The organism is Dysgonomonas mossii (assembly GCF_004569505.1).
In the GTDB taxonomy this organism is placed as follows: Bacteria; Bacteroidota; Bacteroidia; order Bacteroidales; family Dysgonomonadaceae; genus Dysgonomonas.
Window position 1 is genome coordinate 342,330 of the sequence record NZ_SPPK01000003.1, and the last position, 57,671, is coordinate 400,000.

The 57,671-nt window shown below is 35.7% G+C and carries 43 protein-coding genes and 2 tRNA genes (2 of these 45 cut by a window edge); 15 read left to right on the forward strand and 30 right to left on the reverse strand.

Annotation, left to right across the window (positions count from 1 at the left end):
- The 6 genes from E4T88_RS11495 to E4T88_RS11520 form a co-directional block, all read left to right on the forward strand.
- A protein-coding gene (locus E4T88_RS11495) for a SusC/RagA family TonB-linked outer membrane protein (RefSeq protein ID WP_135105790.1) crosses the window boundary here: on the forward strand, positions 1-1,734 show its 3' portion. The gene continues 1,641 nt to the left of window position 1, outside the view; only the last 1,734 of its 3,375 coding nucleotides appear in the window; its start codon lies beyond the left edge, outside the window; the stop codon is at positions 1,732-1,734.
- A 21-nt stretch (positions 1,735-1,755) separates the two neighbouring features.
- Positions 1,756-3,420, forward strand: a complete 1,665-nt coding sequence (locus tag E4T88_RS11500; protein WP_135105578.1) for a RagB/SusD family nutrient uptake outer membrane protein — start codon at positions 1,756-1,758, stop codon at positions 3,418-3,420.
- A 20-nt stretch (positions 3,421-3,440) separates the two neighbouring features.
- Positions 3,441-4,802, forward strand: coding sequence for a DUF3863 domain-containing protein (locus tag E4T88_RS11505; protein WP_135105579.1), 1,362 nt, complete (start codon positions 3,441-3,443; stop codon positions 4,800-4,802).
- Between the two features lie 163 nt (positions 4,803-4,965).
- The gene (locus E4T88_RS11510) at positions 4,966-6,597 is read left to right on the forward strand and encodes a hypothetical protein (protein ID WP_228093905.1); all 1,632 of its coding nucleotides are present in this window, start codon (positions 4,966-4,968) and stop codon (positions 6,595-6,597) included.
- 81 nt (positions 6,598-6,678) lie between these two features.
- Positions 6,679-8,109 carry a DUF3863 domain-containing protein gene (locus E4T88_RS11515; protein ID WP_135105582.1) on the forward strand — a complete coding sequence of 477 codons (1,431 nt, stop codon included), beginning with the start codon at positions 6,679-6,681 and terminating at the stop codon, positions 8,107-8,109.
- A gap of 531 nt (positions 8,110-8,640) precedes the next feature.
- Positions 8,641-9,621 carry a DUF4238 domain-containing protein gene (locus E4T88_RS11520; protein ID WP_135105584.1) on the forward strand — a complete coding sequence of 327 codons (981 nt, stop codon included), beginning with the start codon at positions 8,641-8,643 and terminating at the stop codon, positions 9,619-9,621.
- Between the two features lie 80 nt (positions 9,622-9,701).
- Here E4T88_RS11520 and E4T88_RS11525 read toward each other — a convergent pair.
- A tRNA-Pro gene (locus E4T88_RS11525) sits at positions 9,702-9,776 on the reverse strand.
- 213 nt (positions 9,777-9,989) lie between these two features.
- Between E4T88_RS11525 and E4T88_RS11530 the strand changes: the two genes are divergently transcribed.
- The 5 genes from E4T88_RS11530 (at position 9,990) to sufB (ending at position 19,303) form a co-directional block, all read left to right on the forward strand.
- Positions 9,990-10,718, forward strand: coding sequence for a DUF5020 family protein (locus E4T88_RS11530; RefSeq protein ID WP_135105586.1), 729 nt, complete (start codon positions 9,990-9,992; stop codon positions 10,716-10,718).
- A 13-nt stretch (positions 10,719-10,731) separates the two neighbouring features.
- Positions 10,732-12,054 carry an NCS2 family permease gene (locus tag E4T88_RS11535; protein ID WP_135105587.1) on the forward strand — a complete coding sequence of 441 codons (1,323 nt, stop codon included), beginning with the start codon at positions 10,732-10,734 and terminating at the stop codon, positions 12,052-12,054.
- A gap of 250 nt (positions 12,055-12,304) precedes the next feature.
- Entirely contained in the window at positions 12,305-15,040 is a 2,736-nt protein-coding gene (ppdK, locus tag E4T88_RS11540; protein WP_135105588.1) for a pyruvate, phosphate dikinase, read from the forward strand.
- A gap of 196 nt (positions 15,041-15,236) precedes the next feature.
- Positions 15,237-17,540 carry an outer membrane beta-barrel protein gene (locus E4T88_RS11545; protein WP_135105590.1) on the forward strand — a complete coding sequence of 768 codons (2,304 nt, stop codon included), beginning with the start codon at positions 15,237-15,239 and terminating at the stop codon, positions 17,538-17,540.
- Positions 17,541-17,845: 305 nt separating this feature from the next.
- Complete coding sequence (sufB, locus tag E4T88_RS11550) at positions 17,846-19,303, forward strand: Fe-S cluster assembly protein SufB (protein WP_135105592.1); 1,458 nt, start codon at positions 17,846-17,848, stop codon at positions 19,301-19,303.
- Positions 19,304-19,371: 68 nt separating this feature from the next.
- Here sufB and E4T88_RS11555 read toward each other — a convergent pair whose 3' ends face one another.
- Genes E4T88_RS11555 through glsA form a run of 4 tightly spaced genes read right to left on the reverse strand, consistent with a single transcriptional unit; the run spans position 19,372 to position 22,267 of the window.
- A complete protein-coding gene (locus E4T88_RS11555; RefSeq protein ID WP_135105593.1) occupies positions 19,372-19,950 on the reverse strand; it encodes a Maf-like protein in 579 nt (192 codons plus the stop codon).
- A complete protein-coding gene (locus E4T88_RS11560) occupies positions 19,951-20,412 on the reverse strand; it encodes a methylated-DNA--[protein]-cysteine S-methyltransferase (protein ID WP_135105595.1) in 462 nt (153 codons plus the stop codon). It abuts the gene before it with no gap.
- Positions 20,360-21,433, reverse strand: coding sequence for a glycine N(alpha)-acyltransferase GlsB (gene glsB / locus E4T88_RS11565; RefSeq protein WP_135105597.1), 1,074 nt, complete (start codon positions 21,431-21,433; stop codon positions 20,360-20,362). The genes E4T88_RS11560 and glsB overlap by 53 nt, the downstream gene beginning before the upstream one ends.
- Positions 21,434-22,267 (reverse strand): lyso-glycine lipid O-acyltransferase GlsA, encoded by an 834-nt coding sequence (gene glsA / locus E4T88_RS11570; protein ID WP_135105599.1) that lies wholly within the window; start codon positions 22,265-22,267, stop codon positions 21,434-21,436.
- A 141-nt stretch (positions 22,268-22,408) separates the two neighbouring features.
- On the opposite strand from glsA, the gene trxA reads away from it, so the two are divergent.
- Positions 22,409-22,837 (forward strand): thioredoxin, encoded by a 429-nt coding sequence (gene trxA, locus E4T88_RS11575; RefSeq protein WP_135105601.1) that lies wholly within the window; start codon positions 22,409-22,411, stop codon positions 22,835-22,837.
- Positions 22,838-22,906: 69 nt separating this feature from the next.
- Here trxA and E4T88_RS11580 read toward each other — a convergent pair whose 3' ends face one another.
- Positions 22,907-25,561 (reverse strand): transglutaminase domain-containing protein, encoded by a 2,655-nt coding sequence (locus E4T88_RS11580; RefSeq protein ID WP_135105602.1) that lies wholly within the window; start codon positions 25,559-25,561, stop codon positions 22,907-22,909.
- Positions 25,562-25,638: 77 nt separating this feature from the next.
- Complete coding sequence (locus E4T88_RS11585) at positions 25,639-28,449, reverse strand: putative LPS assembly protein LptD (RefSeq protein ID WP_135105604.1); 2,811 nt, start codon at positions 28,447-28,449, stop codon at positions 25,639-25,641.
- Positions 28,450-28,643: 194 nt separating this feature from the next.
- Between E4T88_RS11585 and E4T88_RS11590 the strand changes: the two genes are divergently transcribed.
- Both E4T88_RS11590 and E4T88_RS11595 read left to right on the forward strand, forming a co-directional pair.
- A complete protein-coding gene (locus E4T88_RS11590; protein WP_135105605.1) occupies positions 28,644-29,921 on the forward strand; it encodes a M64 family metallopeptidase in 1,278 nt (425 codons plus the stop codon).
- Between the two features lie 105 nt (positions 29,922-30,026).
- Complete coding sequence (locus E4T88_RS11595; RefSeq protein WP_006841876.1) at positions 30,027-30,731, forward strand: tetratricopeptide repeat protein; 705 nt, start codon at positions 30,027-30,029, stop codon at positions 30,729-30,731.
- Between the two features lie 281 nt (positions 30,732-31,012).
- Here E4T88_RS11595 and ahcY read toward each other — a convergent pair whose 3' ends face one another.
- Entirely contained in the window at positions 31,013-32,431 is a 1,419-nt protein-coding gene (gene ahcY / locus E4T88_RS11600) for an adenosylhomocysteinase (RefSeq protein ID WP_135105607.1), read from the reverse strand.
- 15 nt (positions 32,432-32,446) lie between these two features.
- Positions 32,447-33,529 (reverse strand): mannose-1-phosphate guanylyltransferase, encoded by a 1,083-nt coding sequence (locus tag E4T88_RS11605; protein ID WP_135105608.1) that lies wholly within the window; start codon positions 33,527-33,529, stop codon positions 32,447-32,449.
- Between the two features lie 162 nt (positions 33,530-33,691).
- Between E4T88_RS11605 and E4T88_RS11610 the strand changes: the two genes are divergently transcribed.
- Positions 33,692-33,775 (forward strand) — tRNA-Leu (locus E4T88_RS11610).
- Positions 33,776-33,846: 71 nt separating this feature from the next.
- On the opposite strand, the gene E4T88_RS11615 is transcribed toward E4T88_RS11610, so the two are convergent.
- From E4T88_RS11615 to E4T88_RS11715, 21 genes are all read right to left on the reverse strand, one after another.
- Complete coding sequence (locus E4T88_RS11615; RefSeq protein ID WP_135105610.1) at positions 33,847-34,590, reverse strand: UPF0489 family protein; 744 nt, start codon at positions 34,588-34,590, stop codon at positions 33,847-33,849.
- 2 nt (positions 34,591-34,592) lie between these two features.
- Entirely contained in the window at positions 34,593-35,324 is a 732-nt protein-coding gene (locus E4T88_RS11620) for a phage Gp37/Gp68 family protein (protein ID WP_135105612.1), read from the reverse strand.
- Positions 35,321-36,457, reverse strand: coding sequence for a three-Cys-motif partner protein TcmP (gene tcmP, locus E4T88_RS11625; protein ID WP_167755451.1), 1,137 nt, complete (start codon positions 36,455-36,457; stop codon positions 35,321-35,323). Before tcmP ends, E4T88_RS11620 begins: the two co-directional genes overlap by 4 nt.
- A 48-nt stretch (positions 36,458-36,505) precedes the next feature.
- Positions 36,506-39,805, reverse strand: a complete 3,300-nt coding sequence (locus E4T88_RS11630; protein WP_135105615.1) for a metallophosphoesterase — start codon at positions 39,803-39,805, stop codon at positions 36,506-36,508.
- A 677-nt stretch (positions 39,806-40,482) separates the two neighbouring features.
- Complete coding sequence (locus E4T88_RS11635; RefSeq protein WP_135105617.1) at positions 40,483-41,163, reverse strand: hypothetical protein; 681 nt, start codon at positions 41,161-41,163, stop codon at positions 40,483-40,485.
- A 7-nt stretch (positions 41,164-41,170) separates the two neighbouring features.
- On the reverse strand, positions 41,171-42,121 hold the full coding sequence (locus E4T88_RS11640) for a relaxase/mobilization nuclease domain-containing protein (RefSeq protein ID WP_135105618.1): 951 nt from the start codon (positions 42,119-42,121) through the stop codon (positions 41,171-41,173).
- A complete protein-coding gene (locus E4T88_RS11645; protein ID WP_135105619.1) occupies positions 42,087-42,467 on the reverse strand; it encodes a plasmid mobilization protein in 381 nt (126 codons plus the stop codon). Before E4T88_RS11645 ends, E4T88_RS11640 begins: the two co-directional genes overlap by 35 nt.
- Before the next feature lie 400 nt (positions 42,468-42,867).
- Entirely contained in the window at positions 42,868-43,164 is a 297-nt protein-coding gene (locus E4T88_RS11650; protein WP_135105622.1) for a helix-turn-helix domain-containing protein, read from the reverse strand.
- Positions 43,165-43,356: 192 nt separating this feature from the next.
- Positions 43,357-44,355: a hypothetical protein gene (locus E4T88_RS11655; RefSeq protein WP_135105625.1), complete on the reverse strand. Its 999-nt coding sequence runs from the start codon at positions 44,353-44,355 to the stop codon at positions 43,357-43,359.
- A 234-nt stretch (positions 44,356-44,589) separates the two neighbouring features.
- A complete protein-coding gene (locus tag E4T88_RS11660) occupies positions 44,590-45,093 on the reverse strand; it encodes a hypothetical protein (protein WP_135105628.1) in 504 nt (167 codons plus the stop codon).
- A 7-nt stretch (positions 45,094-45,100) separates the two neighbouring features.
- Positions 45,101-45,838 (reverse strand): hypothetical protein, encoded by a 738-nt coding sequence (locus tag E4T88_RS11665; protein ID WP_135105631.1) that lies wholly within the window; start codon positions 45,836-45,838, stop codon positions 45,101-45,103.
- Positions 45,839-45,989: 151 nt separating this feature from the next.
- Positions 45,990-47,447 (reverse strand): C10 family peptidase, encoded by a 1,458-nt coding sequence (locus E4T88_RS11670; protein ID WP_135105633.1) that lies wholly within the window; start codon positions 47,445-47,447, stop codon positions 45,990-45,992.
- A gap of 51 nt (positions 47,448-47,498) precedes the next feature.
- Positions 47,499-48,725: a C10 family peptidase gene (locus E4T88_RS11675; protein WP_135105635.1), complete on the reverse strand. Its 1,227-nt coding sequence runs from the start codon at positions 48,723-48,725 to the stop codon at positions 47,499-47,501.
- A gap of 88 nt (positions 48,726-48,813) precedes the next feature.
- Complete coding sequence (locus E4T88_RS11680; RefSeq protein WP_135105637.1) at positions 48,814-50,340, reverse strand: C10 family peptidase; 1,527 nt, start codon at positions 50,338-50,340, stop codon at positions 48,814-48,816.
- 39 nt (positions 50,341-50,379) lie between these two features.
- Positions 50,380-50,655 carry a hypothetical protein gene (locus E4T88_RS11685; protein WP_135105640.1) on the reverse strand — a complete coding sequence of 92 codons (276 nt, stop codon included), beginning with the start codon at positions 50,653-50,655 and terminating at the stop codon, positions 50,380-50,382.
- A 311-nt stretch (positions 50,656-50,966) separates the two neighbouring features.
- Positions 50,967-52,673 carry a tetratricopeptide repeat protein gene (locus E4T88_RS11690; protein WP_135105643.1) on the reverse strand — a complete coding sequence of 569 codons (1,707 nt, stop codon included), beginning with the start codon at positions 52,671-52,673 and terminating at the stop codon, positions 50,967-50,969.
- A gap of 219 nt (positions 52,674-52,892) precedes the next feature.
- Positions 52,893-53,885: a virulence RhuM family protein/type II toxin-antitoxin system death-on-curing family toxin gene (locus E4T88_RS11695; RefSeq protein WP_135105646.1), complete on the reverse strand. Its 993-nt coding sequence runs from the start codon at positions 53,883-53,885 to the stop codon at positions 52,893-52,895.
- Positions 53,873-54,334 carry a hypothetical protein gene (locus E4T88_RS11700; protein WP_135105648.1) on the reverse strand — a complete coding sequence of 154 codons (462 nt, stop codon included), beginning with the start codon at positions 54,332-54,334 and terminating at the stop codon, positions 53,873-53,875. Before E4T88_RS11700 ends, E4T88_RS11695 begins: the two co-directional genes overlap by 13 nt.
- 3 nt (positions 54,335-54,337) lie before the next feature.
- Positions 54,338-55,510 carry a tyrosine-type recombinase/integrase gene (locus tag E4T88_RS11705; protein WP_135105651.1) on the reverse strand — a complete coding sequence of 391 codons (1,173 nt, stop codon included), beginning with the start codon at positions 55,508-55,510 and terminating at the stop codon, positions 54,338-54,340.
- 355 nt (positions 55,511-55,865) lie between these two features.
- Positions 55,866-56,246, reverse strand: a complete 381-nt coding sequence (locus E4T88_RS11710; protein WP_135105654.1) for a hypothetical protein — start codon at positions 56,244-56,246, stop codon at positions 55,866-55,868.
- 276 nt (positions 56,247-56,522) lie between these two features.
- Positions 56,523-57,671, reverse strand: the 3' portion of a protein-coding gene (locus E4T88_RS11715) for a hypothetical protein (protein ID WP_135105657.1). 18 nt of this gene lie beyond the right edge of the window; 1,149 of the gene's 1,167 nt are visible here — the last part of the coding sequence; the start codon falls outside the window, past its right edge; the stop codon is at positions 56,523-56,525.

Below are 57,671 nucleotides of genomic sequence, written 5' to 3' on the forward strand. Positions count from 1 at the left end.
GACGGGCTAAACCTTACAGGGCGTGCTATAGTTCGCAAGAGTGATGCAGATGAGTATATCGTCCAGAAGATGCTTTATAGCTACAATTGGGAAAATGTAAATCATCGGACGGCAAGAAAGCCCAACAGTGCCGAGCGTAATTATGCCAAAACGTTGTCTAAAAACTTTACATTGTATGGAGAGTACAAAAAGACATTTGCTCAAAAACATGATATAGGTATAATGTTCGGAGGGTCTCATGAATCTGCCGACTATGACAAATTCTGGGCAAAGCGTATCAATTTCGATCAGCAGGAACAGATGCCTATCAGCATGGGTAGCCCCGAAGATCAGGATGCAGCTAGTGATGGTAACGCATGGACCATTAACTCTTTCTTCTCGAGGCTTAATTATGGATTCGCTAATAAGTATTTTATCGAAGCTACATTACGTGGCGATGGTTGTTCTCGATTTGCGCCGGGTGAACGTTGGGGATATTTCCCGGGAGTAAATGCAACATGGCGTATAGGTGAAGAATCATTTATAAAGCCGCTAAATATTTTTGACGACCTCAAATTCAGGGCTTCCTACGGAAAAATGGGAAATCAATCTAATATAGGCCCTTATGATTTTATCGAACTAATTAATATCAGCAGAAATTATTACCCGTTCGGCAATGGGGCAAAAGGTCAGATGGCGAATCAGTCGAATCTGGTTTCTACTTCCCGTACATGGGAGACTATCAGGTCTGTAAACATCGGTACAGATTTCAGTTTTCTGAATAACAGACTATACGGGTCTTTCGACTACTTCTGGAAAACCAATGAGAATATGTTGATTTCCATTACTTATCCTTCCATTTTGGGGATCGCAGCTCCTTCTACGAACAGTGGAGAACTGAAAATCCACGGTTGGGAAATTATATTAGGATGGAGAGACCAGATCAGTGATTTCAAATATTCGGTAAGAGCTAGTTTAAGTGATGCTCAGAATGAAATAGCCAAAAGAATCGGGAACTCTATAATAGGATATGGAAATAACAGGACGCCTGTAGGCTATCCAATGGATTCATATTTCGGATATGTATTTGATGGTATTATCCAAAATGACCAGGAACTTGCCGAATACAAGTCTCGTTTCCCTAATAGCGGAACCGTACAGGATAAAAGGATACAAGTAGGAGATGCCAAGTATAAAGATCTGAACGGCGATGGTAATCTGACTGAATATGCTGATGGCGATGGCGACCTTGTTTATTTAGGGAATACTAATCCCCGGTACAACTTCGGATTCAATCTCAATGCTGAATATAAAGGCTTCGACTTAGGTGCATTCTTTCAGGGAGTAGGCAAGCGCACGATGTTCCTCGAAGGAGATGCCAGTAAACCGTTTAATGCACCATGGTATCAGTCGGCAGAATACTGGTATGGAAAAACATGGACGCTTGAAAGAACCGATGCCAAGTACCCGGCTATATCAAACGATGGTACCAGAAAAAATTATAACTATTATATCTCTACCAACACCAAGCATAATGTAGGATATATCAGGTTGAAGAACTTGCAGGTCGGCTATACTATCCCTAAAAAGTATACACTGAAAGCGAAACTGGAGAAAGTCAGGATATACTTCAGCGGGGAAGACCTCTTTGAAATACACAATGCACCCGGCGGATGGGACCCTGAAGATGGAGGTAGTTTTGTGAGTTATCCGTTTGCCCGTAATTACTCGTTAGGTGTTAATATCGTTTTCTAATTTTTGCTAAAGTACATAATCATGAAAAAATATATATCAACAATTTCCGCGCTCATTGCTATTTTAGTGGCAATGTCAAGTTGCCAGGATATGGATTTGCTTCCGAAAGAAAACCTAAGTGATCCTCAGTTTTGGAAAACCCCGGCCGATTATAAAAAAGCGGCAAATCTCTTGTATGACAGGATGGAAAGTTTTAATACAAGCGACAGTGAAAGTGATATTGCTTACGGCGAAGGAGCAAATAATGTAAGTAATGGAACATATATCGCAAATTCTTCGGATGGAAATTGGAATGACAGGTTTACTGATATCCGTAATTGTAATAAAATTATAGAGAAAAGTGAAGCCTACGAGGGCAATCCTTCCGAAATAGAACATTATGTAGCCGAAGCCCGTTTTTTCAGGGCCTATACTTATTGGCGTTTGATGAAGAGATTCGCTGACGTGCCTGTCATTACTAAAACTTTAAATGTGGATTCCCCTGAATTATTTGCTCATAGAGACTCTCAGACCAAAGTAGAAGATTTTATACTTTCGGAACTCGAAGCAATCTATACTAAACTGCCAAAACAGAGTGAGCTTGCAGCCGATGATAAAGGGCGTGTAACACAGGGCGCAGCCTTAGCTCTGAAAGCGAGAATCGCATTATTCTCCGGAACATGGGCCAAATATCATAAGCATCGGACAGATTATAAAGAACTGTTGGAACAGGCGGTAGCTGCAGCTGAAAAAGTAAGGGCAAGTGGAGAATACTCCTTATATGAAGGCTCAGGTGCCGAGAGCTATCGTTATCTGTTTATAGAAAAAGGAGACGATGCGCCGGAAGCGATTCTTTCTAACCGCTACTTTAAAGATATACGTATGCACTCGCAGGCTCACGGTGTTTATTGGGGGCAGAGGGGTACTCCGACCAAAAAGCTGGCCGAGATGTATCTGTGCAAAAGTACGGGCTTGCCTATAACCGCCTCCGGATCAGGATTTGAAGGATATAAAAAAATGGCTGATGAGTTTAAAAATCGTGACCCCCGTATGACTCAGACGTTCTTGATACCAGGGACAACATTCCTGAGCCCGCAGGATGGTCAGTTGGTCAGTGCTCCGGGTTTTGAAACCCGTCCGAATACGAAGACAGGATATAAGTTATGGAAGTTTATGGGAGAAGAAAGAACCGGAGTAAACGATTCGTATTATGATTATCATATCATCCGTTATGCGGAAGTATTACTTATCTTGGCAGAAGCCATATTCGAAAAAGATGATAAAATAAGTAATGAAGTCCTGAATAATACGATCAATGTAGTCCGCTCACGAAAGGGAGTAGAGATGCCTGTCCTTACAAATGAATTTGTACAGGCAAATGGACTGGATATGCGGACTGAAATACGTAGAGAGCGTACGATAGAGCTTGCATTTGAAGGATTTAGACGAGATGATCTCAGACGTTGGAAAACGGCGGAAACTGAATTGGTTGGAGCTCTGAAAGGTTTCAGGTATAAAGGTAGTGAGTATGCAGAACTGAAGGTGCTGGATGATGAAAGTGCAAAGAAGCTGGACGAAAATGGTTTTTATATTGTAGAACCTGAGACAAACCGTAAGTTTATAGCACCTAAAAATTATTATTATTCTCTGCCTTTGGATGAAACAAAACTCAATCCGAATTTATTACCAAATAATCCGGGGTGGTAGAATATATTAACGGTTATAAGATGACAAAGAAAAGTTTATTTTTAATTCTATTAACCTTTACTTCAGTTTGGTGTGGCTCTCTTTCTTCCCTAAAAGGACAGAGTAAGGGGGAGCCGACACCGGCTGTACTGATGGAAAATCGTTTCCTCACCCTGAATACAATAATCCGTGTAAATCAGATCGAGGTAAGCAGAGACAGAAACGAAGGACTGGACGAACGTTCCGAGCATACTCCTGAGCGTATAATCGCATTCCGGGAAGCTGTATCTTCTGAGTTTCCGGGTGCAAGGATAACATGGGCATTCAGTTGGTTGGCATTGCATGACGAAACCGAAAATTATAAGAAGATTCGTGAACTGGTAGTCGGATATCACCTTAAGTATGGTGACGATATTACATTCATACCGGGCGCATACTTTGCCAATGCTTATAATACTCGCGAACAGGTAAATAAAGACTTGCAGGATGGACTGGCTAAGGTAAGTGAAATAGTCGGAAACGGATTCCGCCCCAAAAGTGTTGTCGCCGGCTTTCTGTCTGCCGAAAATCAACAATTCTTAGCTGAAAAAGAGGGAATACATGTATGTCAAGGCAATATATGGAGCCAATTTTCTATCGATAATCAGGATGGCGACGGGGCAGTTTCTTATCCTTTCTATCCATCGAAAGAACATTTTTGTAAGCCCGCTCAAGGCAAAGATGACTTTATTGACTGTGTGAATCTGGATGGATGGACAATGGATTTCCTCTCGGCTCGTAGAGCTGGTTTTGCCGACGGTTTCAACAGCCGTATGGGGGTAGGTCCTATCGAAACCTTAATGGCCTATGGGAAATTGACAGGACTAACGCAGATGCTATATACTTCCGCTATGCATTATGACAGGGGATTTGAGCTCAACGGATTTGCCTGGGTAACTAATTGCTGGGAACTGTCTCTTCCAATAGATATATCAGGCCTTAAAGACTGGCTGAATGAGATAAAACGAAACTGGCCAGATGTTAAGTTCATCACTCAGGGCGAATTCGGCTTGTTGTGGAGGGATTATTACAAGGATAATTCTTTCAATTACCGTTTCGAGCAGAAAGGCTCAGGTATCGGAGGTTCTGATTCTAATCTGAAAATCAGATGGTTTATGAACAAGGATTTCCGTCTGGCGCTAGTTAAAGATTGGCAGAAAAACAGAACGGAAAATGTGATTGATTTTACCAACTATAATCTCAAGGCAGAAGAACCTAAGGACATGACCCGAAAATGGAGCCTGATGGGAGAAATTAATCAAAAACAGAGCCGTCCGCAAGATAAACCGAAGGCAATTGATAAAATATCTCCGGAAGGACTTGCTTTAATTAAAAAATATTACCCATATTTGCTTCTTGACTGATGTCTACAGTTACTAAAAATGCCCTGATTAAGTAAATAATAATAACCGGCTATTTATTCTTTTTATAGTAGGTCGGTTCTAAAATGAAAATTCTAATAAACAAATGATATTTATGAGTCTAAGAAAACTGACAACTCTAGTATTGCTCTTCTCCGCTGTGAGTATGAGTTGTACTACCAATACCCGTAAAACCCCAAAGGAAGGGATATCGGATGCTCCCCGGATAATCAATATTGTAAATTTTATCCGTCAGACCGACTACCGTGTCGAAAATGCAGATAGTCTTCTGTTCGAAACTGTTCGGGAGCAAATTAAGTTACTGGATAAGTATTCCTTTCCGGCCACATTCCTGCTTCAATACGATGCTTTGATTAATCCTAAATATCAGGATTTACTCAAAAATGAGCTGAAACCGAATTCTGAAATTGGTGCGTGGTGGGAAATTACCCAGCCTCATGTAGAAGCTGCAGGTATAAAATGGAGAGGAGAACATTCATGGGTTTCTCATGCCAATATTGCCTTCACTACAGGATATACGCCCCAGGAAAGGGAAAAGCTGGTAGATGTATATATGGAGAAATTTAAGAAAATATTCGGGAAATATCCGCAATCGGTAGGTTCGTGGTATATTGATTCGCATACATTGGCTTACATGTACGACAAATATAAAATAATAGCTTCGTGTAACTGTAAGGATCAGGTGGGTACCGACGGCTACACACTTTGGGGTGGATACTGGAATCAGGCATATTATCCTAGCAAACTAAATGCTTATATGCCTGCCCAAACGTCAGAGGGACAGATACCTGTGCCTATTTTCCGCATGCTGGGAAGCGACCCTATTTATCAATACGATACCGGACTGGGACACGACAGGCAGGGTGTCATATCTTTAGAACCTGTTTACCACGAGTCGGGTATGGATAAGAAATGGGTGGAGTATTTTCTGGAATCGATTGTCAACCAGCCTTGTTTGGCTTTCAATTATGCACAGGCTGGACAGGAAAATTCTTTCACATGGAATGGCATGCAGAAAGGATTACAAATGCAGTTCCCCATTTTTGACTCACTAAAGAAATTGCATAAAATCAAAATACAGACATTGGGCGAATCGGGTAAATGGTTTAAAGAGAAGTTTTCAACCACTCCGGCTACAGCAGTGACTACCATGACCGATATCCGTAATGAGGGAAGAAAAACAGTTTGGTTCAACAGCCGCTACTATCGTGCCAATCTTTTGTGGGAAGGAAAATCTTTCCGTTTCCGCGACATTCATCTTTTCGATGAGAAATTCGAATCTCCTTATCTGAATAAATCAGGAGAAGGAAACCAGTTCTTATATTATACGCTTCCGTTTGTCGACGGCTTCATGTGGAGTGTAAACGACGACCGGGCAGGATTGTACATAAAGAGTATAGATAAAGACGGAAATAAGAAGGAAGTATCCTTGAACGAGCCTGTAGTAACAGAAATAGCCAAAGATGTGCTGCAAGTGGAATGTAAGGATGACAACAAGAATGTTTTTAGAATCATATTCCATGAAGATCTCTTTGAGGTACGCTGTGAAGCTGCTGAAAAAGAATTTCGCTGGGTACTCGAACTTAAAACTGCCGAAGGAAAAGAATTGCCATTCCGCTCCATAGGCAACAATCGTATCGATGCTGAATTTATGAACTACAAATACAGTATTACATGCAAAGCAGGGATAGTAGAAAGGGGGATTGCTGCCAACTATGTCTTTCGTCTGATACCTGTAAATAATCAACTAGTTGTTGATTGTACAAATAAACGATGAAATGAATTACAGTGCATTCGCTTTTTTTGAATGCACTGTGTTTTTTAATTCTTTCCGAAAGATTTTGTAAAACAAATAAATATGAATAAAAATATTCTTTTGTTAAAGATTATATTCCTCTTTATAATTTTTGCTTTTACCAACTTCCTAAAAGCCTCAGAGCCTTTTGTCGGCTCTAATAATGAACCTATTCCGCTCAAAGGAAATAGGTTTGTAACCCTTTGTATTATGATACGTACCACCCCTTGGGAAGTTTCGCGGGATGTAAAACTGCATCCACGTGACGAGGGAGACTGGCATACATTGGACGGAGTTCGCTCATTAAGAGAAGCCTTTGCCAAGAATAATCCGGATGGACGATTGACCTGGGGTTTTACGATGAATGCATTGGAAGACCAGCGTGAAAATTACAAGCAGATCCGTCAGTATATTGTAGAATGTCAGAAAAAATATGGAGACGAGGTCTCTTACTTTCCGGGTTATTTTCCGGCGATGTATCTGCCTCGTGAGAGGGTAAACCGTGAAATGTCTGAAGCAATCCAACTGATATCCGATATGGTTGGGGATGGATATCGCCCCCAGTCAATTATCGGAGGATTTTTATCAGCCGATAACTTAAAATACCTTGCCGAAAAAGAAAAGATCCATACGGCACATGCCGTCATCTGGAGTCAGCATAATATAGACGGAGGAGGGGCTGACGGTTCTCCGTCATACCCATTCTATCCGTCAACAGAGCATTTCTGCAAGCCGGCACAAAGCAAAAATGATTTTATAGACTGTGTGAATCTTGATGGCTGGACAATGGATTTTCTATGTGCTCGTCGTAGTGGGCAAAGCGGACATGGTATTGAAGGATATAATAGCCGACGTGGAGTAGGCCCGATAGAGACATATAAAGGCTGGGGTCTCGACTTGGGACATTTGGAAGTTATGCATACACAATCCATTCATTTTGATAAAGGTTTTGAACTAAACGGATTTGGATGGGTGACTAATATCTGGGAAGCCCAAATGGTTCATGAGTTTGGAAAGGAATTTATATGCAAAGCGATGGAAATGTGGGTAAGCGGGACAAAAGAGCGCTGGCCGGATACTCATTTTGTAACTTTTGGAGAGTTTGGCAATATCTGGCGTGAATATAATAAGACGAATGATGACTGGAACTATAGATTCGAGGAAAGAGGGTCGGGGCTTGGCGATTCGTATAATAATCTGGAGATAAAATGGTTCATGAATAAAGAGTTCCGATTGGCTTTGTTACGGGATTGGCATAGAATGACTCCATTTCATGTTATTGATTTTACTCGTTACGATATGGAAGCAAAAGAACCGTCTGATCCTACACCTCTAAAACCCGTCAAAGACTGGAGTTTAATAAATGTGATGAATCAAAAAGGATTACGACCTCAAGACAAACCTAAACTTTTGGAAGAACTGGATCAGGTAGATCAGAATTTGATAAGAAAGCATTATCCTGAATTATTTGATGATAAAAAGGATTTACAGTAAATAGCTTTTAATCTTATGAATAAAGCTTTAAGAGTTTATTTCTTATTCAGACTTACCAATATTTGTGTTAGTTCACAATTTTCTGGGATTGATTAGCAAAGAGATTTAAATAGAAACTTTCTTAGTATACGAATTAACGTTCTCTAGCTAAGCTGTTGTGATTATAGGAATTGGTCTGTATCGGCTGTGTCGGACAGTCGTGTTCTTCTGTACGGTATCAAATAATATTCTTCCCTTCGGTCGAGATGATGGGATGATGAAAAAATAGTTTATAATTGTTAATATTGGATTTCATTTTTATATATCTTTGAATAGTAAGAAAATAATAATGAAGCCCATATCATCTTTACCTAAAGAGTAACAGGTAGATTTAAATTATATTATAAAGCTGCTTATGTGAAAGCCCGCTAAAATCCTCGGTTTGTGGTTGCCAAAGAGGATTTGTGAGGGGGAGGATTGGAGAGTATGGGGTTGAATATTGAATGTTATAACTGTGAGTATCTATTTTCATAATTAATGGCGTAATATTTTATGAGTAAGGAAAACAATAAACAGCATTATATCCCACAATGTTATTTTCGGAATTTCTCTGAAAATAAAAAGTCTATTTGGGTATACAATAAGAGAAATTCAAAATCATATACACAATCTATTGCAAATATAGCTTACAAAGATGATTTTTATAAATTAGCAGAAAAGATTGTTGATGGGGAAACAATAACATCTGCAAATATGCTTGAAAAAGAATTTTTCGCAAATAATTTAGAAATTATGTATAGTGATTGTCTAAAATTATTTGCTTCCAAGACAAAAGAATGGTTAAACAACCATGAAAATAATCCTGTCATAGATAAAAAGACAAAGGACATTTTTTCTGCTCTTATCGCTCTCCAATACTTACGAATGCCCAATATTAGAGAAATGCATATTGATGCAAATAAAAAAGTAAATAATTATGCCTTTGAGTTATATAAGGAATTTTACAAAACACAAGTCGAGGAGAAACAGTATACTTCAATAGATTCAATCACATTAGAGTATGACGACGAATTACAATCACTTGAACATTTTTATATTTATGGAGACCAAAAGTTAATAGACTCATATCAAGATCAATTGGTTAACAAAATATGGGTTTTCTATGTAACAGAGCAGAATAATGTATATACTTCCGATAACCCTATTCTAACAAAACCACATATCGCTAATCAACCTTGCTTTTATAGCGGATTTGGGATGAATGGTGTTGAAGTTATATTTCCCTTGAATGATTCATTAGTTTTAACAATGTGGGATGAAAAATATTTTACAGAAAAGAGAGAATTAGATAATACTTTTTGCTTAATAGACTCTAAATTATTACGAGAATATAATTTATATCAATATCTTTTTTCTAACTCTGAAACATATTGTGTAGATGATAATTTTAATTTAATAAGAGCAATGGTAGACATGAATGAAGGCAAGGAATATTTTATGGATAGACCTCGTATTTACGTAAACGATAAATAGTAAAAAAACTTTTCAAAATAAAACGGAAACCATAACATAAACAAAAAGACCCAACTAATTACTTAGGTCTTTTTGTTTCGTCGGGATACCAGGATTCGAACCTGGGACCCCCTGCTCCCAAAGCAGGTGCGCTAACCGGACTGCGCTACATCCCGTCTTTTGCTTATTGCGGTGCAAAGGTATGACATTTTTTTATATTTCAAAATAAAAAATAAAAATTTACGCATAATTTATTTTAAAACTAAAAAACGAAGCTGGGAAAGGATTCTACATATTGTTGAAAAAAAACGATTGTTAAATCTTCTTCGACAAATATTTAATTCTTTTTTTTACTTATTTTTGCATTTTTAATAATAAATTCTAATAATATGGCAAAAAAGGTACTATTCACATTAATCGTATTAATGGCTTCATTCTATGCTTCGGCACAGAATCTTCAGTTACATTTCGATCCACGTCATGCCCTACATGGAGACAAGATTTCTGGAAAAAACTATTTTACTGCAACCTTTGAGATGTTCAAACCTGACAAATGGGGTTCTACTTTCATGTTTGTCGATTTGGATTTTAACCAAAGCAGAGGAAATATAGGAACAATGTACCTTGAAATTGCCCGCGACCTGAAGTTGGGAAAAAGCCCGATTATGGCCCACTTAGAGTTTAATGGTGGTGTAGGTAAGGCAGAGAACTTTGGTTTTTCTATCGCAAATGCCTACTTAGCCGGAGCATCTTATGCTACAAATATTAAAGGAGTAAACCTTGGAACTTATTTAGTATATAAATACAATGCTTTCGAGAGAGTTAGTAACGATGTTCAGTGGACAGTAACATGGGGAGCTAATCTCTTTGATAATAAATTTACTGTATGTGGATTTCTTGATGTTTGGACTCAGGATAAAAATACGACTCATGCAAAAGATCGAGGTGGTAAAAAAATAATTCTGCTTACAGAACCTCAATTCTGGTATAATGTTAATTCAAACCTGTCTTTAGGTACAGAAATAGAGATAAGCAATAACTTTATTAACTCAGCTAATGGGTCTCGCTTAAATGAACCATATATAAATCCTACTATTGCTGCTAAGTGGAACTTTTGATCATTAATAGAATATGAAAAACTTACTAGAAAAAACATTTAAGCTTTCGGAGAATAATACGACTATACGCAAAGAGTTTCTTGCGGGTCTTATCACTTTCCTTACTATGTCTTATATCCTGATCGTAAACCCAAGTATATTGTCTACTACAGGGATGGATAAGGATGCGTTGTTTACTGCTACAGCTTTGGCAACTATTTTCGCCACCCTTATGATGGCATTATATGCTAAACTGCCAATTGCACAAGCTCCCGGAATGGGATTGAATGCATTCTTTGCTTTCACAATTTGCGGTGTAATGGGATATTCTTGGCAATTTGCACTCACAGCAGTATTTATCGAAGGGATTATATTTATACTACTTACGTTCTTCAATGTTCGTGAACTAATAGTAAAAAGTATACCAAAAGTATTAAAAGACGCAATACCTGTCGGTATCGGGCTGTTTATCACACTAATTGGGTTGAAAAACGCAGGAATCGTAGTTTCAAGTCCTGCTACATTGGTTGCATTAGGAGACTTTTCTCAACACAGCATATGGATTGCCTTTTTAGGACTATTTGTTACAGCTGTACTATTTGTAAGAAATGTAAATGGTTCTATTCTGATAGGGATCGTTGTTGCAACTATCTTTGGTCTTATTTTGGGAGATGTTAAATTACCCGAAGGAAATGTGATTGATACACCTCCATCTATTGCTCCTATCTTTGCTCAGTTTGAGTGGGATCATATTTTATCTATCAACATGGTTATCGTTGTATTCACCTTGTTGTTTGTAAACCTCTTCGATACAGTAGGTACATTGATCGGTGTGGTATCAAAAGCAGGACTTGCAGATGAAGACGGAAATTTCCCTCAAATGAAGAAAGCCCTGTTCTCTGATGCTCTAGGTACTACCGTGGGTTCTATACTTGGTACAAGTACAGTTACTGCGTATGTAGAAAGTGCATCGGGTGTAGCATCGGGCGGTCGTACCGGACTTACCTCTGTAAGTACAGCGTTGTTTTTCATCTTAGCACTATTTTTTGCACCATTATTCCTGATGGTTCCCGCTGCTGCAACCTCACCGGCTTTGATTATTGTTGGTTTGTTTATGATTTCGTCTGTTGCTAAGATCAATTTCAGCGACATGAGCGAAGGTTTGCCTGCATTCCTTACCATCGTGTTTATGCCTTTTACATACAGTATAGCAGAAGGTATTGTTTTCGGTATGTTGAGTTTTGCGTTTATCAAAGTTTTTTGCGGAAAATCAAAAGATGTATCTGTTACAGTGTACGTCATTGCAGTATTATTCCTTCTAAAATTAGTGTTGGATGCAATGCATGTTATAGGATAGTGTATATTTGTTAAAAAGCGAGGTTTCGCTTACAAAAAATAATATTTTCATGTAATCCCGGCAAGGTCTCTTGTCGGGATTATTATGTTTTATAACCATATTAAATTACTCTAAAATACTTTGTTATCCGGTTATTTTTTCATAATATTGAAATCGATTGATTGTAACAGATAGTCAGTCGATTTTTGCACTATATGAATATCATGAACATGTTAAATACTATTATCTAACCTTTTAAAATCGTTACAGTATGAGTGGAAAGTCTGTTTATGTCTTTGGCGGTACAGTTACCGAGGGAAACGCGAAAATGAAGGAGTTACTAGGAGGAAAAGGTGCTAATTTGGCAGAAATGAGTCTAATGGGAATACCTGTGCCTCCGGGATTTACAATCACTACAGAAGTGTGCAATTTATTTTACAAGGAAGGTAAAGAAAATGTTATTAAACTTCTTACAAATGAGGTGAAAGAAGCAATACATCATATCGAGCGTGTTGTGGGAGGCCCTAAATTTGGTGATGATGAAAATCCTCTTCTCGTTTCGGTTCGCTCGGGAGCAAGAGCTTCCATGCCGGGGATGATGGATACAATCTTAAACCTAGGATTAAACGAAAAAGCCGTAGAAGCCATTGCGCGTAAGACACAGACTCCTCGCTTTGCTTGGGATTCATATCGTCGTTTCATACAAATGTACGGCGATGTGGTAATGGGTTTGAAACCTGTAGAAAAGGATGATGAAGATGTTTTTGAAGAAATTATAGATGAGCTGAAAGAAAAGAAAGGTATAAAACAAGATTCAGAATTTGGAACAGAAGATTTGAAGGAGCTTGTTGTACGTTTCAAAAAAATAATAAAAGAAAAGACAGGGCAAGACTTTCCAACAGACCCATGGGTACAACTTTGGAATGCTATAATGGCTGTATTTGAAAGCTGGATGAACGAACGTGCTATCTTTTATCGCAAACTGAATAATATTCCTGCAGAGTGGGGTACTGCCGTTAACGTGCAGGCAATGGTATTCGGTAATATGAATGATAATTCCGGTTCGGGAGTAGCATTTACTCGTAATGCTGCTACAGGAGAAGCTCGGTTCAATGGTGAGTTCCTTATCAATGCACAAGGTGAAGATGTGGTTGCCGGTACACGTACTCCTCAGCAGATTACCTTACAAGGTTCTTATGACTGGGCAAGACAACAGGGCATCACTGAAGAAGAGAGAAAACAAAGAGGATTGTCTCTGGAGGAAGTAATGCCTGAAGCTTACAAGAGCCTGAATGAAATTCAGAAAAAGCTTGAATTGCATTATAAAGACATGCAAGACCTTGAGTTTACAATACAAGATAACAAGCTATGGTTGCTTCAGACACGTAGTGGAAAACGAACCGGTGCTGCTGCCGTAAAGATTGCCATGGATATGTTAAACGAAGGTTTGATATCCGAAGAAGAAGCTTTGTTGCGTGTTGAACCTCAGAAGATAGATGAATTACTACACCCAGTGTTCGAGCCGAAGGCGTTAAAAGCTGCTACAGTTATAGCTAAGGGGCTCCCTGCGTCTCCCGGTGCAGCTACAGGGCAAATCGTTTTCTTTGCCGATGATGCTGAATGGCAAACAAGCCATCATAAAAATAAAAAAGTTATCCTTGTCAGAATAGAAACTGCCGCTGAAGATCTAAAAGGTATGGCTGTTGCCGAAGGTATCCTTACGGCTCGCGGAGGGATGACTTCTCACGCTGCCGTTGTTGCTCGTGGCATGGGTAAATGTTGCGTGTCCGGTGTTTCTGACCTTCGTATCAATTACAAGAGGCGTTCTCTTATGATTGATGATCGTGAGTATCGTGAAGGTGATTGGATCTCTATCAATGGCTCTACAGGAGAAGTGTATGACGGTAAGGTAGGAACAAAAGATGCCGAATTAAGTGCAGATTTTGCCGAAATGATGAAACTTACAGATAAATATTCCCGTCTGAAAGTAAGAGCGAATGCCGATACTCCACACGATGCTTCTGTTGCTCACAACTTTGGAGCTGTAGGAATTGGTTTATGCCGTACAGAGCACATGTTCTTCGAAGGGGATAAGATCATTGCCATGCGTGAAATGATTTTGGCAGACAATGTAGAAGAACGTAAGAAAGCATTAAAAAAACTGCTTCCTCTTCAGGAAGAAGACTTTGAAGGTATATTCGCCGCTATGGAAGGACTTCCTGTAACAGTTCGTTTACTCGACCCACCATTGCATGAATTCTTGCCTCATGATATGAAGGGTTTGGAGGAAATGGTAGAGGCAATGCAAATTTCTGAAAGTAAGATAAAACAAAAGATTTCATCATTGCAAGAAATGAATCCAATGCTGGGACATCGTGGTTGCCGTCTTGCAAATACTTATCCTGAAATTACTGAAATGCAGACAAGAGCCATTCTGCAAGCTGCTCTGAAACTGAAGAAAAAAGGAATAAAAACTCATCCTGAAATCATGGTACCATTGACTACCTCTTTGAGTGAAATGAAATTCCAGGAAGATATCATTCGCAGTACTGCTGAAAAGGTATTTGCAGAAATAGGTGATAGAATCGATTTTGAGGTAGGAACAATGGTGGAAACGCCTCGTGCCGCTATTACAGCTGACAAGCTTGCCGAATCTGCTGAATTCTTCTCTTTGGGAACAAATGACCTCACTCAGATGACATTCGGGTTCTCTCGTGACGATGTGGGTAAATTCCTGCCTATTTACTTAGAGAAAGGTATTCTAAAAATAGATCCATTCCAGGCTATAGATAGGGAAGGTGTGGGACAACTTGTACAATCTGCTGTGACTAAAGGCCGTCAAACTCGTCCGGGCATGAAAGTCGGTATTTGTGGAGAACATGGCGGTGAACCATCTTCTATCGAATTCTGCCATTGCGTAGGATTGAACTATGTGAGTTGCTCTCCATACCGTGTTCCAATTGCACGTCTAGCGGCAGCACAGGCTGCTATTAACTTTAAAAGTTAATTAACAACTTCTGATATATATAATGGCTGTGATGTTTCCTCACAGCCATTTTTTTATATATAAAAATCGTTGGGAATTAAAATTATATAGAAATCAAAAAGATCGAAAATGACAATATTTTCAAATTAAAGGAGATCTGTTGTAACACTATGGCTTTTCATTTCGTGTAAATAGTATAAATAATTAAACAAAAAGAATGAAAGCTATATTATCCTTACTTTTACTTATTATCGTCAGCATCTCGGTAAGTGCGATAGATATAAAAGGGCGTATTGTAGATCTGAAAACAAAACAGCCTATTGAGTTTGCTACAACAGTATTGCTTAAAGTGGATTCCTCATATATCACCGGATCTCAAACAGACACTACAGGTTTGTTCTTGATTGCGGGGCAGTTTCAAAAACAAGATTACATCCTGAAGGCCTCTTACATGGGCTATCGTACAACATTTATCAAGATTAATAATCTTACAACACATATCGATTTAGGTGATATAGAAATACAGGAAGATGCGAAAACTCTTGGTGAAGTTATTGTAACAGGAAATCGGATAATAAACAAAATAGATCGTCAAATACTTATGCCCGACTCAATGCAGGTAAAAACATCTGTGAGTGCATTCGACTTGCTTAGCAACATGGCAATACCCCGATTGAATATAGATGCTGTAAATAGGACTATAAAAATTAGTAACCAAGAAGTTCAACTCCGCATCAATGGAGTCAGGGCTTCTGTACAAGAAGTAGCAGCTTTGAGATCACAAGATATCCTTCGTGTCGAATTTTTTGAAGATCCCGGAGTACGTTTTGGAAATGAGAATGTGGGTGCTGTATTAAATCTGATCGTTGACCGACAGAAAAATTATGGAGGGTATGTGTTTGCTGACGGACGGAATTCTCCCTATGTAGGGTTTGGAAATGATAATCTAACTTTCAAGACAAACTATAAAGCCTCAGAATTCGGACTCAATTATTTTATCAATTATAGAAGCTATGACAAACGGTGGTCTGATCAAACAGAGACACTGAATTTTCCGAACAATCCGATCACCAGAGAGCAGAAAGGTATTTATGCCCCTATGGATTATCAATATCAATACTTGAATCTATCATACAATCTTACTTCCCCTGATAAGTATGTGTTTAACGTATTGTTTAAGAATCAGTTCTACAATTATAAAAATCAAAGTGCACAAAATATATTATATTCCAATAGTCTAAATAAGACACTCTCCTCTTCAAGAAATAAAGGGAATGAATATACTCCTGTACTCGATATATACTTCAAACGAGAATTGAAGAATAAGCAATCACTTGCTGTAAATCTCGTGGGGACATACATCGGTTCCAATAGTGACCGTAGATACAAAGAAACTGAAGATGGCGAAGTGCTTTCCGATATTTTCAATAAAATAGACGGCAATAAATACTCTCTTATCGGTGAAGCCGTATATGAAAAGCAGTTCGAAAATCTATCCTTCTCCTCGGGAATAAAACATACACAAGGTTTTGCTGATAATACATATGAAGGCGGAGCAAATACTATTACTAAAATGAAAAATGCGGAATCTTATTTGTATGCTCAGATACAGGGAAAAATAGCTAAAAAGTTAGGCTACACTATCGGCATAGGTGGAACTCGTCTGTTTTTCAAAGAAGGGAAGAAGGATGCTACCTATTATACCTTCCGCCCTTCCGTTCAACTTAGTTATCCATTAAATGATAATTTTTCGTTGAAATATTCATTTATAGTGAATACACGGACTCCTTCCTTGGGACAACTAAGTGGAGTGGAACAACAAACCGATACTTATCAGATAAGTAGGGGAAATCCTAACCTAAAACCATATAATCTCTATAACAACAGATTGACTTTAAGTTACAATAAAGGAATATTTGATATAAGTACAGTTATCGGTTATATGTATTTTGATAAGCTTATAGTAGACGCGTTTAGTATAGAAGGGGATAAGGTGATAAGCTTTTCGGATAATCATAAGGGAGAACATTACTTATTCTTAAATGGAGATGTTACTTTGAGGCTTATTAAAGATATATGGACTGTTACCGGGTGGTTTGGAGTGCATCGGGATATATTTAAGTCCAATTATGGTAATACACATGTACACAATTTTATGCATGGCGGAGCTCGTTCAAACCTTATATATAAAAACTGTTTATTGACAATGGGAATGTATACCAGATATAAAGAGTTATGGGGCGAAACAATCTGGTATGGTGAAGACTGGAACTATATAGAAGCCGGATATAAGTACAAAGAAGCACAACTTTCGGTTGGGATGTCATATCCGTTTAAGGATTACTGGAGTGCAGGAAGTCGTAACGTTTCCAATATTAAGCCATCGACGTCATGGTCGTATATAAAAGAAAACGGGCACATGCTTTATTTGCGCTTTTCATGGAACGTATCGTTCGGTAGAAAGCATGAAGCAGGGAAAAAGAGCTTGGAGAACTCAGATTCAGACAAGGGAATATTATAAACGTTCTTAAAAATTCATAACACTATTAAGATCAATTTGGATTTGAAGCGTGTCGGCTCTTCTGATGGGATATCAGGAGAGCCGACTATTTATGTTGTACCGGTTAGTCTTACTGTTATAAAAAGGAAAAAACTAAACAAAAGCTCGTTTTATGTGTTCTATCAGTGATGCAAAATATTTATATATGTATAATTTATGAATAGAATGTAATATCTTTGCAAACTGGCAATAAGCATTCTGCTTACAACCAATAATTGACTTTAACAGCCTATAGCCTACGGCTATTCGCTAAAATAAAATTAATCATGCAAGAAACTCAAGATAAAATTTTAGAAGACGTTACCACCGGAGATTACAAATACGGTTTTGTAACGGATATTGAAACTGAGGTTATTCCGATCGGACTCAACGAAGATGTTGTACGTCTGATTTCAGCGAAAAAAAATGAGCCGGACTGGTTGCTCGAATACCGTCTTAAAGCATATCGTCATTGGCTTACAATGAAGACGCCGGAATGGGCGCATCTGGAAATTCCGGAGATTGACTATCAGAGCATCAGTTACTATGCAGCTCCAAAGAAAAAAGACGGACCTAAAAGCCTCGATGAGGTAGACCCTGAGTTGTTGAAAACATTTGATAAACTAGGAGTTCCGCTTCATGAACGCGAAATATTAGCCGGTGTGCAAACTATGGCTGTGGATGCAGTTGTAGATAGTGTTTCCGTAAAAACTACATTTAAGGAAGTGTTGGCCGAAAAGGGTATCATATTCTGTGCTTTCAGTGAGGCTGTACAGGAACATCCCGAATTGGTTAAAAAATATCTTGGATCTGTAGTTCCATATAGAGATAATTTCTTTGCTGCGCTTAACTCTGCCGTATTCAGTGACGGGTCTTTTGTGTATATTCCTAAAGGTGTACGTTGCCCGATGGAGTTGTCTACATATTTCCGTATCAATGCAGCTAATACAGGGCAGTTTGAGCGGACTCTGATCGTTGCTGAGGATAATTCATACGTTAGCTACCTTGAGGGTTGTACAGCTCCTATGCGTGACGAAAATCAGTTGCATGCTGCTATTGTAGAAATCATAGCTCTCGACTACGCAGAAGTAAAATATTCTACTGTGCAAAACTGGTATCCGGGAGATAAAGATGGTAAGGGTGGAATTTATAACTTTGTTACTAAGCGTGGTATATGTAAAGGAAAAGGCTCTAAGATCTCTTGGACACAGGTAGAGACAGGTTCCGCCATTACATGGAAATACCCATCATGTATCCTTGCAGGAGATGATTCTATAGGTGAATTTTATTCTGTTGCGGTAACCAATCATTATCAGCAGGCTGATACAGGTACCAAGATGATACACCTCGGTAAAAACACAAAGAGCCGTATCGTATCCAAAGGAATATCAGCAGGACTTAGTCAAAATATATATAGAGGTTTGGTTAAAGTTTCACCAAAAGCAGAAGGTGCGCGCAATCACTCGCAATGCGACAGTTTATTACTCGGTGATAAGTGTGGTGCGCATACATTCCCTTATTCAGATATAGCAAATCCGGGAGCTATCATTGAGCATGAAGCTACTACTTCTAAGATTAGTGAAGATCAAATTCTTTATTGTAATCAGCGCGGTATAGGAACTGAAGAAGCTGTGGGGCTTATAGTAAATGGCTATGCTAAAGAGGTAATGCAAAATCTTCCGATGGAATTTGCTGTTGAAGCTCAAAAGCTATTACAAATCAGTCTGGAGGGTAGTGTAGGATAATAAAATCAGGATATTGATAATAATACAAGAAAAGACGGTTTGAAGCCGTCTTTTTTATTTTGTATAACTCAAAACTTTTTCAGTTCTCTATATAATCTTTGTATCGGTAATCCCATTATATTAAAATACGATCCTGAGATATACTCTACAGCTACATATCCTATCCACTCTTGCACTCCATATGCTCCGGCTTTGTCGAAAGGCTTATAGTTGGAAACGTAATATTCAATTTCATCGTCATCAAGTTTAGAGAAGCGAACTTCGGATGATACACCAAAAGAGACTTGCTTGTCTTTAGTTGTGATGCATACCCCTGTGATTACCTGATGCGTTTTTCCGGAAAGATCGCGTAGCATTTGCTTCGCATCTGTTTCATCTGATGGCTTTCCATAAACTTTTCCATCGAGTAAGACGATTGTGTCTGCAGTTATAAGTAATGTATTCTCATCCAGTTGATCGAGGTAAGCATTAGCCTTTTCTTTCGCAATATAGATAGCGATATCCTCTCCTGCAAGGCTGTCCGGATATGACTCATCAATATCAGGTAAAGTTTTTATCTCATAGGGTATATTTAGCCCACTCAGAAGTTCTTTTCTACGAGGTGAATTGGATGCTAGAATTATGTTATATCGTGAGAGGTTTAGCATTTACATGAAGTTATAATAATTTTCGAGTTCAAGAAGAAGAAGTTTTATATCTGTTCCATATGCATAGCCACCCAATCGTCCTCCTTCATTTACCACACGGTGGCAAGGGACTATAATAGCTAGATTATTCTTTCCGTTTGCAGCACCTACAGCTCTGCATCCTTTTGGTGAACCGATAGCGATAGCTTCATCTTTATACGAAACAGTTTTTCCATAAGGGATTGTGCTCAGATATTCCCATGCTTTTTGCTGAAACGATGTACCGTTTTGTTTCAGGGGTAAGTCAAAAACTTTACGTTCTCCGGAGAAATATTCTTCCAACTGTTTTATTGCATTATTCAAAAGTGGTGAAGAGTCGGCTTTTTCCTCCCCTTCTTGGTGAATAATCCTTACCGATGAAATATAACCGTCAGTTTCTCTTATCTCGATTAATCCTACGGGAGATTGTAAAAAAGCCTTCATTTTTTCTTTTCTTCGGTTTAGGCCTGTCTTCGTATTTTGTCCAACTCCAGTTTATCATTTGTCGAAGTCTCTTCAAAAAACGTTTCGAAGGTTTATCTTTTAAGTAGGACTCAATATGTCTTTTTTTCTTTTCTTCTAATATCTCATCTACATTGATGAGGATTCCTGTTTCCTCTACATTGCCAAAAGTATCGTTTACTGCCGTTCCAAAGACCTTCATTTGAGGGGAAAGACTCATGTAAGCATTTACAAGTGGAGGAATATTAAGATCTAATTTACGAACGGAAGTGTTTAATATTCGATAGTCAGACTTGAACGACTCTCCATCAAATAGCCTTCTCAGCTTGCTCTTTTCGGTCTCTATCGTTAAGGCTTGCTTTGGCCATACAAGCTTTTCGGGATCCGGAAAATACTTATTCAGAAAATACAGAATCATATCCCGGGCTTGTGTATTGTATGTGTCGTACATTGTTACCTTCCCAAAAAAATACTTCATGGAAGGGTCTGCCACAGATAGCGCACCTAATCCATCCCAAAGATTATCTAATGCGAAGATACCTCTCGAACCGGCTAGTGTTGATTGATATTCGAGCGTAACAAACGAACGTCCAAGCTCGAATGTATAAGGGAGATATTCCTTAATAAACCTTTCGGAGAAATGGAACAAATGCGATGTTGCCAATATGGGTTCACCATTCTCATCGAAGCAAATATCAGGTCCGCATATAAAGCGATATCCACCGATTATCTCTCCTGCTTCCGGATTCCATACTATTAATTGCTTGTATGGATTGTCCATTTTGTCGTACTCGTCTATATCTACAGACTTCCCTGTTCCTCCGCCATAATACCGGAATGCTATCTCACGCAGACGGCCTATCTCCAGCATCACATTCGGCGAATTATGATGTGTGACAATATAGATTTCATTGTTAGCCTTATTTGTATACCTGAGAAATTTATCCTTTGTCAGTTCGGCTCTCAATAAATCCTTATTTATCGGTGCGATAACAGTTTCCATTTATTGCTTGTTTGTTTTTGCCAAATTATATGACTTTTCCTTTACATACTGCGCCCATTGCATAGCACTCTTTGAGTTGTCAAAGAATGTATATGGTATAGGTTCACCAAATGTTATGGAAAAACTTTTATTTTTATTCTTAAACATTTCGTCAGGCAATAGGATCAACTCAATATTAAATTTTATGCCCAGACGCTTTCTTATATTTGCAAATCTATAAAAGAAATTTGAATTTTTGCCTTCAAAGTACACAGGAACTACATCCCTTCTTGATTCTACAGCTTTCAGAATAAAATTTTTCTGCCAATCCAAATCATGAATCTTGCCATTCTCTTGTCTGGAACATAAGCCCGCAGGGAAGGTAATGATTTGGTTGTCCGATTCATAGGCTTCATTTAGGCTTGTGGTCGCTTGTTTCGACTGACGTCCATATTTATTAACCGGAAGAAAAATAGGTTGCAGATTCTTAATAAAGTATAAAACATCGTTTACTACGTATTTTATTTTTTTATCGAATCGTTCTCCAATAACCGCAGATAAGCAGATGCCATCGAGCCCGCCTAAAGGGTGGTTTGATACAAATATATACTTTTTCCCGTCTTGAATATTTTCTAGCCCCGAGGTCTCTAATGTAAGATTGAAATATCCTACAACCGCTTGCATAAAATCCACTCCATACTTATCAGCATAGATCGTAAGTATTTTGTTCAGTTCATCTAAATGGATTTTTCGCTTGAGGTAGTTTATTGCAAAACGTGGTACCTTATTATAAATCTTGGGAGCTTTCTCGGCAAGTACTTTATCTAAATCTAGTATTTGAGGTTCGTGATTCATTCCGTATTATATACCTTTCTGATGCAAAAATAGTTGAATTTAATATATATCATACCGAAAAATGTATAAATAGTTATAACAAGAACATTTTAATAGATAAGAACTATTATATTTGCCCAAAATCATATAAAACTATTAATAATGAGACGTAAAATAACCCTTCCAATACTCGGCATAGTTCTTATGACTTTGACTGTTTTATTGGGAAACAATAGTGTGTTTGGGAATAACAACACTACGAATAATGATACTCCTATTGTAACGCTTACCTCTTCTAATTATGAAAAAGAGACCGGAACAGGATTAGTATTTGTTGACTTTTGGGCTCCGTGGTGTGGGCCATGTCGCCGAATGGCTCCTATTCTCGAAAGTGTAGCTAAAGAATACAAAGGATCGGCAAAGATCGGAAAGATAAATGTTGACAACTACAAGAAGTTTTCTATAGATAAAGGGATTGAGGTATTGCCTACTATTGTTGTATATAAAGATGGAAAGGAGATTACTCGCTTGAGAGGTTTGGTATCTAAAGAAGACCTTGTGAAAATAATTACAGAGCATACAAAAAAGTAAGCTGTTACTATAAATAACAAAAATGGCAGATCAGATGATCTGCCATTTTTGTTATTTATATTTCAACTGTTATTTTGTTCCTTTCTCCAATTCTATTGTCTTAATTATATTCTCTCCGATTCCAATGCGGTAACCTTGCGAAGAATACAAAATACCGCCATTTGTAGAGATGTATACTGTAAGCGGGAAGTTGTTTGAAAATTCGATTTGCAAAGCTCCCGCAACTGTATTTAACAAAGTCCTGTTATGATCAGTCATCCATAATGATTGCTTAGGTAGACCTTTAAAGACAGAAGCATCAAACGCTTTACTTAGCTTGTCGTCAGGAATAGCAAACAAGATTCCTCCGCCCCATTCTTCAATAGCTTGTTGTACGGCCGGAAGGTCTTGCAGGATATGCTTAGTAGGTTCTTTGTCCGGATCAGCAAAGCAGATCATCAAACCTTTGCCGTTCGTTAGTTCTTTGATTGACTTTTTACTGCCGTCTTGTAATGTAATAACTGTGTTCGGATCTACGATACCTTGTACCTGAATGCGACCTTCTACTTTCGGTAATTCGATTTCGAATGTTTTCGCTTCATTGCCTTTTACTTCAAAGTAGCGTGTACTTATCGTTACAGAACCATCATTTCCACGACTACCTATCATCAAACGATAGTAGCCTGCATCTACTGTTATTTTAGCCGGTAGATCTTTTATACTGTTTTCATAATCGAGAGTAACAAAGTCACCATTGTCGTATCGGGCAATTGTGAAATGAGTATAATAACCCGGTTTCACAATATTATCCTTTGCATTTGTAAACTGAATTGTAGCCTTTGGCTGTTCTTCGGCTTGCTTATCAAAGAATACATCAGTCCAAGCAGTTTCCCCCTTTAGATATTGAGGGCGTCCTGTTGCACGATCAATACGTGCAGGGATGTCCATAGAACGACAAAGAGCAACAAATAATATATCCCTTGATGGCTTATCTGAAACTTTCAATTCATATACGCCTTTAGGTGAGATCGGGCATTTGAAATAATTTTGTTCTTCATCAATTTTAATATTTTCACGAACAAAGTTTATTACTTCATTAATATCATTCCTCGATTTGTTTATAAAATCTTCCGTTAATGCTTTTTTGAAGAAGCTTCGCCACGGACGAATCAATTCTTGTGATATTCTTGGAGAATAGATGCTGCCTACCAAAGGGCTGTCTTCGGCTAGTTTCTTTTGTGTCGCATCTTGTCCGATAGTAAGGTGATCTAACAGGTATCCAGCCGGAGTATCTCGTAAATCTTTATCGGATAGAGATAATAAGAATGCATTCAGATATGGATTATCTTTCTTAGCCTCCATAAAAGAGGATATTTCCTGCCAGTTTCCTTGCGATTTGGATAAAATATTCCAAGTCTTATCAGGGTTTAGCTTATTTTTTTCTGCAAATTTCTTAGCATCCGATTCACTAATAAATGTTGCCATATATGCATTGCGTATCGAGTCTTCGTGAGCCAGACGTTTTGCGTTTTCAGCAATCTTTTCTGGTGCTAATTCTTTTATGGCTTGTTCTGCCGGCGCTTCCATTACAATGGTTTCATCTAAGCCTTTTCCCGGTTTATTATTTAATGTAACTGTCACTTCTCCCGATTCAGGAGTAGATTTAGCATATCCATATATATCACCCTTATTTGCCCAAACAAATATGTCTCCCATTCCTGAGATTATAGAAGCTGTTCCATCGGTTTTAGTAGTACTTGTGGCAATAGGGTAAAACTCAGCATAATTGTACACTTTAAATTTTACGGTTGCACCTTCTACAGGTTTACCGGCTTCGTCTACTATTTTTACTTTTACATCGCGTGTGTTTGTATAATTACCAAGCAGATTAATAACCGAATAGAGGTCTGTTTGTACATTCTTTTCCTCAGGTCCATTGTACAGTCCAAAAACATTCGTATGTACCATCATAGCACGTTTTACTGGAGCAGAGAACCACGCTACATCCAATTCTGGTTCTGGTTCGCAAGCTCCTATATAATGCCATTTACCATCCACCCATGCTTCTACCCATGCGTGATTGTCGTCGGTGTGTACCCAGCGTGGCGTGTAACATTGTCGGGCAGGGATGCCTACAGCACGAAGAGCAGCGGTAGTGAATGTGGATTCTTCGCCACAGCGTCCCCAAGAAGTCTTAGCTAAAGCAAGTGGTGCGGATGTGCGTCCGTCTGTTCCTCGGTAAGTTACTTTTTCATGACACCAGTGATTTACCTCCAATACTGCTTTTTCCATTGTCAGCCCTTTTACTCTATCTTTGAGTTCATCGAAGAACACTTGTCGGGCAGTATCTAGATTTTCGTTATTTACACGATAGACCAATACAAAATGACGGAATATATCATCCGGTATTTTTTTACCCCAATCGAAGTAATCACGAGCTTTGAATGCTGCATCTACTTGACCAAGGAAAAAATCCGCATCATAATCTGCAAGATCTGAAAGAGGCATATAAGCGTATAGGAATTCTAAAGCCTCACGCTGTTCCAGAGTGAGATCTTGTTTGTCTAAAGCAGAAAACAATTGTTCACTACGTCCTGCCGCAAGGTCTTTGCGTTTCATAAACTGTTGGTGTACTTGTTCCCTATACTCTTTATCTTTAAGGAAATGCTTGTCTGCCGAACTGCATGCGCCTAAGATAAAAAGAAGAGATATCATTAATAGAGAACTGAAAATGATTTTTTTCATCTTTGGTGATATTTATAGGTTTAGTAAAAGACAAATACTGATAATACTTTGCATAGTTCAAAGTATTATGAAACATATTAATCCCAATTAGGATCATAGCTGGAAGCCCGTCCGCGTTGCTCGTATTTCAAATCCTGAAGCATTGAAGAACTTGCACGTAACGATACATAATATGATTTGTATTGACCCACAGGGTTGAAACTTGCCGAAATAGACCAACAGTGTAGGTTGCGAGTAAGATTACAACTCATGTATGCTATTTTGCCTGCATCGAAGTCATAACTGGCATTGAAATTGAAACTCCAATTTTTGGTCGGTTGTATATTTCCGTTCAAGCTGAGGGCTTTAGTTAACGTACCTCTATATTCTGCGTAATCGTTTCGAGCTGCTTGCTTAGGTAGTTTATTCGTATTATAATTCATTGAGAAGCTGATCCCCAAATTCCACTTGATCTCATTTTTTACATAACCATCTTCATCATACTGGTTATCATCTTTTTTTGCCTCCATCAAGCTTTTACGTTCTTCTTCTTCTCCGGATGCGGCCAAATTATTTTCACTCTGTGTGGATTCATCTTCCTTCTTTTTAGAATCCTTATCCTTGTCATCGCCGCCTCCAAACCATTTTTTGAATGTATCCTGATTAATAGATGGCGATATGGAATATCCTGTACTTTTCAATCGCCCAAACCCTTTTCCGTTTGAAATACGAAGTTCATTGACACGTCTCAAACTGGTTACTTCCCCTGCATCGTTTGTCTCAGCTCTATAGAGATATGGGTCGAATGCTGCATTCAGATTTACAGTAAATGATTTGCTGAACTTGAGCCGGAGCCCCATGTTTATGTCACTCCATTTGAACTCTTTGGCCATCATATTGTGACTGAAATTAATCCCGAGATTATCAATCAAACTGATCTTTTTTATAGAGTCATTGGAGTCTCTGTATTTCATTTCAAGATTGTTGTCGAAGCTGAAATTAATCATTCCTTGGGCTCCTTGGCTTGGTACACCAAACATACCTTGTTCATATGGAGAATATTTATTTCCTGTATCTCTCCAATTCCCTTCCGAATCATAGTAATATAACTTTTCATAAAATCCGAATTTTTGACTACTGAAATCCGGAGCATAACTTAGACTTATGCTAGGGGTGAATACATGGCGGATCTGAGTGTTCTTTGAAAATATAGGAGTGAACATCCCATACAGCTTGGTTTGAAAACCAAGAGAGAAATTGAAATCATAAACGCGGTTGAATGAATAGGTTGTATCTTCAACTACCATGCGGCGTTGATCAGCATCCCATCGCTTTTCTATTTTGCTTGTATACCATCGCTCGGTATAGTTGAAAGACGGAGTGATATTTAGGTAGTTTAACGCACTAAAAGTGGCAGACACAGGGATTGTATGTTTCATTGCATTATTCCAGTCTTTTTGCAAGTTAGACTGAAATAGCTTGTTTTCTTTTGTCGTAATACTGTTTCTTAAATCTCCCGTATAACTCAATTGTATCTTCTCGTACCATTTTTCTGCACCTACAGCATCTTTTCTTTTAAACGGAGCTATGCGGCTCATAGTAACTGTAACGTTAGGCAAGGTAAGAGATATTGTTGAGTCTTGTGTACGTTGGGCTGCACTAATATTAGCAGAGAAACTCCACGGAGAATTTGGTATCTTTTGCGTAAGGGTTACATTTGAACTTTTTGTATTATTTGTTCCCATAGGGGTGTAAGCCGTATTCAGGTCATTACGGTCGTAAGAACTGGTAGAGAATTGTACACTAGCCGATAACGTCCTAAACATATTTGACTTAGGGTCTTGGCTATGTGTCCAGTTGATTTTTAGGTCTTTTGCCAAAGAGTAATCTATTCCCTTTTCTCCGAGTTTGGTAACTAGATATCCTACATCAAATCCCCCCGAATATTTATACCTTTTTCTGTATGATGAGCGGGCATTGATTCCCCACGAACCTTTAGTATATATTTCTCCGGTCACAGCTAAATCGATATTATCATTGATCGCAAAGTAATAACCTCCGTCTCTTAAGTTAAATCCTCGGGCGAGCTCATCTCCATAGGAAGGCATGATAACCCCCGAAGAATACTTTTCAGAAAATGGGAAAAATCCAAACGGTAAGCCGATAGGAAGAGGTAAATCTTCAATAACAAGATATGCAGGACCTGTTACGACGTTCTTTTTAGGCCTCACCTTGGCTTTTGTCAGTGCCAAGTAAAAGTGAGGGTGTTCGTGATCGTCGCAAGTAGTATATTTTCCCTCTCTCATGAAAAACGAATTGTCGTCGTTCTTTTTTGCTCTGCTTGCTACAATATATCCTTCTCCTTGAGTGGTAATAACATTTGTAATATAACCTTTCTTTGTTTTAAAGTTATATTTCATTGTTTTTGATTCGTAGTCTGTTCCTCCATCTGTAAATACAGGGAATCCAAATTCTTTTCCTACAGAATCGAGACCGTATGTGGCATAAACAAGGCTACTATCCATGTTCATCCATATCTTTTCTCCTTTGAGTGAAATATCGGTGTATTTCACAACGCTTTCGCCATATAAATATCCCCAATTTCCTGCTGTAAGAACTATGGAGTCATTGGCTGTATAGTCTACTACAGCGTCCAAAACGGCTTTCTTTTTCTTTATAGAGTCGGACGGAAGGGAGTCTCCACGCATTCGTATAGAATCATTCTGAGTCTTACGAACCGGGTCTCGACTTAAACGAACCCGAGGTGATGCAGAGTCGGTAGGCAATGAGTCTTGAGGGGTGTCGAGATGTGTTATACGTGACTCTATACGAGAAATTTGTGCACCCCAAAAAGGCACAGAAAAAAGAATAAGCAGAAACGTATACGTCAACAACTGAATTTTCCTCATGTAGAGACCTCTAACTATATAGTGTATTCGGATGCAAAGCTAATCAATTATATAAGAAAGCATAATATGAAAAATCAAAAAAAGTATAAATTTTCATCTTCCATCCTAAGAATCAAATTGAATTGATAGAAACTTTATCCTTAAATATTGTGATTAATTTTTTATCTTTGTTCTATTCTAAAACGAAGCTTTTCATGAAATATTTTCTGTTAACCCTATCACTTTTCCTTCTTGCACTGGGGGGATATTCTCAAAACTTTGAAGAATACTTTGAAAACAAAACGTTGCGTGTGGATTATATATTTACAGGTGACAATGTCTCTCAGACCGTTTCTCTCGAACAATTAAACCAATTGCCCCAATGGGCAGGACGCCGTCACCATCTTGCAGAACTGGGAAGACAAGGTAACGGGCAAATCAAAATGACGGATCATAGAACCGGGAAATGTATTTATCTTGAATCCTTCAGTTCTTTATTTCAAGAATGGCTCACTATCCCTGAAGCTGCTACAGTAAGAAAAAGTTTCGAAAACACATTCTTATTACCATACCCCAAAGATAAGGTTGATATAGAGGTAAGTTTGCGAGAAAAAGACGGTTCGTACAAAACCGCTCTTAGGCATACTGTCGCTCCTGACGATATCCTAATAAGGAAAAAAGGTTTGAAAAATATCCCTGCTTATACCGTTATACATCAAGGTGGACCTGTAGATAAATGCGTCAATGTCGTTATTCTGGCAGAAGGTTACACGACTTCTGAAATGGAAAAATTCAGACAAAATGCAAAAACGGCATGCGAACAGATTTTAGCACATAGCCCATTTAATCGTATGCAAGATAAGTTCAACTTTATTGCTGTAGAAACAGAATCGAAAGACTCCGGTGTAAGCGTGCCTCGTAAAGGCAAATGGAATGAAACGGTTTTTCATTCCCATTTCGATACCTTTTATTCTGATCGTTATCTGACTACTACGAATGTAAAGGATATACACGACCCAATTGCAGGGATACCTTATGCTCATATTATTATATTAGCGAATACTGATGTATATGGCGGTGGTGGTATTTTTAATGCCTATACATTGACCACGACGGGGCATGCAGACTTCAAGCCTGTTGTTGTTCATGAATTTGGTCATAGCTTTGGTGGATTGGCCGATGAATACTACTATGAGAATGATACGTTTAGCGATAGCTATCCTTTTGGTGTAGAGCCATGGGAACCAAATATAACAACGCTTGTCGATTTTAATTCGAAATGGAAAAGCTTATTGGTAAAAGACACTCCAATTCCTACGGATATAAAGTCGGCTGATAAATATCCAATAGGTGTCTTTGAAGGAGGAGGCTATTCGTCTAAAGGGATATATCGTCCTGCTATTGACTGTAGAATGAAGACAAATACTTGCAAAGATTTTTGTCCTGCATGCCAAAAGGCACTTGAACAACTCATTAAATTTTATACCGAATAAAAAAAATATAGTTAAGGATTTTATTTATAAGGATAAAACAGCTATTTTTGTCGCTGCTAAATTTGAAATAAACAGAATAATATAAATATTTATAACAGATTAAAAATGTCTAAAAAGAAACAAGCTGAATTGCGTGAAGAAAAAGACTGGGAACGTATTGGAACAGCAGTTGCAGAATCAGAACGTTTCATTGAAAAATACCAAAAACAATTATTAATAGGTATTGGTGCTATAGTTGTTGTAGTTAGTGCATTTCTTGCATACAACTATTTTATTGTAGGGCCAAAAACTACCGAAGCTCAGGTGGCAATGTTCAGAGGTGAACAGTACTTCAGAGCCGGACAAGATTCATTAGCTGTTTTTGGAGATAAAAACGGATATGTAGGATTTGAGTCAATCATAAGTGACTATGGTTCTACTAAAGCCGGAAAACTGGCTAAACTATATGCCGGGATCTGTTATGCAAATATGGGTAACTACGAGAAAGGTCTTGAATACCTGAAAGACTATAGCGGTAGTGATAAAATAATATCACAACTGGCGAATGGTGCAATCGGCGACTGCTTGGATAACCTGGGAAAATCAGATGAGGCTGTTTCTTATTATATCAAGGCTGCTAAAGGTGTAGATAATGCTTCTCAAAGCCCTATGTTATACAAAAAAGCAGGTCTTATATATCGTAATCAAGGAAATTACGATAAAGTAATTGAAGTGTTTTCAATTATAAAGAATCAATATATGAATTCTCCTCTTGCTATTGAAGCAGACAAATATATTGATGAAGCTAATATACTTAAAGGACAGAAATAATAGATCTTATTATATATTATACAAAAGAGTTCCGCTAGACAGCGGAACTCTTTTTGTTTATATTACTTTTCAAAATAATAATTATCTAACTAAAAGAGATCTTTGAAATAAAAGTAAAATAAGAGTGGTAATCAGAAACTAAAAAAGGTGACATAAAGAACATATTAAAACCTGTCACCTTTGTCACTTTTTGAATAAGGAAGCGAGCGCTAATACCGTATCACATATTGCAAAAAAAACGGGCTTTAAAACAAAGCCCGTTTATATTGATAGATGATATCTTAATATCTGTAATGTTCAGGTTTGTATGGACCTTCTACAGGAACCCCAAGATATTCAGCTTGCGCCTCAGTCAACTTGGTCAACTTCACTCCAATTTGCTCAAGGTGTAGGCGTGCAACTTCTTCATCCAAATGTTTCGGCAAACGATAAACGTTTACTTCATAGTCGCGTACCCATAACTCCAATTGAGCTAAAGTCTGGTTTGTGAATGAGTTACTCATCACGAATGAAGGGTGTCCGGTGGCACAACCTAAGTTCACTAAACGACCTTCGGCTAAAAGGAATATAGAATGTTCATCAGGGAATGTATATTTATCTACCTGCGGCTTAATGTTTACATGCTTAATGCTAGGGTAGTTTACAAGTTTGTCCACCTGAATTTCATTGTCAAAGTGCCCTATGTTACATACTATAGCCTGATCTTTCATGCGAGACATGTGCTCTATTGTTATAATATCCTTGTTGCCTGTTGTTGTAACAAAAATATTACCTTCTTTCACAGCCTCTTCCATCGTTGTCACTTCAAAGCCTTCCATTGCTGCCTGCAAGGCGCATATCGGGTCTATCTCGGTTACAATGACACGAGCTCCGTAAGAACGCATAGAGTGAGCGCAGCCCTTACCTACATCTCCGTATCCTGCAACAACTACAACCTTACCTGCAATCATCACGTCGGTAGCTCTCTTGATGCCATCGGCTAATGATTCGCGACAACCATAAAGGTTATCAAACTTAGACTTGGTTACCGAGTCGTTTACATTAATAGCCGGAACAAGTAGTTCGCCTCGCTCCATCATTTGGTACAGCCTGTGTACTCCTGTTGTTGTCTCCTCGGATACTCCTTTCCAATCGGCAACTGTACGATGCCAGCGATTGTTGTCTTCTTTCAGAATGCGAGATAAGGTATCGAGTATTACTTGCTCTTCGTGGCTCGAAGCTTTTTTATTCAGGAAGTCTGCATTTTCTTCGGCTTTATATCCCCAGTGGATAAGCAGTGTAGCATCGCCACCATCGTCTACTATCAGGTTCGGGCCTTTCCCTTCAGGGAACGCTAACGCTTGCTCTGTGCACCACCAATATTCTTCAAGGGTTTCTCCTTTCCATGCAAATACTGGTATCCCGGCTGCTGCAATAGCTGCTGCTGCATGGTCTTGAGTCGAGAAAATATTACAACTAGCCCAACGTATATCGGCTCCTAATTCTTTCAGGGTTTCGATAAGTACAGCTGTTTGCACAGTCATATGTAACGAACCCATGATACGAGCGCCTTTCAGCGGTTTTGTTGCCCCATATTTCTTGCGAAGTGCCATTAATCCCGGCATTTCATGCTCTGCTATTTCTATTTCTTTTCTCCCAAAGTCTGCCAGATTGATATCTGCTACAAGGTAAGGAAGATTTGGTAAAAGTTCTTTTGACATATATTTATTTGATTGTTATATATATTTTTCTCCGTATTTTAGCTTTACGTCAGCAACGAACTGTTTGATACGCTGTTCTTCCGACTTCTTGCAAATCAGTAGTACGCCGTCAGCTTCGGCTACAATGTAGCCCTCTAGGCCTTGTATAACCCCTAATTTGCCGGCGGGCAATGTCACAACATTTTCGGCACTATCAAAAAATATAGTGTTGGCAATGAGTGAAGCATTGGCTTCATCATCTTTTTCGGATATTTCGTAGAGTGATCCCCAAGTTCCTAAGTCAGACCAACCGAAATCTGCTGCCTGTACATATACATTTGTAGCTTTTTCCATTATGCCATAATCTATTGATATATTGGGGCAAAATGGGAAATTCTCATCAATGAAGGCTTTTTCCTTTTCTGTACCAAAGGCATCGATGCCGCGGTCGAAACGGGAAGTTATCTCAGGAAGATATTCACGAAGTGCGCTTAAGATGGTTTTGTTATTCCAGATAAAGATACCTGAATTCCACAGGAACTCTCCGCTTTCGAAGAAGACCTTAGCCAGCTCCAGATTCGGTTTTTCGGTAAAGACCTTAACCTTATTTACTCCGTCCAGCTTTTCTTCGCTCATTTGTATGTATCCATAACCTGTTTCGGGACGACTAGGCTTAATGCCGAGTGTCAGCAACGTATTGTGCTTAGATACAAATTTGTAAGCGTTCTGAATAATAGAAAGAAATTCATCCTCTTTTAGAATCAAGTGATCGGAAGGAGCAACTACAATATTTGCCTCAGGGTTAAAAGAGTTGATATGGTAAGTCGCAAAAGCAATACATGGGGCTGTATTGCGTCGCATTGGCTCTAACAATATCTGATTGGGTTTCAACTCAGGCAGTTCTTCTTGTACCATCTGAGCATATTCATTATTGGTGACTATAAATATGTTCTCAAGAGGAAGGATTCTTTTAAACCGGTCTACAGTCATCTGCAAAAGAGAACGTCCTGTTCCAAAGAAATCAAGGAACTGCTTTGGACGGGCTTCGCGGCTAAAGGGCCAAAAACGGCTGCCAATGCCACCACCCATGATCACGCAATAATTGTTCTTGTTATCCATGTTTGTTTTAAAAATTTATACAAAGTTATATCATACTAATATACAAACAAAACGATTAGGGACAATAGCGAAATAAAATTATACGATTCTTTTTCAAAAAAGTTATACCTTATCTTTTGATATATGAAAAATATGTGTACTTTTGCACCGCACTAGGTACAAGCCCAGATGGCGGAATTGGTAGACGCGCTGGTCTCAAACACCAGTGGATTCACTTCCATGCCGGTTCGATCCCGGCTCTGGGTACTTTAAATGCCTGATTTTCAACTGGAAATCAGGTATTTGTCTTTTATCGGGGTGTAAAAAAGGTGTAAAAACTAACCCATATTATTTAGAAAGAAATCCACGCCTAATTTATCTGTAATAAGTTTTGCTACTTGATAAGAATTATTCCAACCACCACAACAACTAGGACTTAATGCAATTGTGATAATAGCAATATTATCCATAGCAGAAATAAGATTGTCGCAAAATTGAGAAATTTGTTCATTATTTAATAATTGTATATAAGTTCCATTCTCAACATTCCAAAAATAATCTATGTCAAGATTTATTATCCATTTTAGTTCTGTATTAGATATAATATCAAAAATACTATCATTTGGATTATTAATAAAATTAAAGTTTCGCGTGATATTTAACCCCCTCCCATTAGGTCTATTATCGCTAACATGAAATTCGCAGGCAAAAAAACATTCTGTGAACCAATTAGGATATATATCTTTTATATTGTGGATGTAGTTATCCCAAGAAAAAAGAGGAAGAGCTCCTGAATGATTCAATAATCCTAGATATTCTTCTATAGTTACATTAGGATTATCTCTCAGAGGCTGCATAGTTTCATATCCTGCAGCCAACAAATCCTCATGTTGATCTATATGAAAAAAATTATATGATTCTTGGGGATCTAATAAATCTAGCCAAGAATAGCCTGCTGCTAAATGATTATCCATAATATAAACGTTATTTTCTTTAAACAAAAAATTCAGTTTATACATTCTATCTTTAACAGCACTGTACAATGATGAGTTTAAACTTTGAGGAGGTTCTTTAAGCCACATATTTATTCTTTAATAGGCATTTCCTGATATACTTTTCCATTAATAAGTTTACCATTAGCCTTCTTATTCCTTTTTATACCATCTCCACCCCATGTTCCCCATTGTTTAAAGAAAAAAGCAGAACCAGATTGTTCGCATTGCATCTTTATTGATAAAACCCACTCTTTTTCCATTGGGCGTGCTTTAGAGCCACTTTCTCCTCCCACTATAACCCAATCGATGTTATTTAGATTCAGCTCTCCCAAATCTTCCAATAAAGGCTCACATGATAAGAATTTGATTGAGGCTTCTATATTTCTTATTGAATCTATCCTTTCTTTAGATGAAGAAACATCAACAGTTACCCCAAGCCATACATTATTGGGAATTTTCTTATTTAAGAAATATTCATTCATTCGATTCGCTCTCTTTGTCAATATTTGATAATTATGTTGAGGGGTTTGTTCTATCACTTTCAATATTTTATCAACAAAACTAAAGGGAACCTTTTCATGAAAAATATCACTCATTGAGCAAACAAATATGACATGGGGTTTTTTCCATGCTAAAGGCTCATTTAAACATTCCTCATGTAAAGTCAATTGAAATCCGTCCGCATATTTTGTTGTACCCATTGCCTTTAAACGGATGGACATTGTTTCTGCATAGCAGTTCTTACATCCAGACGAGATCTTAGAACATCCTGTTATAGGATTCCAAGTCTTATCTGTCCATTCTATTTTTGTCGTTTTCATGACAGTTCAAATTTATCTTCACTAACTTTATGAACATTCGTATTCACCAGAGAAGGTTTTCTTTTTAGAACTTTATCATTAACCATTTCTTTTATAACGTCATTAGCATGTTTAGGCAAACAGCCCATTTCGAATGCAAAGTTATACATTTCAATATTAGAACAAATTTCCTTTTTAGATATCTTATTTTTTAACTCCTCTTTGAATAACGCAAGTTTATTGGGGATATCAAATTCAGCAAATAAATTCGGTTGGATTCTATTTATCTTTTCATTATCAATATCAAAATTAGCATCACCTGTTTGATCATTTATTTTCCAACAGATATTCAAAAACTTTTCAATACCAAGAGTGTGATTTGTCCCAAAAATAAGTCCATATATATTATTTTTTTTCTTAATTGAAAAAGGAGCTAAAAAATACTGAGTGTCTGATGGTATTAAATGCTTATAGTAATTAAAAATAACTCTATGGCATTGATAAGGCTTACCTATATCAAAATCTTCTCGAGATAAATTCAGATATTGTCTAAATTCCGGCATATCTGCAAATCTATCAGCAAAAGAGGATGATATAAAGAATATAAAATCCGTACGATTTAATGACACTAGTTTTTTGAAAATATCATTAGTTATCTGTTTAATACCATATTGGTCAAGAAACATAAATCGAGGCAATTTAGACTCTTCTGATATTTGCAAATACATGTTATTAAAGAATGTTTGAAAATCTTTATTATGAATTTCTAAACTAAAAGGACATACTTTAGAATTTTTATTGGGACAAATATCCTCTTTGGAACAAGATTCTTTTAGATTCTGAACTTTCAAATGTAATGTTTCAACTTTAGAAGAATCGAATTCATTAAAGATTAGACTGCATGAGATATTCCTATCTTTTAAAGCTTTACAATGTGTTTTTATTTCATCAATAATGATTAATGGACTTCCTAGCTGACCATCAATATCTGTCCCTTCTCCTGCAAAAAAATCATAGACATAAATATCTTTCCAAAAAAGCTCCTTTCTCTTGGTAAATACTGGTAGCCATTCTTTAAAATATTCTTTTAAGATATGAAGCTTAATTTTTGTCCCATCATCAAAGCTTGACTTGTGAATATCTTTTTTAGCCATCTGGATGTAATGTTTGAATAACATAGTAAAGAATTAACCCTAAGAAGTTCATAAAGAAGGTAAAAGAGCTTTGTCATTATTATATAATGCGAAAATTCGTTGCTCATAATACGCACTATTTACTCCTTCCCTATTTTTTTCAAGCCATTCTCGGAAATCAGGATTTTCATATAATTTATTCAAATAGATTAATTCTTCTTCTGGCGAATTACATAATCTCCATACAAAAGAAGAATACCTGAATAAATTAAGGAGCTGATCAAAACCGTTACGTTTAGACCAATATTCCCATGCTAAATTATGGCATTTATTTAGTAGAGTAACAAGCCGTTGATAAAATGTATAACTATACGCAATATCCAGTCCTAAAAGGTCTTCTAAAGTAATTTCATCGACATTTTTTGATTTTAGGACAATATCAGTTTTTGTAACTAATGCCCTCACCTTATTATATATATCGTTTTTTGATTCTGTTATAATTTTATCGAGAAGCTTTATTTGATTTTCATCCTTTTCTATTCTACACAATTCCAGTATTATATTAGCTTTCAATGTCTGGAAATGGTGTTTCTCTGCTTTTGCTTTTAATGCTTTCAACTTACTTATCCTTTCGATTTTATCGTGGATAAAATTGATGATAACATATTCAGCCGATAAATATAGGCTACTGTTTTTTTTCGACTCGTTCTTTTTTATGAGATTGGCATATCTTAATGCTTCTTCTTCATTTCTTTTTGATTTATAGGCATATGCGATAGATAATCGGATATCATTCCTGTCATTTTTACTTAAAGAATTATTTTCGTCATCACATAATGATTTTAATATAGATATTGACCTGTCATGCAAAGATGTCATTCTAAGATTTTCTCCCAGATTTTTAATTAAATAAGTTCGGATCACATCAAACTCATCATTATTAACATCTTTAATTAGCAAAAGAGTTTCTTCTGTTAACGAGACTGCATCTTTGTAAGCTCCTTTCTGGGTAAAATCTTCAATAAGAGCAAGTGAAATACGAGCCATCCTGCTTATTTCCAAATCATTCCCGCACTTAATGCCATATTGTAAAATAGATCGGATTGCAATTTGTAGATTTTGATAAATTATGAGATCTAATTCGGCATCCTTCGACTGGATAAATTTAATGGTACTTCTCCAATCTGTACCTAAGTATAGATTGCATGCTGTCTTATATATATCAATTTTTTCATCTTCTGTTATTAACGATGTAATATAGTCTCTTATTAATCTTGGAACTTTTATGATCTTAATTACCTCACTATCACTGTAATTATTGTCAAAAATAGTATTGACCTGTATTGTTTCTATTAGTTTATTTTTAAGAAGATATGCTATATCATCCGGATAAAAGGGTTTGGTGGGATCAAATCTTCTTATCCGGTCAAAAGTTTCTCCATTATGCAAAAGTGATATAATAGTAAGCATTGAAAATCTACGGCTTCCTTGCTTACTATCATCTTCAGATAGTAGGTTTATTTCATTTTTGACAGTCGCTGACAATATATAATCAGGATCTTCATCTGAAGATATTAATAGTTCCATATCTCCAAGGTCAGATAGAGGACGGAATGTGAGTTGTTCAATGACTTTATCTACATAAAAAGGTATGCCACTTGATATCCTGTAAATTTTTTCATAATCGAGAAAGCTGAATGAACCCTGAATTTCTTGAGAACTTTCCACATATTGTTTTATTGCAGGAGTATCTAATGGCAATAGCCTGATACATTCAAAGAAGCGATTATCTGGAATAGTATTAGATATAAAGATCACACGTACATCCGGACTGAAATCAAATATTGTTTTACTAAACTCTTTTAAACCCGCGGCATTTTCGACTAATTCATCTGATATCTTATTAAATACAATTAAAGGACGGTCAAGGGAATTAACTATATCAAAAAATTTAGTTATATTTTGAGAGAAGGTCTTTGAAAAACAATCCATTAAACCATCTATTGTTGTCGCTTCATCACAGTTAATTGAAAAACAGTTACCATGATAAATATTTGCTTTACTAAGCAGAGAACCAATAAATTCATCTTCGCCCAATCCGAATTCCGTTGTAATCCAGCAATGCCTATATTGCGTTAAGTGAGTAATAGCTTTATTCCGGTCATGTAACCGAATGGCAATATGAGAATGATTTTCTTTATATATAGTTCTGGCTAAATTACTATTAACAAATGTTTTCTCAGAAAAAAGGTTTCCTGATTTTTTCTCTAAATCCAAAACAGACAATGAGTTTTCTTCGATTTTATCTGAAGAAGCTGAAGCGATAAATTCTGTTAGGGATGCTGTATCCTTATCAAGGTTGAATTCCTCATTCTGAGATATTTTCAACCCGCCATTTTGTGTAAAAACAGATTTCCTTGGCCATATTGTTTTAGTTATACTGCCGGATTCAAAACTATATGTTCCTGCTGTATATCCATGAATTCTAGATATATTCTCTCCATATGTTTCAAGACCGAATAGTGATGGTGAGATAAAATGTCTCTTACTTGGGAATCCGTTCAAAGATATTGTTGAATAGGATGGTTCATGCATATGCCCACATAAATGCTCAAGAAAACTATCCGAAATATAAATCTCATTTTTATATTCATCAATAGCATTTTGTTCATACCAATCTGGGCTATGATGGGTTAGTAATACTGATACATTATGTTCGGCTAGCCATTCCAGATAATTATCACCGAATAAGCTGTAAATTTGGTCATTATATATCCCTAATCTATTTTTAAAGTTACCACCATCTAGCTGTAAAAATGCTGAATTTAGACCAACAACCCCTAAATTGATACCATTTATATTTATAGATGTGCAGAAATCTCCTGGGATATATCCCCATTGGAGGTTATCGGGTTTCCTTATAGACGTATTATTATACCAATCAGTATAATTTTTAAAGCGCTCCTCAATAAATGTATAATACTGGTTTGGTTCTTCCCAAAAATAACCGCCCCTAATATCTTCTTTTATCCAGTTACACAACACCTTATGAGTAGCATCTTTCGGGTCGTTTATTCTTTCCAGGTCATGATTGCCAGGAACACATAACAAATAAGGGTTATAGCCATGTTTTGAAAAAAGATTCCACATCTTCTTCAAAAAATCTTCCAATAATAAATATTCTTCAGAGCTTCCTCTTTGGACTAAGTCTCCGGTAAAAAATACGACATCAAGCGAAGACATTTTCTTCAGAATATAGTCTATATCATCTAACAATACTTTACTAACCTGGGATATAAGTCCTTTTTGAAGTTTGTCTCCTATATGTAAATCTGTTAAATGTAAAAATGAAATATTAGTTTTAGTCATATTCAATAATTGTATTATATCCTTGCTTCTTATTAAAAGAATCTTATTCTGTTGGTTATGCAAATTAGAGGCTAACAAGTTAAGAAAATTGTTTTCTTTTCCTTAGATACTACCTTGACTTATATCTAAATAAACAACCAACTCATCCTCTTCAAACCCTTATCTATGGCGAAAACGTTGGCTGTACACATGTGATATATATTCTTCTTTTTCTTATCTAATATTTCTATTTGCCAGATATTTTATTCATTTTAACAAAAGTAACTAAAATCTTTAATCGCCTGATAATTATGAGTATAATTATTTTACATAATTAATAACTAGCTCTATATCTTTTTCGTTGTAATCAGTAAACTATATGAATGCCGGAATGATAAACTTAACCAATACCATTAATCTGAGAAAACTGGGAGTGTATTTACATGTGCCTCAATATTTGAGTAAAACACTAGATGATATTTCATTTAAACTATACTGAAATGTCTTATTATGCTAAAGCGGAGTAAATACTATAAGAAGCACGTTTGTCCCATTTTACCTTTTCGTCGTTAACAAAGAATAAGATTTGTATTGAAGCCTATTAATTTCCTGATTGAATTACGAATTCGGTATAATAAGTACCTATATTTGAAGACAGATTGCTTATTAATAGCAATCTGTCTTATCTTTTCTCTGCCTTATTTCAATTCTTGAATTTCACTATCTAGCCGTTTTATATTTTCTTCGTTCTGTTTCTTTTGCTCTTGCTTCCGAGCCTGCTCTTGCACCCGATGCTCATAATCAATCACGCTTTTACGGATATTACTAACAATATAAGCACTATCCGAATAATAGAAAAAATTCTCCAATCGTGTAATCTCATTGGGTAAGATACCATTCTTCATTTTCACAAACCTATATTTCAGATCATTATCCGTTAATCTGTCATTTTCCTGATATTGATTGTAGTTCCCAAACAAAGAACAAAACAGACCAAGTGAAAGAAAAATAATAGCAATAACAGTCTTACTAGACTTAAAGTCAATTGTATATTGATTTTTTACAATGCTCGGTTGCTTAACTACTGTTTCCAATTGAGCTATTTTCGCATTGAGAAACTCTGAAAAAGAATTATTAGCTTCATCCTGTAGTTGTCGCATCGTACCAATCATTGCCGCAGTGTATGCCTTTAATTCTTCCCCTGTAACTCCTTTCTTAGACTCGTCAATAGTTTGTACTATCTTATTCAAAAGATCAGTAGTCAAGGCCGATTCGCCGTTATCCTCCTTCTTCAAAGAGCGAATTTCAATCATAATCTCGGACAGTATTTCTGAAAAGCCGTCCATTGTTATCTGGATATTGTCTATTTTATCATTCATAATTCAATTATTTTAATCCGGGTCGTTTACCATTCTTTCTGCTTATTTGTTTTTGCCTGCGTTCCATCTCGTTTTGCCTGCGTTCTTCCTGCGGATCTTCACCATGAGTCTGGAATATCGACATTGAATCTAAACCATCGATCAGTGAACCGACGATACCGGCTCCCTGACTTTGAGCGTTGCTCTCTTTGGCAAAAGATCGCCCTGTAGTTTTACTCTGAATATAATTCTGAGCATTTTCTTTCAGTCGCTTATCAAGTTTTAAGTAACTGAAATTACGGTCTACCTCAGAACCTTTGAAAGTCACATTGCCGATGGTAAAGGAAATACCCTGTACCTCATGGGGCTGTCCTTTATATTTGAAGGAAATGCCTATGCCTTTTTCTTTTAACAGCTTTTCAAAGTCAGTCCAATCGGTTGCTTTTTTCAAAGCTTCTTTTATTCCATCATGCACCTGATATTTGGTTTTATCCTTGCCTCTTAGCTTATGTTGCTTGACTTTATCCTTTCCTTTACCGTAAGACAATCCGTATTTATTCTTTATTTTCTTACAGACAGCCTCATTGCGGTAACGGTCGTTCTTATCGCTTATCACCTTTCCATTATTGTTGATACGGTTATAGACGATATGTACATGGGGATTTCCGTTGTCATAATGGCGTACGATGATATACTGGGTATCGGTTATATTCATCTCCTGCATATATTCTTTGGCCAATGTTACCATGGCCCCGTTGGTAAGCCTGTCAGCATCATCAGGCAGATAACTTAACGATACATGTCCGACAGGATGCTTGATATTCGGTTTCATCAGGCGTTGGGTATTAAAGCTCCTGATAATACTATCCATATTAGAAAGAAGTACCCCGTCGGCAGCTATCATCTTTGCCTCCTGCTTATTCATAACATAGCGGACACATCCTTTAAAAGCGGCTCTTTGCATAATTTTTCCAATCATCTGATAAATGGTTAATAATATCTACAATCATGTTTCGCAGGCTTGTTATTTCTCTAGCTACACTTGTAAAGCCATCCTTGTTGGCAGACCTTGCCAATTGGTTCAGGTTATTGGCTTCTCCTGATAGTTTGCGAAGCGTATCTGCATCGTCTTTGCCTATACGCTGGACTACTTTAGCCGAGAGCAATGAAGAACGGGCGAAACTGCTTAAACTCATACCTGCATCCCGGGCTCTTTTTTTTAGGGCTAGATATTCCATTGTTGTAACCCTTACACTAATGACTTTCTCTTTCAACCGTGCAGAGACTCTATTTTTTGATACGTTATTTTTTATATTATCATGCATAATATTCAGCTTGTTTTAATTAAGATAAACGCTTATTTCTTTAAAACCGTCCTCATAAAACTGCGACCAACGGGAGCGGTTTTCCCCTCCGCCAAAGGCGGAGCAAGGTAGGAAATGTATACATTTCCATAACCTTGCCATGCGCCTCAACTTGGGAAGGTAGCTGCTAACCGGAGTAGTGCAATCCCGGAGGACAGCCTGATAATTTAGCTGAACTTTGGGCGGTCAGACACACTGTATAAACTCAGCGAGCTATACACACCGGACTTCAAAATCTGACAGGTGTTAGTCAGATGAGCTAATGCCCCAAATTCAGCCGGAACAAAACACCAATAACTCATCGGTCGGGGATCGCCTGGCGGCAAGGGGGGAGACCACTCCTCCCGACGAGCCACGAACATTATTTCTTTCGTTTTGAATTTGGAGAGACAACATAGGTTGCTGCCTCCTGTTCTAATTGTTCTGTTGTTTTAATCGGGTTCTTTAACAGCCATCTGTCTATTTCTTCCTTACTGAAATAAATGGTTTTCCCGTGAGGTTTAAAATGAGGGATTTTGTTGGTACATGTCAGTTTATACATATAGGTTTTGGATATTCCTGTGTATTGACAGCATTCCTCAAAAGTGAATACATCTTTTTGTCCCATAAGAAGATTTTCTATCTTCTCCAGACGTTTTGCGATTAAATCATTAGTCATAATAAACAATATTAAATGTGAAACAATCAGGTGTCGCGACTACCTTTCGAATCACGAAATAATATCATCTAAACATTGGCAACCTTATCAACAAATGTATTGGCATTAACCTCCAATGTATTGATCTTGATTAATGAAAAAGAGCTTGAGATACATTATCTCAAGCCCTTGCATATAATATTCTATTAAGTGTTAATCTTTTATTTTCAGTATTTCGTCAATGCATTCTTCTATTAAATTCTCAACTTTAGGCTCAATCGTCGATGATGTAGCATATGCTGTTGAAAGATCTTTATAATTTAGTAGTTTACTTTTTTTCGAAGCAAAGCATTTGCCTCTGTCTGCGACCCCCATCCATGTAGAGCAGATTAGCCTTTCTTCTGATAAGCGGGCAAATAACAAGGCTATATATTTATTTACGGTTGTTTGTAAAGGTTTGGTATGGGTGCATTGGAGTATTGCTTTCATTTCAGCTAGTGTAATATCTATATTAAATATCGGAATTTGATTACAATATTTCACAAGTATGCCTATCTGTTTATCTGACAGTGCACTTTCAAATGAATCGAGGTTTCGTCCTTTTTCCCGATTATATTTAGATGTTTCTTTTTGGGCTTTCTCTAGTTTACGTTCCTCTAGCTCTTTTTCTTCGGATAGCTTCCTCTCAGTATATCCAGAAATAACGTCTGTCTGTTGCTTGATGTCATTTAGGTCTCGATTAGTCTCTTCTCCTATTGTTTGAAGATTCTGGTGTAGAGTTGAGAAATTCGAGATTATTTCTACATGCTTTTGATCTGATTCAGGACGTTTGTATTGGTTGTATAAAATATCGAATGTTGCTTCTATTTGTTTCTGTTTTACTAATGGTATATTCCCATATGATAATTTATTTTTATATACAGAAAACTCATCATCAAGAAATGCAATTGTTTGTTCTTGGCTCATATTAGCTGTCTCGATACATGCCCTGAGATAATGAGGTGTAAAGCGGACTTTTTTACGAAACAAAATAAGACTGCTAATCCAACTGACTACAGCAACAAACCCAAATACAATACAAGCTATCGGAAGCCATAAATATGCCAATACAATGCTTTTCTTTTTCAGAAGTTCATATTTACCCATCAAGTAGTTCCAAATCTTACGATTGGCTTCTTTTTGAGAATATATGACATAAGCTAATTTATTCATTGCTGTTTTTGTTACTCGTTTTACAAAGCTAATAAAAAGAAGAATCACAGTAAAATAACATATTTATTTTACCATGATCTTCTAATATTATGAATGGTTAAGATTATCCGTATTATGTCTTTCCTGACTATATTACTTATAGATAGCCTGATCATAGGAAGAAGACGCTTCAAGATGAAAGTAGAAGAGAGCCTAATTAGTTATAAAGAAAACCACTAAAAAATCTCTTTATAATTATTTGATTTTTGGTGCTATAATTATTTCAGCACTCATTTTGTCACTATTAGAATCCCAAATGATTTCATTATTAACCCATACTTTTGATAGCAATATACTCTCTGTTGAAACATTAAATTCAGATATTAATTCTAATCGAATGTTATCCCCAAATTGAATCAGAGTTTTACTGAGTGTTGTATTTCGTTGCGGGAGAACAAGGAATAACCTTAAATCATTTTCAGAGAATACAAATCCTTTAGAAGCCTGAAGATTGGGATTGTTGAATAGTACCAAGCTCCCTTTTGAATCATAGTAAAATATTTTTATGTCATCTTTAGTATAATTACCAGGAGTTTTTTGATAGAGCAAATTATTACCCTTAGAATCTTTTACCACTAAATCAATATGGTTAAACTTAGCAGAATAATTATTTTGAAGATTATTGTCGTCATTATCTCCACAAGAATTCAAAATAAAAAGGCTCATAATTGCTAGAAAAAAAGTAATTATTGTTTTCATGACAAATCTATAAATTTCTTGGTTTTAATATGTATTTAGTTACTAAAACTTTAGAGATTTGAGCGTCGGGATATTCAGTTTTATAATTAAGTGTTAAGTCTTGCTCTAGTTTTACAAGATAATAGTTTAACGGATAAACATTGAATATTTCTGTAATTTCACTATGCTTCAATGTCAGAACAGATTTTACATCATCATATTCATAGGTTCCAGTTAAAACAGTAACATTCTTATTAACATCTAATCGGGTTATACTAAAATTATTGTCATTATCATTGAATTGATATGGCGTCCCTATATTGTTTTTCAGGCTATTTGTCAATTCATTTCTAATGGAGCTTGCAATTGCATGATTTTCGGCTAAAACTTCAACATTGTAAATATATTCTCCAGTGTTACTGCTCCATTCAGTATAAGTTCCCTGTATAGAACCTACAATGACAAAAAAAGAAGTTTCTTTATGATTATTATCTGATATATAAACATTTGTACTCCCACGTTTATAAGAAGTTATATGAATTTTATTATTTATAAATTCAGCCCTTGCAATACTTGCATCTTCGACTTTAATGGTTGGGTTTGTTAAAATCGTTTTGACTTCATTGTCGGTCTCTTCTCCCTCCCATAGATAAACTTTTTTCTCTGTTATTTCGATACCTTTTTTCGACTCGTTTGAATCATCAGAATCTCCACAACTGCAAAAAAATGCAAGAAATAGTAGTGGTAATAGTGTTTTTGTTTTCATTAGTTATATTATTTAGTGTCCATGATAAAGATCATTGATAAATGTAATATATTTTTCAAATTATTGATGTTGCCACTAGCTCAAAAAGGGCTTGCCTATTGACAGTCCCTTTCTTTTTAAGTATAAGTAAATTATGCAATTTTATTGTTCATTATCTTTTTCTTATATCCGGTATAATATTCAATGCTGAATCAGGATAATTTCCATTTTCGGTTTCAAATGTAAAGCTACCATTAGAATTAGATAAATAATAGCCTGTCGCAGATGAATATTGCCAACCAAAATTACAATGAAGATACGTATTATAATTATATACGGAGCTTACTGTTTTCTTAGCTAATACATAACCATCGACAACAAAGGCATGGCTATTTCCTCCAGCGAATACAGGCCTTATATTTGTAAGTGAATTTTTAACAATATCTAGATTCCATTTTTGATAATTTCCACAATATGTAACACCGCTTCGTGAGTTGAAATAGTTATAAACATTGGTAGATGTAGTTGCTACTTGCTGAACACACGAAACATTTTCCGGTGGCCAAGAATCTGATTGTCCTGTACCCCATATTGGATATGAGTTGCTTTTATCATAAATATCTTTGAATAATGCCCCAACCATATCTCTCTTGCGTAACGGATCTGGTGCTGTAAAATAATCGCCACCCATAATTTGAGGATTTTGTTTCAGGTAAGCCCAATCCATTTTTAGACTATTGCATGTCATTGAAGGTTCAATTGCAGCCATTATCTGTGCCATTGCAACTACTGCGCAGCCAGCAGGATAATTACCGTATTCACACATTCCAAAGAAAATATCTACCCATGCTTTCGGATACAATGAATTATATGGTGATCCCTGATGCCACAATGTTTCGCATAATGGACCAATATTCATATAGGTAGGTGTATTCGGAGATTCTTCTGGTCTTGACTTTGTATTTTTAGAAGAAGCTAAAATATACTGGTCTATCATATTCTGAGAAAGGTTATCGGCAGTAACATTAAATGCTTCACTTATCTTTTCTAAGGTTGCAGTTCTTAAAGTTTTACCTGCAATATCATAACTTTCCAGTTCTGATAACAATGTTCTTTTTGCCATTTCCATCATCGCATAAGAACCAATAGGATGTATTTTTATAGTATCTATATATACAGGAATATAGGCTATTACTTCCGGATAACGGCTATCGCCTGAAACCAAAGCCAAACCTTCCTCAGAATTGCTTTTAAATTTCACTTCGTATATAGGTGCTTGAACAGCATCTTCTGAAATTGATTTAGTTGTTTTGGTCACAGAATTGCCCTCTGATTTCTTGTTAATATAATACTTATTTTTGATTTCAAATGATATACTTGTAGACTTTGTCCCTTTTTGATTTTTTAATGCAGAACCTTGAAAATCTTTTACAATATTCAAGATTTCATTTCCCGACAGTTCTTTATAGTTTATAACAAGGCTTTTTAGCTCATCATTGCTTAAAGATGATACAGATTCTAAATCCAACTTATTTTCATAAGCTACATTTTCATCATCATTGCTACAAGCATTGAATATCAAACTAATTATGATGATTAAAAAAAGATTATTTTTAATAGTTTTTTTCATACGTAGTATAACTTAATATTTAATAAATTTACTCGGCTAGTTCAGAGTATTTTAATACGGTGGGTATAAGTTTACATAAATTTGTCTTTGTACATTATACATGCCTCCAAAATCAGTTTCATTATACCATCCATTAGAATCGCCGTTCCAACCCCAATTCATATAAAGCATATCTTCGTATTCATACCAAGAATCAACTACAATACCCAAAACCGTCCTTTTTACATGGTAAGTTATTTCTTTATAACCATCACAATACCAAATGTGTCCGCCACCATATATGCTTGCATATCCTCCAATCAGTACCGGATATCCTCTAACTAAATTAGTATGTACTGTCCTAAAGTCATAATTTATCATTCTTACATCTTCATATCCCAGTCGTTTGATACCTGTAACAATATCATTTGGCATAGCTCCACTGGCATTCGTGCCCCAAGTATAATCAGGTATTTGATCGGCAATGTCTCTAAACATTCTTGCAATGTGATTATCACCTGTTGAAGTTAATTTATAAGGCATGTACCAATATGGCCAGTTTGAATTATACGGATAACTATAATTAAAGCACAACATACCCACAGCTACAGCAGGACAACCGGCTAAAGCACCTGAAACTTTGGCATGATAGTTATATGGAGATTGTTGACCCCATTGAACAACTGTACCTGTTGACGGATTTACCCACGGCAAATTATAAGAACCCTTATGGCTTTTAGTATTTTTACCATCCGTATTTTTATCAACAATAAATTGAATTTCTACAATTGTATCTTGTTCGTTAGTAATATAGTTCCATAGACCATATTTTTGATTTTCTATATTTACCTTACTTATTAATGATTTTTCTATCTCCAAACTTTTTTCTTGCAACCAACTGTTCATTGCAGGATTGTTTCGTATTGATGACATATCAAATCGTCCGGAATCGTTTAGGGCTAATATAGTTTTATCTTCCTTATCGGCAGACAGGAGCAAATAGCCACCATTATCATTATAATTGATGGAATACATTACAACCGTTCCAGACTCTGAAGTGATAGGAAGAATATCATAATCATTATTAGCTAAAAAACTTTTCTTTTTCAGGCTGATATCAGAATTAGCCCTAGAGGTCATAAATTTATCGACAAATGCTTTGGCTTCATCAAGAGATACTTGTTTCTCAACATTAATTTTGTTCTCTTGATTTGATGATATTCCATCCACCAAATCATTACTACAAGATGTGATGAATGCAAATAATGCTATATATAGAAAATATGTATATTTCTTCATAATAGACAATTTTTAATTGATAAGAATTAGGGTAAGAGAACAAGAGAGGGTTATTAACAAAACTCTCTCTTGTTCTCCCAATAGATCATTATAAGTTTTTCTTTCCAATATGAGTTAAGACAGATAGATCAGTGTCCTTAAAGTCACCACCTTCACCTTGAGTCTCAAATGTTATGGAGCCATTCACTCTATCTTTTACTAAATAATAACCAGTACCTGAGCCTTGCCAGCCAAAGTTAGCATGGAAATAAACATCATATTGCTTAATCAATTGTCTTGTGACTCCAATTGGCATACAAATAAATTCATCCAATACAAAGGCATGACCCTTTCCTCCTACAAATACCGGAAATGAATAGAATAATGATTGACGGATTAATTCTGGATCCCATTGAACCATTTTCTTGCCATTATTTAAAACGGTTACTCCACTTGCTGAATTAAAATAATTTTCAACATTCGAGGATGTTGTACCGTTCTGTACAATACAATCCACCTCTACTGGAGGCCAACCATATTGACCTTTTCCCCATTGCGGCTCGCTTTTAGACTTAACGTATATATCTTTGTAAAGCAAACTAACCATGTCTATCTTTCTCGTCTCATCATATCTCCAAATTTCTTTACTTGCTTTCAGATAAGCCCAATCCATTTGCATGCCATAACACTTCATCGTACTAGGAGCTAATGCTGCAACGATTTGAGCCATAGCAACTACAGCACATCCTGCAGGAGGGTAAGTGTAATCAACCATTCCAAATAAGATATCGACATAATCTTTATCGTATTTGTAATTAAAAGGTTCTGATTGATGCCATAATGTACCACAAGGCAATCCTCTAGAAATCGCAGCTTTTCTTATATCTATATCTGATGGTGCAGATTTTGTAGAATTCTCATCCTTTAAATATTTATCCAATGAAGTATTTGTTCCGTATAGTCTAACATACTTTTCAATAGTATTATTATCCACTTGGGACGCATTGATTCCTAGTCCTTTAGCTATTTTTTCTAAAGTTGCATATTTTTTGCTTTGTTGTGCAACAATATTTTCTAACTGAATCTTGTAGGTTTCTTTTGACAAACCTAACATTTGATCTGCTCCAATATTTCTACTTTTTACTTTAACTTCACTTTTTAAATGTGAATCTTCAGCTGCTTCTGAAATCGGTATATAGGATATGATTTGAGGAAATCTATCATCACCTGAAACTAATGCTAAACCTTTAGTTCCATCAGCATTAGATATTTCAACTTCATATACAGGTGCAGAGATATTACTCGACGAAGTACTCTTTGTAGAGCTCTTTTCACCTAGATAGTATTTGTCTTTAATAGTAAGGCTTTTTGATTTTAAAGATTTTGTTTGAATTTCATTAGTGTAAGAGATAGAGTTTTCCAATAATTGATTTTGAAAACTAGTAACAATATCAATTATCTCTGATTCTGATAGTTCTTGCCCTTGTCCAGAGTTCAGACTATTTAACTCATCGCCAGTCAATGCCATTGGATTATCTACCGAAGCCGATTTATCCTCAATTACATCATCATTGCTACAAGACAAAACAAGCCCGGCAATCATGAAAAACACAAGTAAATTTTTAATTTTCTTCATTTTAGATACTTTATGGTTAATAAAATAATAGTATTGAAACTATTCAATAAAAAAATCACCTATGTAATAATCATCTTCAGAAAGAAATATAATCAACGTGTAGACCTCAGATTCAAGATCGCCTAAGTTAATTTCTAATTCTTCAAGAGAGGGCAGTTTGTGTTGTATTTTATAGAGAATATTATTTTTATCACGGATTTCAATTGTTGTTATAAATGGTACATTAGTATAAATTTTCAACTTATCTAAATCTTGAAATACTATTACTTGCTCTTTACCTGTTCTTGCACGTAAAGATGCAGACTCATATTTCATTTGTATCTTTTTACTCTTTTTGAATGATGTAAGATAACTATGCATTTCATTCTTAAGAAATGAAATGTCAGATGGAAACAGATTTAAAGGCAGTAATAAAACTATAAGAACAAATAATAATAAACACTTTTTCATAACTTATCTCTGGGTTTAACATTTATATGCAAATGTAGAGTAAGGTGTTTAATATTATTAATGATATAAATAGGCGTGTAACTTTTTTACAACAGAATAAAAATGTAAACTGCTGAAAATTAAATGTGTAAATAAATGGTTAGAGACAAGGTCTGCGTGTTTTTTCAACCTCAATATTAGTATTCTACACTCTTTTTTAAGAATTCATTTATATTTCCATAGTCATCAACACCTATTTTTTTGCGTATTGATGACCGTCTTGCAGTAATTGATCGATTGCTTAACCCACAAATAATAGAGATTTCGGTATTACTAAAATCATTATATATAAGACAACAGATTTTAAATTCCTCATCATCAAGTTCTGGAAAAGTTTTATAAAGCGAGTCTAGAAATCCATTATGTAGTTTGTTCATTGCGTCATAAAGAATATTCCAATCTAGTTTTTCTTTACCATAGATTATTTCATTAAACTTTTTCAAGATTTTGGCTCCATCCTCTCGATCTCTCTGCCTAATATAGCCCTCCAATAATGCAGCTTTCTTTAATATATTGAAATGCCTGAATAGAACAGATTTAAATGTTTCTTCCTGTTGTTTGAATGATTCATTTTTCTGCTTGAAGGATTCAACTCTTTGCTTGTAACTTTCGACCATATCAGTGAATGCTATTATTTTTTGGTCTGCTTCTTCTAAAGCTTTTTTATTAAGGGATAACTTAATGTAATAGGAAATCCCCATAATAATAGACAATATGAATAAAGCTAAGAATATAATAATCACTCTCTGATTTTTTATTAAAAGATTGTTATGTTTATTTTTAATTAGTTCATAGTTATATTTTTTTTCAATATCTAAAATAGCTTTGTTTTCATTCATCAAATATTCTTCCTCCATAAAGCTTAAATATTCTTCATTTAAAGACAAAGCTTGTTTATAGTCACCTTTTGATTTTAATATTTTCGATTCTAATTCATTCAAATACTTTTTTGTATGATAATCGGTTTCGGATTGGGGTAAAATGCGAGCCATATTTATAAAATATTGAGTCGAATCAATATTGTTTTCAGATAGATATGTCTTGGCAATGTTATAATAGATTTTCGCAGTTATAACATTATCTTCTGTATAGTTTAAAGCATCTTTAAAAAATTCAATAGCCTTATCAGGCTTTCCATTCTCACGATACAACAAACCTAGATTTTGCCGGAATCCTTCTTTTAACTTTAAATCATTTGATGCATCTGCTATTTCCAAACCTTTTTGTAAATAAAAAGAAGCTGAATCATTCTGTGACTCTTTCATAAGGAAACAGAGTCCTAATTGGTTATATGTAATAGCTTCATTTGTGTAATGATTGGATTTACTAAAATGAAACGCTGCTGTTTTAAATCTTTTAATTGCTTCATCAAGCAATAATTCCTGATAAAATAATTCTGCAATACTTGATTGAATCAAGCCCCTTAAACAGTCTTGTCTATCAACCCCAGAGATATATCTTTCAGCTTCGAGGAATTCCAGCATTGCTTTTTTATTATCTCCTTGTTCTAATAATACAAGCCCTGAGTATAAGAAAGATTGGGCAATATTTTCTTTGTCATTTTTGGAAATATAATATTGTTTTACTTTGAAAATAATTGTATCTGATGAAATATCTTCATAACATTTATCTTTGGCTTTAATCTTTAATAAATGATATTTTGCATGTTGGCTATCAGAAAATTTCTCTTCAAATTGTATTGAATTTAAGAATATAAGCGCACTGTCTGGATAGGTTTCAATCAACTGCTCGGATAATTCTAGGAGTTTTGAATCAGGAGTTAATTCAATATTACATGATATCAATAAAATAGCCAGAATTGGGATGAATCTAAGAGGTTTCATAATGGTCTTTTTTTATTACTATCTATAATACAATTGTTAAAATTAGAAAATATATTACATCCTTCAATAATTTTTTGGAAAAAAGAAATGTCAAGATAGTAACCTTATTTCCTAAAATAAGATTTATTCCAATTAAAATTTTCAGACAAAGGGATGCCGTTTATCCAATCTTTTATTTAGTCTTATTTTATTTAACAATTTGTCTAATATCAAATATTATTAATTGTTTCTATTTGTCAGATTTACAATTACTTTTACCATAACATCCTTCTCTTCTGTCTTACTCTCTGCAATCATCAAAGTAAGAGCTACCAAGGTGTTATTTTCTATCAATTTTGAGCCATCTGATTTATATAAGATTCCATTGTTTTCTAAAAACCACAAGAAGAGAAAAGCTGCAATTCTTTTGTTACCATCACTAAAAGAATGGTTTTTAACAACCAAATATAATAACATTGCAGCCTTTTCCTCAACACTTGGGTATAAATCTTCTCCTCCAAAAGTCTGATAAATTGTATTAATAGAGCTTTTGAATGATTGGTCTTTTTCGTTTCCAAAGAGTCCACTACTGCCAAATTTGTGTCGAAGCGTATCGATTGCTTCCATTGCGTTGTTATAGTTGGCTTGGAATTGCTCTTTTTCGGTAGTATTATTTATTTCAAGGGATTGGTAATCATATTTGTCTAAAGTATCAAGGGCATAGGTATAGTCACTTATGACTTGTAGTATATCATTAGCTTGTTCTTTTGTAGTTTCGCTTCTGGTCGCTATTCCGGTTAATACCTTTATCGAGTTCAATGCTTCTTGCAACTGTTTAACCTTAGCTTGTTGATTGACAACAAAGCCTTTTACAAGATATTCTTTTAAGATTTTATTTGCCCAGATACGGAACTGAATACCTCGATTTGATTTTACTCTATATCCTACAGAAATAATCATATCCAGATTATAGTGTTCGACTTGTCTTTCAACACGCCTTTTACCTTCTATTCCAACTGTCGCAAATTTTGCGACAGTTGGAATTTCCTTCAATTCCTCTTGTAGAGCATTATTGATATGCTTACCAATAGTTTTAATATCCCTATCAAATAATTCAGCTATCTGTTGACGGTTAATCCATACAGTTTCACCATCTAACTTGACGTCTATGTGAGTGTTTCCATCAGGACTTTGATATAATATAATTTTACTCTCACTTTTTACTGATGCCATTTCGGTAGTTTATTATAATGTTCCGATTTATACCTATTTGTTATTAACCCCTCTATGTCAGTTGGGAAATCATTAAACTTATCATCGTGGGTTACCCACCAATAGACTTTTATCATTCCAATTTCAAATTCTTTCATCATAAGAGGAAATTGCTTTTTTCTTTTGATTCTCTTATTATTATTCTTTATATCAAATCCAAATTGATTTGGATGATAGCCGTTTATTAATCTATCATACATTCCTCCTTTTCTGATTTTTATTGTCCCATCAGCATTTCTTTGTCCACTTGCTCCAATATAAAGCAAATTTTCACAATCATTAAGAACCTCATATATGAGATAAATTCCGCATTTATCTTTGGGCGCATTACACTTTTGTTCGAAAGATTCTCCTAGTTGAAAAGTAAAAAAATCGCTCTGTATATATTTATTAAGAATATAACCAAACATATCTTAAAATTTTATTTCTGGCAATGAATTTACAGCTTTTTCTTTTAACGAATCTACAGCACGGGTATATTTCTCAGTGTGTTTCAATCCACTATGTCCCAAAAGTGAGGCTACAGTTTTTATATCGGTTTGACACTCTCCTAAAAGATTAACGGCGAAAGAATGTCTGGCGCAATGCCAAGTAATGTGCTTATCAATCCTTGCACGAGCAACCCATGTTCTAAGAGCTTTTAAGCATCCCGTATGACTTGGTAATTTGAATATATAATCATCTTTAGATGGCTTTTCTCCAATCAGTGATAATAATGTTTGACTCAATGGCAAGATTACAATAGAATGCTTAGAATGGCCTTTAGTTTTAGCTTGTTCAAACTTTATTCGTTTACCTGAATAATCTACATTACTGTATTTTAAATCGACTACATCGCAATATCTTAACCCTGCATATAAGCAGAAAAGGAATGCTCTTTTTATATCGCCATTTTGATAGGGAGTTTTAGCAAGCTGCTGTATTTCTTCCAATGTTAGCACATCTTTAGTTAATGCACTATCATCTACAACACAAACAACCCCATTACATGGGTTTTTAAGGAATATGTCTTTTTCTGCTGCATATTTTACGACTTTTTTAAACCGTTGAAAATATCCTCTCGCTCCTTCTCCCACAGATCGGCTTTGTAAATATTCGACAAACTTAATCATCATATCTTTATCTATCTGATCGGGGCGAACATTAGCTTTTAATGCAGGGTAGTATTCAGATAAGAAATCTTTGAATCGTTGAAGGCTTCCTTCCATCATGCGAATGTCTTTCTTTGTATAGGTATCTACATAAGACTGATAATAGTCAATGAAGTTTATTTTTTGTTTCACCGGAGATACTTTACCATGCTTTTGGTTAACTAATTCTCTTTCTTTGTCTGTACGAATCTCATTAGCCAAAGCCAGAGTTTCTTTGTTTTTCTGGCGTTCTTCCGGTGTTCTCGGATTAGCTAAAAGATATAACCCTAAATATTCCTTACTTCTAATATGCTTAATCTTTTCTTTGCCTGTAGTTTCATCAATCACTTTATTATATCCCATGTAGTATTCAAGGTATAGACTTTGCCTGCCATCCGCCAATGCTTTCTGCTGTAATTTGGGATTTTCTTTGGTTTTTGTTTGAATTTTAGCCATTTCAGTTAGATATTGAGGTTATATTATCTTTCTTAACTCTTATTGGCAAAGGTAAAATAATATTTCAATTGGGGTGTAAAAAAGGTGTAAAAAATAACAGAAAACGCTCAAATTAAGAGAAAATTCTACTTCTTTATTATTATATAAATATCTTATAATTATGTGTTTACATTCTTTTGATTGGATGATGTTTAATAGGTTGTGTATCGGCTCTGGGTACTCAGGCGGAGAAAGTTGAAAAACTATCTCCGCTTTTTTATTTTTTGTCTCGCAATTTTTTTTTTATAAGATATTAATCAAGTACAAAATTTTTGGTTTGTGTTTTATAGGGCAATATATAATATAGGTTCTTATATTATCCGATAACTATTTTCTCATTCATGTTAGTTATCAACGTCCCTCCATAATTGAATGTTATTTTAGCTTCATCTTTATTTACCCAATCTTTAATAACCCCTTTATTGACAGATAAGTCTGAAAATTGTTTTGGGACTTTTATTTTTGAATTATCAACAATAACAAACAGCATGTAAACTCCCCAACCAAAACTTCTTATACCACATTGTAGCGCATTTATAGGTATCGATTTAGTAAGATTATCAACTATTTCTCTTTTTGTAAAGGCTCCTATTTGGGGTTCGTATGGATTCCAATAATGGTTCCACATCTCTCGTTTTTCGGAGATAGGAAGTACATCCCATTCTAAAAAAGTAATATCACTATTTAACAACCTCATCGTTTTTATATTTGAAGGTATTACAAATGTAATATATTCTTTTTTGTACAGTTTCGGAATCCATTCTCTCAATTCATAAATTAAGTCTAAATCTTCAAGAAATTGGTTCGAGAATAGAACGGTTAAGGGTACAAAAGAAAGCCTGATAGAGAAATCTGTCAGGCTTTACTATTTTAATGCAAATAGTTATTGATAATATTTTTATATAAAAGAAAGAAGCGCACGCTGGTGCGCTTCAATTATACCAGTGTATTAAGCTTTTATTGTTAATATATTTTATTTCATTTCAAAATTATTGAAAGTATCTACAATAAACTCACCATTAGTTTTATCTAACCATAAATTTACATTTTCAATAAATGATTCAAGAACATTAATATATACCTCTAAATGTTTATCATCTGAAATTTGAAAATTAACTAATGCATTTTGCAACCTGTTTTTTTGAATTATATCACCAAAATCAACAACCCTATATTTGTCATCTTCTATGCATTCTCCTAAAATCAACCTGTTTGGCAAATCTTTATTATTACTTCCAATTATTTTAAGTTTTCTATTTACAATAACATTTGAAATGATAAACATACTTGGATATGTACGCTCTTGCATAATTTTATTATACCACGCCAACCAATCAAGTAACTTTAGTATTATAACAATTATTTCACGTTTATAATGCGGCGATGATATAGTGTTCTCATATATTTTTCGTAATGATTTATAATTCTCTTCAAAAGTTTTAAATATATGAAATCCTAGAATTGGTTTATTTTTTAAAATATTAAATAACTCATTCCTTTTCAAATTTAAAAGTTTGCCTGTATGGATAAGTAAATTTGGTTTATCCTGAATGCCAAATAGAACTTTTGATAGATGATTTATTATCGTTAAGATTTCGGTATCTACATTTTTCTTTAAAAAATCTTCCATTTCGTCAAAAAGAAGACCTCTATCTTGTAGACTTGTTATTGTTTTTATTATAGCATTAGCTATACCATTTTTTGCTTCTGATTTTGTTTTATTATTAAGAGTATAAGCGATAGGTCTTCTATGTTTTAAGTCAAATGGTAATTCATCAAAACTTCCATAGTCTAAATTATAAATACATATAATTCTTTCCCAACCTAATGCTTTTGATGCATACCCTAATTCAAAAAGTACATTCGGATTAGGGGTTTTCCTTAATTTTGAGTCTGAGTTTATAATAGAAATATCAGCTATAAAGATTTTCGCGTTTTCAATTTTAGACAGAATGGTATTAACTATTTCAGGGTTTCCAGGTTCATTAAAAGTATCTTTATCTAAAGTTAATTCAAGGTTAAAAGGTATAAATTTGGCAACATCGTTTATTGATTTTTTTATACAATCTTCAATGAATCCACGATTTGTATTATTCGGTAAATCAGATTGCCATGAATAAAA

Coding starts and splice junctions, on each gene's coding strand:
- E4T88_RS11500 (WP_135105578.1), top strand. CDS start 1,756: ATGAAAAAATATATATCAACAATTTCCGCGCTCATTGCTATTTTAGTG.
- E4T88_RS11505 (WP_135105579.1), top strand. CDS start 3,441: ATGACAAAGAAAAGTTTATTTTTAATTCTATTAACCTTTACTTCAGTT.
- E4T88_RS11510 (WP_228093905.1), top strand. CDS start 4,966: ATGAGTTGTACTACCAATACCCGTAAAACCCCAAAGGAAGGGATATCG.
- E4T88_RS11515 (WP_135105582.1), top strand. CDS start 6,679: ATGAATAAAAATATTCTTTTGTTAAAGATTATATTCCTCTTTATAATT.
- E4T88_RS11520 (WP_135105584.1), top strand. CDS start 8,641: ATGAGTAAGGAAAACAATAAACAGCATTATATCCCACAATGTTATTTT.
- E4T88_RS11530 (WP_135105586.1), top strand. CDS start 9,990: ATGGCAAAAAAGGTACTATTCACATTAATCGTATTAATGGCTTCATTC.
- E4T88_RS11535 (WP_135105587.1), top strand. CDS start 10,732: ATGAAAAACTTACTAGAAAAAACATTTAAGCTTTCGGAGAATAATACG.
- ppdK (WP_135105588.1), top strand. CDS start 12,305: ATGAGTGGAAAGTCTGTTTATGTCTTTGGCGGTACAGTTACCGAGGGA.
- E4T88_RS11545 (WP_135105590.1), top strand. CDS start 15,237: ATGAAAGCTATATTATCCTTACTTTTACTTATTATCGTCAGCATCTCG.
- sufB (WP_135105592.1), top strand. CDS start 17,846: ATGCAAGAAACTCAAGATAAAATTTTAGAAGACGTTACCACCGGAGAT.
- E4T88_RS11555 (WP_135105593.1), bottom strand. CDS start 19,950: ATGCTAAACCTCTCACGATATAACATAATTCTAGCATCCAATTCACCT.
- E4T88_RS11560 (WP_135105595.1), bottom strand. CDS start 20,412: ATGAAGGCTTTTTTACAATCTCCCGTAGGATTAATCGAGATAAGAGAA.
- glsB (WP_135105597.1), bottom strand. CDS start 21,433: ATGGAAACTGTTATCGCACCGATAAATAAGGATTTATTGAGAGCCGAA.
- glsA (WP_135105599.1), bottom strand. CDS start 22,267: ATGAATCACGAACCTCAAATACTAGATTTAGATAAAGTACTTGCCGAG.
- trxA (WP_135105601.1), top strand. CDS start 22,409: ATGAGACGTAAAATAACCCTTCCAATACTCGGCATAGTTCTTATGACT.
- E4T88_RS11580 (WP_135105602.1), bottom strand. CDS start 25,561: ATGAAAAAAATCATTTTCAGTTCTCTATTAATGATATCTCTTCTTTTT.
- E4T88_RS11585 (WP_135105604.1), bottom strand. CDS start 28,449: ATGAGGAAAATTCAGTTGTTGACGTATACGTTTCTGCTTATTCTTTTT.
- E4T88_RS11590 (WP_135105605.1), top strand. CDS start 28,644: ATGAAATATTTTCTGTTAACCCTATCACTTTTCCTTCTTGCACTGGGG.
- E4T88_RS11595 (WP_006841876.1), top strand. CDS start 30,027: ATGTCTAAAAAGAAACAAGCTGAATTGCGTGAAGAAAAAGACTGGGAA.
- ahcY (WP_135105607.1), bottom strand. CDS start 32,431: ATGTCAAAAGAACTTTTACCAAATCTTCCTTACCTTGTAGCAGATATC.
- E4T88_RS11605 (WP_135105608.1), bottom strand. CDS start 33,529: ATGGATAACAAGAACAATTATTGCGTGATCATGGGTGGTGGCATTGGC.
- E4T88_RS11615 (WP_135105610.1), bottom strand. CDS start 34,590: ATGTGGCTTAAAGAACCTCCTCAAAGTTTAAACTCATCATTGTACAGT.
- E4T88_RS11620 (WP_135105612.1), bottom strand. CDS start 35,324: ATGAAAACGACAAAAATAGAATGGACAGATAAGACTTGGAATCCTATA.
- tcmP (WP_167755451.1), bottom strand. CDS start 36,457: ATGGCTAAAAAAGATATTCACAAGTCAAGCTTTGATGATGGGACAAAA.
- E4T88_RS11630 (WP_135105615.1), bottom strand. CDS start 39,805: ATGACTAAAACTAATATTTCATTTTTACATTTAACAGATTTACATATA.
- E4T88_RS11635 (WP_135105617.1), bottom strand. CDS start 41,163: ATGAATGATAAAATAGACAATATCCAGATAACAATGGACGGCTTTTCA.
- E4T88_RS11640 (WP_135105618.1), bottom strand. CDS start 42,121: ATGATTGGAAAAATTATGCAAAGAGCCGCTTTTAAAGGATGTGTCCGC.
- E4T88_RS11645 (WP_135105619.1), bottom strand. CDS start 42,467: ATGCATGATAATATAAAAAATAACGTATCAAAAAATAGAGTCTCTGCA.
- E4T88_RS11650 (WP_135105622.1), bottom strand. CDS start 43,164: ATGACTAATGATTTAATCGCAAAACGTCTGGAGAAGATAGAAAATCTT.
- E4T88_RS11655 (WP_135105625.1), bottom strand. CDS start 44,355: ATGAATAAATTAGCTTATGTCATATATTCTCAAAAAGAAGCCAATCGT.
- E4T88_RS11660 (WP_135105628.1), bottom strand. CDS start 45,093: ATGAAAACAATAATTACTTTTTTTCTAGCAATTATGAGCCTTTTTATT.
- E4T88_RS11665 (WP_135105631.1), bottom strand. CDS start 45,838: ATGAAAACAAAAACACTATTACCACTACTATTTCTTGCATTTTTTTGC.
- E4T88_RS11670 (WP_135105633.1), bottom strand. CDS start 47,447: ATGAAAAAAACTATTAAAAATAATCTTTTTTTAATCATCATAATTAGT.
- E4T88_RS11675 (WP_135105635.1), bottom strand. CDS start 48,725: ATGAAGAAATATACATATTTTCTATATATAGCATTATTTGCATTCATC.
- E4T88_RS11680 (WP_135105637.1), bottom strand. CDS start 50,340: ATGAAGAAAATTAAAAATTTACTTGTGTTTTTCATGATTGCCGGGCTT.
- E4T88_RS11685 (WP_135105640.1), bottom strand. CDS start 50,655: ATGAAATATGAGTCTGCATCTTTACGTGCAAGAACAGGTAAAGAGCAA.
- E4T88_RS11690 (WP_135105643.1), bottom strand. CDS start 52,673: ATGAAACCTCTTAGATTCATCCCAATTCTGGCTATTTTATTGATATCA.
- E4T88_RS11695 (WP_135105646.1), bottom strand. CDS start 53,885: ATGGCATCAGTAAAAAGTGAGAGTAAAATTATATTATATCAAAGTCCT.
- E4T88_RS11700 (WP_135105648.1), bottom strand. CDS start 54,334: ATGTTTGGTTATATTCTTAATAAATATATACAGAGCGATTTTTTTACT.
- E4T88_RS11705 (WP_135105651.1), bottom strand. CDS start 55,510: ATGGCTAAAATTCAAACAAAAACCAAAGAAAATCCCAAATTACAGCAG.
- E4T88_RS11710 (WP_135105654.1), bottom strand. CDS start 56,246: ATGAGGTTGTTAAATAGTGATATTACTTTTTTAGAATGGGATGTACTT.